49 protein-coding genes and 1 pseudogene (1 of these 50 only partly in view) are annotated in these 57204 nt (G+C 71.3%); 21 read left to right on the top strand and 29 right to left on the bottom strand.

What is annotated here, in order from left to right; translation table 11 throughout:
* The 4 genes from ABZ208_RS29745 to ABZ208_RS29730 all read right to left on the bottom strand — a co-directional run.
* Positions 1–212, bottom strand: partial view of a hypothetical protein gene (locus tag ABZ208_RS29745; RefSeq protein WP_356912531.1) — the 5' portion only. Its footprint begins 172 nt before the window's first position; 212 of the gene's 384 nt are visible here — the first part of the coding sequence; the start codon lies at positions 210–212; its stop codon lies off the left edge, out of view.
* 220 nt (positions 213–432) lie between these two features.
* On the bottom strand, positions 433–2634 hold the full coding sequence (locus ABZ208_RS29740) for a bifunctional serine/threonine-protein kinase/ABC transporter substrate-binding protein (RefSeq protein WP_356912530.1): 2202 nt from the start codon (positions 2632–2634) through the stop codon (positions 433–435).
* Positions 2634–4988: a bifunctional serine/threonine-protein kinase/ABC transporter substrate-binding protein gene (locus ABZ208_RS29735; RefSeq protein WP_356912529.1), complete on the bottom strand. Its 2355-nt coding sequence runs from the start codon at positions 4986–4988 to the stop codon at positions 2634–2636. The genes ABZ208_RS29740 and ABZ208_RS29735 overlap by 1 nt, the downstream gene beginning before the upstream one ends.
* Entirely contained in the window at positions 4988–5776 is a 789-nt protein-coding gene (locus ABZ208_RS29730; protein ID WP_356912528.1) for a hypothetical protein, read from the bottom strand. Before ABZ208_RS29730 ends, ABZ208_RS29735 begins: the two co-directional genes overlap by 1 nt.
* 193 nt (positions 5777–5969) lie before the next feature.
* Here ABZ208_RS29730 and ABZ208_RS29725 point away from each other — a divergent pair, with 193 nt between their 5' ends.
* The 4 genes from ABZ208_RS29725 (at position 5970) to ABZ208_RS29710 (ending at position 9737) form a co-directional block, all read left to right on the top strand.
* Entirely contained in the window at positions 5970–7490 is a 1521-nt protein-coding gene (locus ABZ208_RS29725) for an NAD(P)/FAD-dependent oxidoreductase (RefSeq protein WP_356912527.1), read from the top strand.
* Positions 7487–8356 carry a fatty acid desaturase gene (locus ABZ208_RS29720; RefSeq protein WP_356912526.1) on the top strand — a complete coding sequence of 290 codons (870 nt, stop codon included), beginning with the start codon at positions 7487–7489 and terminating at the stop codon, positions 8354–8356. Before ABZ208_RS29725 ends, ABZ208_RS29720 begins: the two co-directional genes overlap by 4 nt.
* The gene (locus ABZ208_RS29715; protein WP_356912525.1) at positions 8349–8954 is read left to right on the top strand and encodes a TetR/AcrR family transcriptional regulator; all 606 of its coding nucleotides are present in this window, start codon (positions 8349–8351) and stop codon (positions 8952–8954) included. Before ABZ208_RS29720 ends, ABZ208_RS29715 begins: the two co-directional genes overlap by 8 nt.
* Before the next feature lie 231 nt (positions 8955–9185).
* Positions 9186–9737, top strand: a complete 552-nt coding sequence (locus ABZ208_RS29710; protein ID WP_356912524.1) for a hypothetical protein — start codon at positions 9186–9188, stop codon at positions 9735–9737.
* A gap of 189 nt (positions 9738–9926) precedes the next feature.
* Here the strand turns inward: ABZ208_RS29710 and ABZ208_RS29705 are convergent, their stop codons facing one another.
* Positions 9927–10226: a hypothetical protein gene (locus tag ABZ208_RS29705; RefSeq protein ID WP_356912523.1), complete on the bottom strand. Its 300-nt coding sequence runs from the start codon at positions 10224–10226 to the stop codon at positions 9927–9929.
* A gap of 117 nt (positions 10227–10343) precedes the next feature.
* Complete coding sequence (locus ABZ208_RS29700) at positions 10344–11906, bottom strand: MFS transporter (RefSeq protein WP_356912522.1); 1563 nt, start codon at positions 11904–11906, stop codon at positions 10344–10346.
* An 87-nt stretch (positions 11907–11993) separates the two neighbouring features.
* Between ABZ208_RS29700 and ABZ208_RS29695 the strand changes: the two genes are divergently transcribed.
* Positions 11994–12425, top strand: coding sequence for a MarR family transcriptional regulator (locus ABZ208_RS29695; protein ID WP_356912521.1), 432 nt, complete (start codon positions 11994–11996; stop codon positions 12423–12425).
* Positions 12426–12523: 98 nt separating this feature from the next.
* On the opposite strand, the gene ABZ208_RS29690 is transcribed toward ABZ208_RS29695, so the two are convergent.
* On the bottom strand, positions 12524–13813 hold the full coding sequence (locus ABZ208_RS29690) for an MFS transporter (protein WP_356912520.1): 1290 nt from the start codon (positions 13811–13813) through the stop codon (positions 12524–12526).
* A 76-nt stretch (positions 13814–13889) separates the two neighbouring features.
* Between ABZ208_RS29690 and ABZ208_RS29685 the strand changes: the two genes are divergently transcribed.
* The 4 genes from ABZ208_RS29685 (at position 13890) to ABZ208_RS29670 (ending at position 18190) form a co-directional block, all read left to right on the top strand.
* Positions 13890–15101 carry an ROK family protein gene (locus ABZ208_RS29685; RefSeq protein WP_356912519.1) on the top strand — a complete coding sequence of 404 codons (1212 nt, stop codon included), beginning with the start codon at positions 13890–13892 and terminating at the stop codon, positions 15099–15101.
* 148 nt (positions 15102–15249) lie between these two features.
* Complete coding sequence (locus ABZ208_RS29680; protein ID WP_356912518.1) at positions 15250–16122, top strand: YhjD/YihY/BrkB family envelope integrity protein; 873 nt, start codon at positions 15250–15252, stop codon at positions 16120–16122.
* A gap of 121 nt (positions 16123–16243) precedes the next feature.
* On the top strand, positions 16244–17485 hold the full coding sequence (locus tag ABZ208_RS29675) for a cation:proton antiporter (protein WP_356912517.1): 1242 nt from the start codon (positions 16244–16246) through the stop codon (positions 17483–17485).
* Positions 17486–17899: 414 nt separating this feature from the next.
* Positions 17900–18190 (top strand): SHOCT domain-containing protein, encoded by a 291-nt coding sequence (locus ABZ208_RS29670; RefSeq protein ID WP_356912516.1) that lies wholly within the window; start codon positions 17900–17902, stop codon positions 18188–18190.
* A gap of 141 nt (positions 18191–18331) precedes the next feature.
* Here ABZ208_RS29670 and ABZ208_RS29665 read toward each other — a convergent pair whose 3' ends face one another.
* The gene (locus ABZ208_RS29665) at positions 18332–18838 is read right to left on the bottom strand and encodes an ATP-binding protein (RefSeq protein WP_356912515.1); all 507 of its coding nucleotides are present in this window, start codon (positions 18836–18838) and stop codon (positions 18332–18334) included.
* 183 nt (positions 18839–19021) lie between these two features.
* Entirely contained in the window at positions 19022–19345 is a 324-nt protein-coding gene (locus ABZ208_RS29660; protein WP_356912514.1) for a hypothetical protein, read from the bottom strand.
* Between the two features lie 270 nt (positions 19346–19615).
* Between ABZ208_RS29660 and ABZ208_RS29655 the strand changes: the two genes are divergently transcribed.
* Complete coding sequence (locus ABZ208_RS29655) at positions 19616–20749, top strand: PLP-dependent cysteine synthase family protein (protein WP_356912513.1); 1134 nt, start codon at positions 19616–19618, stop codon at positions 20747–20749.
* A 56-nt stretch (positions 20750–20805) separates the two neighbouring features.
* Here ABZ208_RS29655 and ABZ208_RS29650 read toward each other — a convergent pair whose 3' ends face one another.
* The 3 genes from ABZ208_RS29650 to ABZ208_RS29640 all read right to left on the bottom strand — a co-directional run bounded on the left by ABZ208_RS29650 (position 20806) and on the right by ABZ208_RS29640 (position 22734).
* Positions 20806–21288, bottom strand: a complete 483-nt coding sequence (locus ABZ208_RS29650) for an SRPBCC family protein (protein ID WP_356912512.1) — start codon at positions 21286–21288, stop codon at positions 20806–20808.
* 117 nt (positions 21289–21405) lie between these two features.
* Complete coding sequence (locus ABZ208_RS29645; protein ID WP_356912511.1) at positions 21406–21864, bottom strand: SRPBCC family protein; 459 nt, start codon at positions 21862–21864, stop codon at positions 21406–21408.
* Positions 21865–21876: 12 nt separating this feature from the next.
* Positions 21877–22734 (bottom strand): DeoR/GlpR family DNA-binding transcription regulator, encoded by an 858-nt coding sequence (locus ABZ208_RS29640; RefSeq protein ID WP_356912510.1) that lies wholly within the window; start codon positions 22732–22734, stop codon positions 21877–21879.
* A 247-nt stretch (positions 22735–22981) separates the two neighbouring features.
* Between ABZ208_RS29640 and ABZ208_RS29635 the strand changes: the two genes are divergently transcribed.
* A complete protein-coding gene (locus ABZ208_RS29635) occupies positions 22982–25384 on the top strand; it encodes a hypothetical protein (RefSeq protein ID WP_356912509.1) in 2403 nt (800 codons plus the stop codon).
* Positions 25385–25396: 12 nt separating this feature from the next.
* On the opposite strand, the gene ABZ208_RS29630 is transcribed toward ABZ208_RS29635, so the two are convergent.
* From ABZ208_RS29630 to ABZ208_RS29615, 4 genes are all read right to left on the bottom strand, one after another.
* The gene (locus ABZ208_RS29630) at positions 25397–27808 is read right to left on the bottom strand and encodes a right-handed parallel beta-helix repeat-containing protein (RefSeq protein WP_356912508.1); all 2412 of its coding nucleotides are present in this window, start codon (positions 27806–27808) and stop codon (positions 25397–25399) included.
* A 129-nt stretch (positions 27809–27937) separates the two neighbouring features.
* Positions 27938–28546, bottom strand: coding sequence for a hypothetical protein (locus ABZ208_RS29625; protein ID WP_356912507.1), 609 nt, complete (start codon positions 28544–28546; stop codon positions 27938–27940).
* Between the two features lie 186 nt (positions 28547–28732).
* A complete protein-coding gene (locus ABZ208_RS29620; RefSeq protein WP_356912506.1) occupies positions 28733–29575 on the bottom strand; it encodes an MOSC N-terminal beta barrel domain-containing protein in 843 nt (280 codons plus the stop codon).
* 101 nt (positions 29576–29676) lie between these two features.
* On the bottom strand, positions 29677–30132 hold the full coding sequence (locus ABZ208_RS29615; protein ID WP_328403515.1) for a DUF6643 family protein: 456 nt from the start codon (positions 30130–30132) through the stop codon (positions 29677–29679).
* 253 nt (positions 30133–30385) lie between these two features.
* Here ABZ208_RS29615 and ABZ208_RS29610 point away from each other — a divergent pair, with 253 nt between their 5' ends.
* The gene (locus ABZ208_RS29610) at positions 30386–31663 is read left to right on the top strand and encodes a TerD family protein (RefSeq protein ID WP_356912505.1); all 1278 of its coding nucleotides are present in this window, start codon (positions 30386–30388) and stop codon (positions 31661–31663) included.
* 3 nt (positions 31664–31666) lie between these two features.
* Here the strand turns inward: ABZ208_RS29610 and ABZ208_RS29605 are convergent, their stop codons facing one another.
* A complete protein-coding gene (locus tag ABZ208_RS29605; protein WP_356912504.1) occupies positions 31667–32839 on the bottom strand; it encodes a glycosyltransferase in 1173 nt (390 codons plus the stop codon).
* A gap of 58 nt (positions 32840–32897) precedes the next feature.
* On the opposite strand from ABZ208_RS29605, the gene ABZ208_RS29600 reads away from it, so the two are divergent.
* Positions 32898–33692, top strand: a complete 795-nt coding sequence (locus ABZ208_RS29600; protein WP_356912503.1) for an aspartate/glutamate racemase family protein — start codon at positions 32898–32900, stop codon at positions 33690–33692.
* Between the two features lie 75 nt (positions 33693–33767).
* The gene (locus ABZ208_RS29595; RefSeq protein WP_356912502.1) at positions 33768–34346 is read left to right on the top strand and encodes a hypothetical protein; all 579 of its coding nucleotides are present in this window, start codon (positions 33768–33770) and stop codon (positions 34344–34346) included.
* 193 nt (positions 34347–34539) lie between these two features.
* Here ABZ208_RS29595 and ABZ208_RS29590 read toward each other — a convergent pair whose 3' ends face one another.
* Positions 34540–35628, bottom strand: coding sequence for an O-antigen ligase family protein (locus tag ABZ208_RS29590; RefSeq protein WP_356912501.1), 1089 nt, complete (start codon positions 35626–35628; stop codon positions 34540–34542).
* 206 nt (positions 35629–35834) lie between these two features.
* On the opposite strand from ABZ208_RS29590, the gene lnt reads away from it, so the two are divergent.
* The 4 genes from lnt (at position 35835) to ABZ208_RS29570 (ending at position 40938) form a co-directional block, all read left to right on the top strand.
* A complete protein-coding gene (gene lnt, locus ABZ208_RS29585) occupies positions 35835–37454 on the top strand; it encodes an apolipoprotein N-acyltransferase (RefSeq protein ID WP_356912500.1) in 1620 nt (539 codons plus the stop codon).
* Between the two features lie 44 nt (positions 37455–37498).
* Positions 37499–37978 carry an NUDIX domain-containing protein gene (locus tag ABZ208_RS29580; protein WP_356912499.1) on the top strand — a complete coding sequence of 160 codons (480 nt, stop codon included), beginning with the start codon at positions 37499–37501 and terminating at the stop codon, positions 37976–37978.
* A 55-nt stretch (positions 37979–38033) separates the two neighbouring features.
* Positions 38034–38837: a 3-hydroxybutyrate dehydrogenase gene (locus ABZ208_RS29575; RefSeq protein WP_356912498.1), complete on the top strand. Its 804-nt coding sequence runs from the start codon at positions 38034–38036 to the stop codon at positions 38835–38837.
* Between the two features lie 169 nt (positions 38838–39006).
* A complete protein-coding gene (locus tag ABZ208_RS29570; RefSeq protein ID WP_356912497.1) occupies positions 39007–40938 on the top strand; it encodes a GAF domain-containing protein in 1932 nt (643 codons plus the stop codon).
* Positions 40939–41240: 302 nt separating this feature from the next.
* Here the strand turns inward: ABZ208_RS29570 and ABZ208_RS29565 are convergent, their stop codons facing one another.
* The 8 genes from ABZ208_RS29565 to ABZ208_RS29530 all read right to left on the bottom strand — a co-directional run bounded on the left by ABZ208_RS29565 (position 41241) and on the right by ABZ208_RS29530 (position 51501).
* Entirely contained in the window at positions 41241–42632 is a 1392-nt protein-coding gene (locus ABZ208_RS29565) for an MFS transporter (RefSeq protein ID WP_356912496.1), read from the bottom strand.
* A gap of 388 nt (positions 42633–43020) precedes the next feature.
* On the bottom strand, positions 43021–45069 hold the full coding sequence (locus ABZ208_RS29560; protein WP_356912495.1) for an acetoacetate--CoA ligase: 2049 nt from the start codon (positions 45067–45069) through the stop codon (positions 43021–43023).
* Between the two features lie 36 nt (positions 45070–45105).
* Positions 45106–45717 (bottom strand): alpha/beta hydrolase, encoded by a 612-nt coding sequence (locus ABZ208_RS29555; protein ID WP_356912494.1) that lies wholly within the window; start codon positions 45715–45717, stop codon positions 45106–45108.
* Positions 45714–46997, bottom strand: coding sequence for an MFS transporter (locus ABZ208_RS29550; protein ID WP_356912493.1), 1284 nt, complete (start codon positions 46995–46997; stop codon positions 45714–45716). The genes ABZ208_RS29555 and ABZ208_RS29550 overlap by 4 nt, the downstream gene beginning before the upstream one ends.
* A gap of 104 nt (positions 46998–47101) precedes the next feature.
* On the bottom strand, positions 47102–48019 hold the full coding sequence (locus ABZ208_RS29545) for a TauD/TfdA family dioxygenase (RefSeq protein WP_356912492.1): 918 nt from the start codon (positions 48017–48019) through the stop codon (positions 47102–47104).
* Positions 48020–48056: 37 nt separating this feature from the next.
* Positions 48057–49031 carry a quinone oxidoreductase gene (locus tag ABZ208_RS29540; protein ID WP_356912491.1) on the bottom strand — a complete coding sequence of 325 codons (975 nt, stop codon included), beginning with the start codon at positions 49029–49031 and terminating at the stop codon, positions 48057–48059.
* A gap of 58 nt (positions 49032–49089) precedes the next feature.
* A complete protein-coding gene (locus tag ABZ208_RS29535) occupies positions 49090–50148 on the bottom strand; it encodes a 3-keto-5-aminohexanoate cleavage protein (RefSeq protein ID WP_356912490.1) in 1059 nt (352 codons plus the stop codon).
* Positions 50149–50469: 321 nt separating this feature from the next.
* Complete coding sequence (locus ABZ208_RS29530) at positions 50470–51501, bottom strand: AraC family transcriptional regulator (protein ID WP_356912489.1); 1032 nt, start codon at positions 51499–51501, stop codon at positions 50470–50472.
* Between the two features lie 188 nt (positions 51502–51689).
* On the opposite strand from ABZ208_RS29530, the gene ABZ208_RS29525 reads away from it, so the two are divergent.
* The 3 genes and pseudogenes from ABZ208_RS29525 to ABZ208_RS29515 form a co-directional block, all read left to right on the top strand.
* Positions 51690–52802 (top strand): TauD/TfdA family dioxygenase, encoded by a 1113-nt coding sequence (locus tag ABZ208_RS29525; RefSeq protein WP_356912488.1) that lies wholly within the window; start codon positions 51690–51692, stop codon positions 52800–52802.
* 25 nt (positions 52803–52827) lie between these two features.
* Positions 52828–54321 carry a long-chain fatty acid--CoA ligase gene (locus ABZ208_RS29520; RefSeq protein ID WP_356912487.1) on the top strand — a complete coding sequence of 498 codons (1494 nt, stop codon included), beginning with the start codon at positions 52828–52830 and terminating at the stop codon, positions 54319–54321.
* Between the two features lie 194 nt (positions 54322–54515).
* Positions 54516–54911: pseudogene (locus ABZ208_RS29515) on the top strand (glutathione S-transferase family protein); the annotation flags it as partial.
* A 67-nt stretch (positions 54912–54978) separates the two neighbouring features.
* Here the strand turns inward: ABZ208_RS29515 and ABZ208_RS29510 are convergent.
* The 3 genes from ABZ208_RS29510 to ABZ208_RS29500 all read right to left on the bottom strand — a co-directional run bounded on the left by ABZ208_RS29510 (position 54979) and on the right by ABZ208_RS29500 (position 57200).
* Positions 54979–55695 carry a GAF and ANTAR domain-containing protein gene (locus ABZ208_RS29510; RefSeq protein WP_356912486.1) on the bottom strand — a complete coding sequence of 239 codons (717 nt, stop codon included), beginning with the start codon at positions 55693–55695 and terminating at the stop codon, positions 54979–54981.
* A gap of 84 nt (positions 55696–55779) precedes the next feature.
* Positions 55780–56508: a GAF and ANTAR domain-containing protein gene (locus ABZ208_RS29505; protein WP_356912485.1), complete on the bottom strand. Its 729-nt coding sequence runs from the start codon at positions 56506–56508 to the stop codon at positions 55780–55782.
* Between the two features lie 29 nt (positions 56509–56537).
* Positions 56538–57200: a hypothetical protein gene (locus ABZ208_RS29500; protein ID WP_356912549.1), complete on the bottom strand. Its 663-nt coding sequence runs from the start codon at positions 57198–57200 to the stop codon at positions 56538–56540.
* Positions 57201–57204 lie beyond the last annotated feature (4 nt).

Below are 57204 nucleotides of genomic sequence, written 5' to 3'. Positions count from 1 at the left end.
GCTTCGAGGACCTTGGTCTCGGCCTCCCAGGCGGCCGCGAACGCGTTGAACGCGGGCCCGGTGTCGGAGCCGCCGAGGGCGTCCTGCGTGTAGCACATCGTGCCGGCGACGGCCTTGCGGATCTTGCCCACGTCGTTGCCGGAACCGTCGAGTTCGCCGGCCTGGCCCGACATGCCCTTGTGCCCGACCTGGTAGCCCTCCGCAGAGGTCATGGCCCTTCCCCCGTTTCCCGCGTCCCTGACCCCGACACACCTCCCGGACAGGGAAGTTCGGCCAGGTCACAACCGTCGGGAAGTTAGCAGAAGACTGCCATGGACACGCCCGGCGCCACAGGTTCCCCACAGGGCTCCCGCGTATGTGCCACCTGGCGACGAGCGTCGCGCCCGCCGCAAAGCACGCTTTGCGGCGGGGGCTTCCGTCGATGCGGCCGGTTCACGCGACCGCTTCCTTGTACTGCCCGAGAAAGTCGAACTCTCCGTCGACGGTGCGGAACAGGAACAGCGCGTCGCTGTTGTAGCCCTTGTCCGCGGTGTACTCGATCGTCCGGCTGATGCCGCGGTGGTCGACCTCGGTCATGCGGCGCACGATCGCGCCCCGTTCCGCCAGGGGAGAGCCCTTCCTTGCACAGACCTCGGCCAGGAACAGCACGGCGTCGTACGCCTCCGCCGCGTACCAGCCGGGGTGCTCGCCGAACCGCGCGCGGTACGCCGCGGTGAAGGAGCGGGCCGTCGGCGTGGATGTCGGATCGATGAAGGTGGTGGCAAAGACCCAGTCCTCTGCGGCGGCACCCGCGGACTTCAGGAACCGTGTGCCGAATGCCCGTTGGGTCGCGATCCGGGCCCCGATGAACCGCGCCGTGCGCAGCGCCGACGCGAAAGCGCCCGCGCGTTCCTGGTTTCCGCTGAACACGACCGCGTCCGCACGATCCGCCATGACCTTTCCGGCCAGCGCGGCGGAATCGAGCGTCCCGGCGGCGACGCTCGTGACGGTCGCGTCCCTCCCCGCCCGTCGCAGCACCCGTTGGAGGTCGTCGCAGAGGGTCCAGGCGAAGTCGCCCTCGGCACGGTCGTCCACGAGGAACACCCTCCGCGCGTCGGCAGAGTTGGCCAGATAGGCGTTGCAGGGGGCGGCGAGCAGCTGATCGATGGGCCGCAGCGCCGCATGCGAGCGGAGAATGGACGTGCTGCCCTCCCTGACCTGTGGCGCGACCCCCACCGAAACAGAGAGGACAGGCATCACGGCCTCGGTGTAGGCGTCCTCCGCGGCAAGGAAGCACGCGTCGGTGGTGGGGCCCAGAACGGCGAGGACACGCTCGTCCGCCGTCAGCCGCTCAGCCAGGTCCCGGGCCCGTTCGGGATCGCCCCCGTCGTCGTACGGGCGCAGTGTCAGCCGCAGCGGGCGGCCGCTTTCGGCGTTGACGCGCTCGACGGCCAGCCGGGCGCCGCCCAGCTGTGCGTGCCCGGTGTCCTTCGCGGCGCCGGACAGATCCCCCTGGAAGGCCACGACGAGTTCGGGCCGTGGGGCCGAGGAGGGCGAGGAGCCGCCGCCCGTCTTCCGGCCGCCACGGGTGCTCCACCACCAGGTTCCGCCGCCTGCCGCCAGTACTCCGGCCGTGGAGCCGATGCGCAGGAATCCACGGCGGCCCACGACAGGTGTGCGGGATTCCGGATCCACCAGGGACGTCACCGTCGCGGCTTCCGGTGACACCGTGGCGGCCGGCGCGGACACCCGGGTCGGCTCGATCGCCTCCATGCCGAGCACGGCCGCGGAGCGGTCGGCGATCAGCCGCGTGACCGGCTCGGGCAGCCACCGCTCCCGGTCGTCGGGGGCGATCCCGTCCAGTGTCTCGCGGACCTGGGCGGCGGTCGGCCGCCGTGCCGGACGCTTGTCCAGGCACGCCCGTACGAGCGGCTCCAGTGCGTCCGGCAGCCCGGGCAGCTCCGGCTCCTCGTAGACCGTGCGAAGCAGCATGCCGGCGGCCGCACCGGAGCCGAAGGGCCTTACGCCCGTGGCGGCGAAGGCCAGGAGACAGCCCAGCGAGAAGACGTCGCTCGGCGGGCCGATCTCGTCGGCGCGCGCCCGCGCCTGTTCGGGCGACAGGAATCCGGGCGAGCCGACGATCACGCCGCTGGACGTGAGCGCCGTACCCTCCGGCGTCCGTGCGATGCCGAAGTCGATCAGCCGCGGCCCGTCCGGGGCCAGCAGCACATTGCCCGGCTTCACATCGCGGTGCACGAGCCCCGCCCGGTGTACCGCCTCCAGTGCCTCGGCGAGCCGGAGCCCCAGGACACACACGGTGGCGGCGGACAACGGCCCTTGCGTCTCCAGTACTTCGGAGAGCGAAGGTCCGGGTACGAACGCGGTCGCCAGCCACGGATCCTCCGCGTCGGCGTCCGCGTCCAGCAACGGGACCACCCAGGGGCTGTCCACCTGCCGGGCCACCGCGATCTCCCGGCGGAACCGGGCCCGGAAGTCCTCGCCGTCGGCATGGACCGCCCGCACGACCTTGACCGCGGCGAACGCCCCTCCGGGCGCGCGGGCCAGGAAGACGACGCCCATGCCGCCGGCTCCGAGCCGCCGCAGCATCCGGTAACGGCCCAGCCGGGACGGATCGGTCGGACGCAGCGGTTCCATCAGGCCGCGAAGGGAGCGGGGCCGCCGTACACGAAGCGACCGTCTTCGACCCGCCAGAGGGAGACCCCGGTGCCGTCGGGGACGATCTGCCCGATCTTCTGGAACGCGAACGTCCTTGTGATGCCCTGGTACTTGATGGCCCGTACGGCGGCGAGCAGCTCCTTGCGGGTGCGGCTTTTCGCCGACAGGTCCGCCAGCGCCTTCAGCACCATGCCCGCCACGTCGTAGGCCTCTGCCGCGTACCGAGGCGGCGCCTCCTTCCAGCGTTTGCGGTAGGCGTCGGCGAACGCCTTGGCCTCAGGCTTGAGCGACGCGTCGATGGCCGGTGCGACGATCGTCCATCCCTCGGCGGCTTCCTTCGCCGCCGTGAGGAAACGCGGGTCGAGCAGGGCCGGTCCGGCGGCGCGGGCGCCGGAGAAGTCGCGCTCCAGCAGCGTCCGGGCGAGGGACGCGCCCCGGTCGTGCAGCCCGGCGAAGGCAATGGAGTCGGCAGCGGCGGCCAGCAGATCCTCCACCGTGTCGCCGAAGCCGGACCGCATGGCACCCACCACCCTCGGCAGGTACGGCTGTCCCGCGTCCCGCAACACCCTGCTGAGGGTGTTGCTGAGCTCCGCGCCGTAGTTGTCGGCCGCGCGGTCGACGATGAGACCAATTTTGCGCGAGTGCGCCGTCCCGCGCAGATAGGCGCTGATGTAGAAGGGGAGCAGCGCGTCGGCGATCCGTGCGTGCAGGAACGAACGGAAGCCCTGGACACTGAGGTTGATGGCTCCGGGGGACACGGCGAGCACAGGCAGGAGGCCGGCGTCGTAGGCGGCGAGCGCCGTCTGGGCGGTCTCGTCCGTGGTCGGGCCGACCACGGCGAGCACCGACGGGTCGTCGGCGAGCTGCTTCGCCAGTCGTGCCGCGACGGCCGGGTCGCCGGTGTCGTCGACGGCCCGCACCTTCACGTCGAAGGGAGCGTCGCCCCGGGCGTTGAACTCCGCGACGGCCAGTCGCAGTCCGCGCTCCTGTGCCCGCCCCGTCTCTCGCCGGGTGCCGCTGAGGTCGCCGTGCACCGCGACGGTGAAGGCGGGGCGGCGTGACGAGGCGGAGGCGGTGGGCTTCGCCTCGTCCATGCCGCCGTTCCTGCCCAGGGTCCACCAGCCGGCGCCCGCAGCCGCCGCGAACACCGCGCCGCCGGCGAGCAGGAGGACTCGGCGCCGTCCGGGGGTCCGGGGCGTGCCCGTGGCCGACGGCACCGCATCCTCGGCACCGGATGCCGGGCGGGTGCGGGCGTCCTGCGGTCCGCTCCTGCCCTGGGAGCGGCTCTCCGGGGCGCCCTCCGTTCGTGAGGCACCGGCCGAGATCTCGGTGCGGTCGATGTCCGGCAGCGCGAGCGCGGCGGCCGAACGCCGGGCGATCAGCCGCGTGATGTCCTCCGGCAGCCATGAGCGGGCTCCGCCGCCCGCTGCCCCGCCGCCTGTCTCCGTGCCGCCGTCGGGCCTGTCATGGGCCAGTACGTCGGCGGAGTCGTCGGCCGGCTCGTCAAGCGGTTCGTCGGCCAGGTCACCAGGAAGCAGTTCCCGCACCAGTTCATCGGCACCGGGCCGCTGCGCCGGGTCCTTCTCCAGACAGCGCGACACCACCTCGCCGAGCGCGGGCGGGACACCGTCGAGGTCGGCAGGGTCGTGCACGGCCCGGTACAGCAGGGCGTCGAGTGCCCCGGTACCGAACGGCGGCCGACCCGTCGCCGCGAACGCCAGGACGCAACCGAGGGAGAACACGTCGCTCGGTGGGCCGATGGCCTGCCCGCCGCGCCCGTCGGCCTGCTCCGGTGACAGATAGCCGGGTGTGCCGACCACCAGCCCCGTCGCGGTGAGTGCCGTGTCCTCGGGCGCCCTGGAGATACCGAAGTCGATGAGCCGAGGCCCGTCGAGGGCGATCAGTACGTTGCCAGGTTTGAGGTCCCGGTGGACCAGCCCGGCCCGGTGGACCTCGGCCAGGGCCCGCGCCAGCCGGCCGCCGAGGACCCGCAGCCCGTGCTCCGTGAGCGGCCCGTGCGCGGCCACGGCCTCGGCCAGCGACGGGCCGGGTACGTACGCCGTTGCCAGCCAGGGGGCTTCGGCGTCCGCGTCGGCGTCCACCAGGGGCACGGCCCACGGACTACGGATGCGCCGGGCGACGTCGACCTCGCGCCGGAACCGCTCCCTGAAGCCTGGCTCCTCGGCGTACTCCGCCGCCAGCACCTTCAGCGCCACCAGCGCACCGCCGGGTGTGCGCGCGAGGTACACCACGCCCATGCCACCGGCGCCGAGCCGCCCGAGCAGCCGGTGGTCGGCGATACGCACGGGGTCGGAAGAACGCAGCTGCTCCATCAGCCCTTGCCTCCCAGCTCGAATCTCACACGGTCGAGCATGTTGGTGGTACCGCGGGTCACGTACTGCTCCAGTTCGTCGTTGGTGTATCCGCGGGTGCCCTTCAGCGACACCGCCACGGTCACCGGGCCCAGCCGTGTGACCATCCACCGGTACGAGGCCTTGCCGGCCGCGGAGACATAGAAGCCGTGCTCGTAGACCGAGTCGTCCGCGTAGGTGTTCCCGCGCAGGCCGAAAGGAGTGCCCACGGACATCAGGTCCGTGATCCGCTCGTCGGTGCGTACCTGCTGCTCGGGGCAGCGCAGCACCTCCTCCAGCGTGGTGGCCAGCTGGTCGTCGGCACCCGGCTCCGTGGCATGCACGGTCACCGCGGCCGTCACCCTGATCGCGCCGCGGCTCCCGCTGCCCGGCAGTTCGCTGTATTGGGACAGCGAGGCCAGCACGCCCTTGGGCAGCGTCCGGCGCTGCCATCGGCACTGCCCGTCGAGTACGGCGACGGTGCCCGATGCGCTCCGGGCCGGCTGCTGTGCCTTGAAGCCCCGGCCCCAGTCCTGTGGCCGGAACACGACCGCCTCGGCCAGTGCGGAGCCCTGACTCTTCGTACGGGGTACGAGATCCGCGTCCGCCTCGAACGGTGTCGCGGACGGCTGTGCGCCCCCCACCGCCCGGCCGGACGCGGAAACGGACGGCGCCGGGGACCGCGGCGCCTTGGAGCTGGGCTCGGCCGCCTCCTTGGCCGCCCCGGCACTGCAGCCGCCGAGCAGCACTGCCGTCGCGGCTCCTGACACTGCGGCCCTCAACCGCCAACTGCCTCTGCGCACAGTGGTTTTACCGCCCATCGCCGCCCCCTCCGTAGCTGTGCCCCCATTTGTGATCGGTGATCGTACCGAGGTACGCAAGATGGACGAGGGGGTTCCAATGTGTCTCTTCGGACACGTCGGAACTCTTGACGCGAAGGTTGAAGTAGCCCACCCTGAACGGATGTTCAGAACAGATGTTCAGAACGTCCGCGAGCATGCCGACGTGACGGTGATCGGCGGCGGTATGGCGGGCATGGCCACGGCGCTGCGGTTGCAGGCGGCCGGATTGTCCACGCTTGTGCTGGAGGCGCACGGCCACGCGGGCGGCTGTGCCGGGTACTACCGGAAGCGGGGTTTCTCCTTCGACGTGGGGGCGACCACCCTGGTCGACTTCGGCCCCGGTGGTGTCGGCGGCGAACTGCTCGAGAGCGTGGGCATCCCGCCGCTGGACGCGCATGAACTGCCCGGCTACCGCGCCTTTCTGCCGGACCGTCAGGTCGTGCTGCACCGCGATCAGGCCGCGTGGCACGAGGAACGGCTGCGCAAGCTCGGCGACAGCGAGGACCATCGCCGCTTCTGGGAGCTGCTCGACCGACTGGCGCACACCTTCTGGCAGGCCAGCCGCAGGGGCGTACGACTGCCGATACGCCGGCCCGCCGACGCCCTCCACGACCTGCGGGCAGTCGGCATACCCGGCGTACGGCTCGCCCGCCACCTGAACCGAACCCTGGGCGACGCCCTGCGGGACCACTCCCTGCGCGGCGACGACGCGCTCGTAGGGCTGCTCGGCATGCTGGTCGAGGACACCGTGCACACGACGGTCGACGACGCGCCCCTCATCAACGCGGCGCTCGGGGTGACCATCCGGGGCGCGGGACTCAGCCGCCACACCGGAGGCATGCACGGATTCTGGCGCGTCCTCGTGCAGCACTACCGGGGCCTCGGTGGCTCGCTCCGGGTGGGCTGCCCCGTCGCGCGCGTCGAAGGCGGCCCCGGTGCCTACCGGCTGACCACCCGCCGGGGCGTCGTGCATGCCCGCCGTATCGTCTGCGCGGTCCCCGCCGCCACCACGGCGACGATCTGCGCGGGGCTCCCGGTCGCCCGCAGGCTGCGGACGTACCTGGAACGGGACGCGGACGCGCTGGGCGGTGCGACCGTGGTCTTCCTCGGCGTACCCGAGTCCGAGGTGGCGGGTCATGATCTGACGCACCATCAGGTGCTGCAGGCGTACGACCGTCCCCTGGGCGACGGCAACAACATGTTCGTCTCCGTGTCCGCTCCCGGCGACACGCTCAGCGCCCCGCCCGGCCACCGAGCGGTGATGATCTCCACCCACACCGACCTCGCCGCCTGGCGCGGCCTCGACGAGGCCGCGTACGAGCAGCGCAAGAAGGAAGCAGGCGAACAACTGGTGGCCCTGGCCCGGCGCGTGTACCCCCGTCTCGGAGAGCGAGCCGTGTTCGCGCAGACCGGAACGCCCCGCAGCTACGAACGGTTCGGCTTCCGTCCGGACGGAGCGGTCGGCGGCGTGCGCCAGCATCTGCGCAACACCAACCAGCACGCCGTACCGCACGATCTCGGCGGTCCCGGGCTGTGGCTCGTCGGCGACTCGACCTGGCCCGGCCTCGGCACGGTCGCCTGCGTGCTGGGCAGCCGCATCGTCGCCGAGGGCATGCTGAGGGAGAAGGGACGGACCCGATGACCCCGACCGATCCGGCCACAGGGCCCGAACCACCGGTCGTACCGGTCACCTTGCCGCCTCGGACGGCAGGGTCCCCGGCACCGGGTCTGCCGACCCTGGCGGAGCTCGGCGAGGATCTCCTCGTCACCACACGCAGGCAGCGGATCGTCGCTCTGTCCCGCCCGGGCGCCGGAGTGCTGTGCTTTGCGGGCGCTGTCTGGCTGGGCTGGTGGTGGCTGACTCCCGTGATCGTCTTCGGCATCTTCGTCGCCGTCGTGACCGTCACCCACGACGTCGTGCACCGCACGATCGGCCTGTCCCCCCGCGCCACCGACTGGGCGCTGTTCGCGATGGGGCTGGTCCTGCTGGAGAGCGGGCACGCCTACCGGTCCACGCACACCCAGCACCACCGGATCTTCCCGCACCCCGACGACCCGGAGGGCTACCCGGCCGAGCTGTCACTGCTCGGCGCCGTCTGCTACGGCCCCGTGTTCCTCGTGCGCCTGTGGTTCTGGTCCTACCGGCGCGGGCGGGACCGCCGTTGGCTCCTCGCGGAAGCCACGGCCCCGTTCGCCGCGCTCGGCGGGGGAGTGCTGCTCCTGCCCCACACGCCAGGAGTGCTGGTCTATACGGTGATGGCGATCGTCGGGAGCTGGGTGTACCCCCTCCTGACGGTGTACCTGCCGCACCACGACTACGGAGACACCCCGTTGACGCAGACCCGCACCCTTCGCGGGAGGATCATCCCCGCCGTCTTCCTGGAGCTCACCTACCACTTGGAGCACCATCTCTACCCGCGTGTGCCCAGCCATCACCTGCCGGAGCTCTCGCGCCGGCTCGAAGGCCACTTCGCCGCCCACGGGGTCCGGCCGGTGCGCGTTGTCTGACACACGTGACCGCGTCCTCGACGCCACCCTCGCCTGCCTGGTGCGCAACGGCTACGGAGGCACGACCGCGCGGGCGATCGCCCAGACCGGCGGCTTCGCCCCCGGAGTGATCTACTACCACTTCTCGGACCTGGACGATCTGCTGGTGGCGGCGCTGGCCCGGACCAGCGCATCCCGGATACGGCGCTATCGCGCAGAACTGTCCGGGACCGACCGGGCCCTGCCCACGGTCGCACGGCTCCGCGAGCTCTACGACGAGGACACCGAAACCGGGCACATCGCCGCTGTTCAGGAGCTGTACGCCGGCGCCAGGCCCGGGTCGAGGCTGGCCGCCCAACTGGCCCTCGAAACCCGGAACTGGGAGGCGCTGGCCGAGGAACTGCTGAGTGCGCTGCTGCGCGGCAAACCACTCGCGTCCATCGTGCGTGTACCCGTACTGGCGAGTGCGTCCGTTGCCTTCTACCTCGGCATGGAAACCCTCACCCACCTCGACGGCGACCGCTCCCGCCCGGCGACACTCTTCGACCAGGCCGCCAGGCTCGCCGCGGTCTTCGACCGGATCCCTCGCCTGAACCGGCGGGCACGCCGGGCGGGTTGAGAATCCGGCGCCGGTCCGGCAGCCACATCGCGAGCCCGCCCGCTGCGGGCGGCCACGTCGCGGATGCGGACCCCGTCCGGATCGCGGGCGAAACAACGCAACGCGAGGCGGGAACCAGGCCGCTGGGCGGCGCGTCCTGTGGTCCTGGAACGGGTCGGCCGTCCGCCGGCTGTGCCATGTCCGCGCTGCCGGCCCGCTTCAGTCGCGTGATTTTCCCCGGGGAGACTGCTTGTGAACGAGAGACGGATCGACTTTCACGCCTCGTGCGGGCACCTCATGTCCGTGCCGCCTGAGCAGAGCGGCACGGACGTGCGGTGCCCGCACTGCCACCAGGTCGTCCGGGTGCCGCCGCCGGACGTGCCGTACGCCTCCCCGCTGGTCCCGTCTGCGGGTCCGCCCGAGGCGGCGGCGCTCAAACCCCTCTACCTGGTCGCCCTGCTGGGCGGCCTGACGGCCGCGGCGGTCATCTATCTCGTGATGTTCGACGACCTGTCGGAAAGCATGCTCGTCGACATCACGCCCTTCTGGTTCTTCCCCGTCGTCTTCGGCCTCTACGGCTTCACCTCCCAGCGCCTGCTCGGCTATCTCGCACAGGGCCGGGCGAGGACGCTGGCCGAGGCGGCCCGGGTGTTCATCGATGTTGCCGGGCACTGGGCCGCCCTGGTGATGTTCCCCTTCCTGGTACTGAAGTGGCGCAGCTCCCTCCTGGTCTCGCTCACCGCGGCCTTGTTCTGGGCGGTGCTGCTGTGGCTGTTCTTCGCGGTGGTCTTCCCGGCGCTGTGAGTACCGCGACCACGCGGAGACCCCGACCCGCCGACGCAACCATCAACCAGGCCGTCCGGGCCGACGTTCAAGCCTGAAGATCTCAAGCCGTACGTCAACGGGTGGGGTCCGAACCGACCGGAGCCCCCCGTCACATCCACCTGTCCGGCTCACCGGGCCCCCAGCCTCTCTGCAGCGACTGGATCTCCGTCACGGCCATCCGCGTGGACAACCACGCGTCGTACACCGCGGCCCGCCGCTGCCCGACATGACCCGGTCGCGGTACACGTGCAACTCCGACTTGGGCATCCTGCCCACCCAGCCGACGTACTCGAGCAGCGTCATCCCCCGGTCCCTCCTCGATGAGGAGGCTCGGTGGTGGTCGGAGATCTGGTCGATGCGCTCCGGGTAGACCTTCGTGCGGATGAGGGTGCCCTCGCGCAACTTGTCCATGGTCCAACCGGAGTTGTCGTCGTCGGCGGGATCATCGTCTCTGCGTCGCATGGTCATGCCCAGGACTGTCGTGCCTGCGTCCCGCACGCGGCCACACTCCGACATGGCTTCCCAGCGCCATGGGAAGAGCCGAGCCGGCCCCAGGACGGGGGCGTGAGACAAGCATCGGCGGTGTCATCGGTCCGCCTCGCGAGGAGGCGTCGCCGCTGCTTCCCGCCCGGCCCTACCCGCTTCACTGCCGGCTGTGCCGACAAGCGGAGGAGCCGCTTCACCAAGCTGGTACGGCTCGCGCCGCGGTGCGGACCTCGCCACCAGCACGCTGTCCTGACGGCGGCGTGTGCGCAGCCCGGTCAGCGTGATCAGCAGTCCGCCCGCCGCAACAACGGTGACCACCACCAGGCCGGGGCGGAAGCTGTCCAGCACCTGCTGCGGGGAGCGGCCCGTGTCACCGCCCGCCGTGACGACCGCGGTGACGACGGCGAGGAAGATCGCGCCGCCGACCTGGATCGAGGTGTTGAGCAGTCCGGAGACCATGCCCTGTTCGTGGTCCTCGACGCCGTTGGTGGCCTGGATGTTGAGGGAGGGGAAGACCAGGGCGCAGGCCGCGCCGAGCAGCAGCATCGACGGAAGGATCACCGCTGCGTAGCTCGGGGAGAGGTCGATGCGGAGGAAGAGCGCGTAGGCGATCACCAGGAGCGAGAATCCGGTGGCGATCACCCGCGGTGTGCCGAACCGGTCGACGACCGAGCCGATCTTCGTCGACGACAGGGCCACCAGTGCGCCCGCAGGCAGGAAGGCCAGTGCCGTCTGCAGGGCCGACCAGCCGAGCAGGGACTGCATGTACTGCGTGACGAGGAACTGGAAGCCGACGTAACTGCCGAAGAAGAACGCGGCGCCGAGGTTGGCCCGGATCTGGCTGCCCGAGCGCAGCACGCCCAGCCGGATCAGCGGGTGGGCGCTGCGCCGCTCGATGGTGGTGAACACGGTGAGCAGCGCGGCGGTGGCGAGGAACGACAGCAGGGTCCGGGCCGAGGTCCAGCCCGCCTCGGGAGCCTGGACGACGGTGAAGACGAGCAGCAGCATCGAGAGCGTGCCGGTGACGGCGCCCGGAAGGTCGTATCCCTTGCCGGAGTCCTCTCGGCTGCTGCGGGGGATCAGCTTGACGCCGGCGATCAGCGCGATCAGAGCGATCGGCGCGGGCAGCAGCATCGTCAGCCGCCAGCTCACCTCGGTGAGCAGCCCGGAGAGCACCAGGCCCATGGAGAATCCGGTGGCGGCGCAGGTGGTGTAGATGGACAGGGCGCGGTTGCGCTGCGGGCCTTCCCTGAAGGTCGTGGTGATGATCGAGAGCCCGGCGGGCGCGGTGAAGGCGGCGCTCAGGCCCTTGATGAACCGGCTGGCGATCAGCAGCGGTCCGGAGTCGACGAGCCCGCCGAGCAGGGAGGCGAGCGCGAAGACGGCGAGGGCGATCAGGAAGACGCGGCGCCGGCCGAGGAGGTCGGCCGCGCGGCCGCCGAGCAGGAGGAGTCCGCCGTAGCCGAGGATGTAGCCGCTGACGATCCACTGCAGGGTCGAGGTGGACAGGCCGAGATCAGTGGCGATGGACGGCAGGGCGACGCCCACCATCGAGACGTCCAGGGCGTCCAGGAACATAGCGGCGCAGAGCACGAGCAGAGTGCCCCACAGACGGGGGCTCCAGCGCTCCTGCGTATCGGGGACGGCGATCGGTGTGGTCATGGGCAGCACGCTACATGCACATGCATTGAATGCAAGTGCATTTAATTCTCGTGCAACAAAGTGCCGCTTTTCTGCTACCGTGCGGTCATGGGAGCAACGAAGTCCGAGCGGGCGCTCGTGGAGCAGTGGCGGGACGTTCTCGCACTTCACGCCCGTACGACCTGCGAACTCGACCGTGAGCTGCACCAGCACGGGCTCGGCGCCAGCGACTTCGAGGTGCTCGACGTGCTCGCCGAGATTCCGGCCGACGCCGAGGGCGATGCCTGCTCGTACCGCGTCCAGGAGCTCGCGTCCCGCGTCCACCTCAGCCAGAGTGCGCTGTCCCGCCTGGTCGCACGGCTCGAGAAGGACGGCCTGGTGACCCGAGGGATGTGCAGCGAGGACCGGCGTGGGGTGCGCGTACGGCTCACCGGCGAGGGCCGGGCGCGTCATGCCCAGGTGCAGCCGGTTCAGCGTGCGGTGCTCTCCCGGATGCTGTCGGGCGTGGAGCAGCCCGGGGCCGGGGCGGCCACGGCGTGACAGCGGAGTTCGCGCCGGATCGGCGCGAACCCCGCTCGCCGGTGACCGACTCGGCATCCGGCGGCAGCCGGTTCCGTGGCATCGGGCACGGAAGCCGGTCAGCGCAGTGACGGCTCGTCGGTGCCGTCCACCAGGGCGGCCGGCCGGTGTGCCGGCTGCGGCTGGTGCGCGTTCGTGGCCGCGGGCGTGGCGTGCCGGGCCCCGTAACCGATCAGTGCCGCGCCCGCCGCGAGCGCCGCGACCGTCGTGAGGGCCAGCGGCAGTGAGAACCAGTCCGCGAGGAAGCCGATCGCGGGCGGGCCCAGCAGCATTCCGCCGTATCCGAGTGTCGAGGCAGCGGCCACGCCGGCGGGTCCGGCCAGCGCACCCGCGCGGGCCACCGCCAGCGGGAAGATGTTCGCGAGGCCCAGGCCGGTCACGGCGAAACCGAGCAGAGCCGCCCATACGCCGGGCGCGAGCGCGCCGAGCAGCATGCCCGCGGCGGCCGTCAGGCCGCCCGCGACCAGCGTGCGGGTCTGACCCAGGCGCTCCAGCAGGGCTGTGCCGGACAGTCGGCCGGCGGTCATGGCCAGGGCGAACAGTGAGTAGCCGGCGGCGGCGACGCCCGGGTGGGCGTGCAGATCCTGCTCCAGATGGAGCGCGCTCCAGTCCGCCATCGCCCCCTCCCCGTACGCGGTGCACAGCGCGATCACGCCGAAGAGCAGAACGAGCCGACGCGTGCGGCCCGACATCCGGCGGGGCGTGGTCCGGTCCGTGCCGCCGGCGGGGGCAGGTGCGGGGTGGCGCAGCAGTACCGGCCCGGCCGTGGCCGTGACAGCCAGCCCGGCGACGGTCAGGCCGAGCAGATGCGCGGTGGGGGACAGCCCGCCCGCGACCAGCCCGCCCAGCCCTGCACCCAGCATCCCGCCGAGGCTGAACGCCGCGTGGAAACTGGGCATGACGGGCCGTCGCATCTCGGCCACGAGGTCGACCGCCGCGCTGTTCATGGCGACGTTCATCCCGCCGTAGGCGGCGCCGAAGACCAGCAGTACCAGGCCGAGGGCCGCGGCCGAACGGGTCAGCGGCGGCAGCGCCATGCTCAGCGCGAGCAGTGCGCCGGCGGCCACGGTCACCGGATGGCTGCCGTAGCGGCGGCAGAGCCGTCCGGTGAGGGTCATCGTCACCACCGCTCCGGCGGAGACCCCCAGGAGGGCGAGTCCCAGGTCGCCTGTCGACGACCCGGTCTGCTGCTTGATGGCGGGGATGCGGACGACCCAGCCGGCGAAGAGAAAGCCGTCGAGGGCGAAGAAGACGGTCAGCGCGGTGCGGAGGCGGGACAGGGGGGTGGGGGCAGGGTCTCTGCCGGGTCCCCCCGGTGCGGCCGTCCTGAGTTTGTTTATGAGCGGCACAAAGTCAGGATAGGGGGCGGCGGCCGTTCCGTACAAGGCGGCAGACGAGCGACGGGATCATGGGAGACTCGCCTTCATGAACGGCAACGCGACGACGCGGGCAAAGCTGGAACGGGGCAGGAGCGCACTCGGCCCTGCGCTGGAACTGGTGCATACCGGCCGTGCCCCGACGCGCGCCGTCCTCACGGCCGAACTCGGCGTCACCCGCGCCACCGCCGGCGCCGTGGCCGCCGAACTCGAGGCCCTCGGCCTGATCCGCGTCGACTCCCGGCCCACCGCCGCAGCGGGTTCCCAGGGCCGCCCCTCGCACCGCCTCGAGATCGACGACACCGGCCCCGTCGTCCTCGCCGCCCAGGTGCATGCCGACGGATTCCGCGCCGCCCTGGTCGGACTCGGCGGCCGTACCGTCGCCACCGCGCCCGGCTGTGTCACGGTCCAGGCCGACCCCGCGCAGGTGCTCGGCGAGGTCGTGGCAGCCGGCGCCGACCTGCTGCGCGCCAGTGGCCGGCGGTGCGTCGGCGCCGGACTCGCCGTGCCCTCCGCGGTCGCCGAGCCGGACGGCACCGCGCTCAATCCGCTGCATCTGGCGTGGCCGGCAGGGGCCCCGGTACGGGACATCTTCGCCGAGCAGGTACACGCCGCCGGGATCCAGGGACCGGCGTTCACCGGCAACGATGTCAATCTCGCGGCACTCGCCGAACACCGCCACGGCTCCGGACGGGGGGCACAGCATCTGCTCTGCGTCGCCACCGGCCACCGCGGTGTCGGCGGGGCGCTGGTCCTCGACGGCCGTCTGCACACCGGGAGCTCCGGGCTCGCCCTCGAGGTCGGCCATCTCACCGTCACCCCCGACGGCCGTCCCTGTCACTGCGGCAGTCGAGGCTGCCTCGATGTCGAGGCCGACCCGCTCGCCTTCCTCACGGCCGCCGGCCGCGATCCCGGCCCCGAGGTCTCGCTCCTGGAACAGTCCCGGGAACTGCTGCGCGCCGACTACGGCGATCCGACCGTGCGGGCCGCCGCCGAGGAACTCATCGACCGCCTCGGCCTCGGGCTCGCCGGGCTGGTCAACATCCTCAACCCGGACCGCATCATCCTCGGCGGACTGCACCGCGACCTGCTGGACGCCGACCCGGACCGGCTGCGTGCCGTGGTCGCCGACCGCAGCCTGTGGGGCCGCAGCGGAGGCGTTCCCATCCTGGCCTGCACCCTCGACCACAACAGCCTGGTGGGTGCGGCCGAATTGGCATGGCAGCCGGTCCTGGACGACCCGCTCGGCGCCCTCGGCTGATGAGCGCCGGGTCCGCGGTGGGAGCCTGCCCGCTCCGCGCGCCGGAGGTCCGCACCCGGCGCCGGTGGTCCCGGCCCGCACCGGTGGCCGACACCCGTCCGGAGGCACGAGGGACGGCTCCCTCCGCGGTTGCGGGTAGTCCACGACCATGACTGACAAGCCCTCCGGCCCGGAACGCACCGTGAACCCACGGCTCCTCCGTCTGTACGACTGGATCGAGGCCTCACCCGTGGGCCTGGGCTGGAACCGCGCCCGCGAGATGGAGTTGATGCACCGGGCCATGGGCTTTGCCGCACTCGGCTTTCTGACCCTCGTACCGCTGCTGATCCTCGTCGCCGCGGCCGACCCGGCGAGCGGCCAGGGCTTCGCCCGCTGGATGGGCGCGGCGCTCGGAGTGTCCAAGGAGTCCCAGGACGAGGTGGAGCGGCTGTTCGGTCTGCCGGGGCAGGCGCTGCAGCGCACCACGGCATTCGGCCTGGCCGCGCTCACCGTGTTCGGACTGACCTTCGGCTCCGCCGTACAGACCGGCTACGAGAAGGTGTGGGACCTGCCCACGGCCCGCTGGCACACCTTGTGGCGCCATGTGGTCTGGCTTGCCCTGCTCATCTTCTCCCTGATCGCGTTCGTCAACACGCCCGAACCGGAGGACTCCGTCCCTCTCACCGTGGTTGTGGCACTGGGCGATCTGATCGGCACCTTCCTGTTCTTCTGGGCCTCCCAGCGGCTGCTGCTGTGCGGCAGGGTCCGCTGGCGGGCGCTGATCCCCGGGGCAGTGACCACGGCCCTGTTCATGCTGGGACTGCGGATCTTCTCCCAAATGGTCTTCTCCCCGTTGATCGCCTCGAACGCGGTCACGTACGGGCCGTTCGGGACGGTCCTCGTCATCCAGTCCTGGCTCGTCGGCGTCGGCGTGGTCGTCTACGCCGGCGCCCTGGTGGGACGGCTGATCCACGAGGCGCTCACCCGGCGCCGGCTGGAGCGCGAGATCGTGCTGGAACACGGCAGGCACCACCCGGCCTAGGCCCTCTCGGGGCTCGGACGGCGGCAACGGGTGACACCCCCGGCAGCGTCGACGACGGCCGCGTGAAGCGCCCCTAAGCTCTGCCCGAGGCGGGGGTGCGCAGAGCAGGAAAGCGGGTGCCATGCTTGCCGTTGCGGTCATCGCGGGAGTTCTGTTCGTCTGGTCGCTGCTCGCGCACAGACTTTCGCGATGGAGCATCACCGCGCCCATTGCGATGATGGTGGCCGGTATCGCGCTGACCGCAGGATCGGATCCCCCGCTCAGATTCGATTTCGACACGGCCGTGTTCGAGCACGCGGTGGAAGTCGTCCTGGCCCTGCTGCTCTTCGTGGACGCCATCGAGGTTCCCGGCGGAATCCTCGGGCGGGAGAAAAGGCTGGTCGTGCGCCTGCTCGCCGGTGCTCTGCCGCTCACCCTGTGCGCCGCGTTCCTGGCCGGATTTCTCATCTTCCCCGGTGAGTCGGGGTGGCTGCTCGCGGTCCTGGCGACCGTCGTCGTGCCGCTGGATCTGGCCCCCACCGCGGCCGTCGTCCGCGACCGCAGAATCCCTTCCCGGCTGCGCGAGGTCCTCAACGTCGAAGGAGGCCTCAACGACGGCATCATCTCGCCGGTCTTTCTCCTGTGCATCGCCGTCGCCGCCGAATCGCACGGTGCCCATGCCGACTACGCGAGCGCGCTGCTGGCAGCGGTCGAGGCAGCCGGCTGGGCCCTCGTCAGCGGCCTGGTCATCGGCTCCGTGGCCGGCCGGCTGCTGCGCCTGTCGTGGTCGCGCGGGTGGACCCAGCCGTCGGCGCTGAGGCTGGGCGTGCTCGCCGTCCCGGTGGCGGCGTACAGCCTCTCCGCTGCTCTGGGGGGAAACGGATTCGTCGCCTGCTTCGTGGCCGGTGTGTGCATCGCCCCGGCGCTGCGGCGGCTCCCCGAGAGCGCGGTGGAGATGACCGACGATCTGGTCGCCCTGATGACCCTCGCGCTCTGGTTCCTGTTCGGGCAGATCGTCAACAACATGTTCTGGGAGGGCCTCGAGGCCTCGGTCATCCTCTACGCGCTGATCGCCGTCACGCTGCTCCGCCTGCTTCCCGTCCTGCTGGTGCTCACGGGGACGGGGCTGAAACCGGCGGACAAGCTCTTCCTGGGCTGGATGGGCCCGAGAGGCGTGACCTCCATCGTTTTCGGGGCACTCGCGGTCATCGATCTGCCCGACGAGAGCGCGGACTTCATCGCCCGCGTCATGGTGATGACCGTCATGGCCAGCATCGTGCTGCACGGGCTGAGCACCGAGCCGATCTGCCGCTTCTACGCCCGGCGCAGCAGCGCCGTCCCGACCGGTGCGCTCCCGGCCGGGAGCCGGGACGACGAACCGTGACCGGTTCGCCACCGGCATTCACCAGCGCCGCCCACGGCCTGGCGTGACCCGCTACGGGGCCGACCCGTGCGGCCTCGTACGGACCACGGGCGGGCACATGGCACCGCCCTGTACCGCCGCCCGCGATCGTCTTCGCGACCGGCCGAGGCGAGCGTGTCTCCCGGCTCACCGCGTTCCTGTCCCTGGCGCACGATTGCCGCGAGCCGGTCGCGCAGCCGACGCAGCGTCCTGTCGACCGGGGTGCACAACAGCTCCCCATCACGTCGGGCTCACAGGGGAAGCAGTTGCGGCCGCGTTGCGTACTCCCGCCGTGGTAGGCGAACTGCCGCTGGCCGTACGACGACTTCGGCGCCTGCCGGCGCGAACCTCGGAATCAACGACGAAACATCATCGCCACCGAGGAGCTGAACCACCGTGAACACACTCGCCCATGCATCCGGACCCGGCCCGTGGGTCCTGTTCTTCCCGCTGATCTGGGCGGCCGTCGTCATCGGCGTCGTCACCGCCTTGCGCCGCACCGGCATCGTCCGTGGCCGGCGCGCGCCCTGGCAGGGCGTGCGTACCTCCGCGCCCGGCGAGAACTCGCCGATCGCGCTGCTCGGCCGCCGGTTCGCTGCCGGTGAGATCGACGAGGACGAGTACTGGCGGCGGCTGTCCGTCCTGGACGAGCAGTTCGGACGTGTACCCAAGGACGGTGCGGCATGACGCCGCGCCCCACACCCGGACCCGGGTCGCCGCCCGGGTGATCGACGCCGCGAAGGTCTCCGGCCGGGGCGGCCGAGCAGCGCCTGCGCGACGGGGCGGTGACCATGCCGGGGCCGTGGGCCCGCGCGTCCTTCCGTCCGGTCAGCCGGAGACGGTTGTCCGTACGGGTACCTGCGGCCGTGTCCCGGTGAAGGGGCCGGTCGTGGTCGCCCCGTACACCACCGGGTATCCGGGCAGGGACACCTCCGGCGCGTAGGCGGCCGGCAGCGAGAACCAGACGACCTTGCCCAGGTCGCCCTCCGGCCGGACTCCCCAGCTCTCGCTCACCGCCGCTATCAGCGCGAGACCGCGCCCGGAAGTGGCAAGGCCGTCCATGGCCCCGACGGTCGGCAGCCGCGGATCGCGGTCGTGGACCGAGACGGTGAGCCGGTCGAGCAGCAGCTCGATGTCGACGGTGCATGTCTTGTCCGGCTGAGCATGCCGGTGGACATTGGTGAGCAGCTCGGTGACGCCGAGCGCTGCCTGGTCGATCAGAGGATCGAGGTGCCAGTAGCGCAGTTGCGCCGAGATGATTCTGCGGACCTGTCCGATCCGCGACGGCAGGGCCTGGAGCTCCACCGTGCAGTGCCTGCTTGGCTGGCTGATCACGGCTGCGACTCCCCGAAGTGAGTTTCCGGAAGAAGACGAAGGACGGATCCAGCAGTCGGCCGTCTGCTGATGTGGCCGGCGGGGCTGGATCGCAGCGTGACCGCCGGTGAACCCTGAGTGACGTGAGACCAGCGTGAACCATCACCCACAGGTCCGCAACTCGCGCTGCGTGCAGGCGCGCTGTCAGCCGCTGCTGCCGCCCGCACCGCGCACGGCATCGAGGAAACGCCCCGCCAGGGCCCGTGCGTCGGGCCGGTGGTTGCGCTGGCCCATGGTCAGGCGGTACCGCTTGCCGTTGAGGGTGGCGACCGTGCTGTCGTCGCCCGCGAACCACGGCCTGCCCGCCGTCACCGCGCGGACCGGCGCGCTCTCGATCACCCGGCCGTAGCTGGTCATGAGGGCCAGCCTGCCGTCCTTGATCAGCACTTGGCCGGCCCGGGTGAGCGAGCGCGGCCAGCGCTCGATCCGTACGCCCGTGGCACTGAACTCGGGCTCTGCCGTAGCCATCGTGTCTCCGTCCCCTTCGCAGTGACTTCTGAGGGAAGTCTGCACAACCTGCGCCGTGTGCACCAGTACGTGTGGATGGCGCCACCACGTAACGGGCCGCCGCCGCAAGGCATTCCCAAGGTACCCCTATGGGTCCCCAAAGTGAACGTTTGCCCAGGTGAGGGGCTTACTGTTGCAGAAGGGGGCGGATGGACGGCCGGGGCGGGACAAGGCCTCCCGGGCGCTGCCTGGCCGGGTGGCGGCGGGACGACGAGGCGAGGAACAGGGCACATGAGCAGAGTCGAGAAGACGGTTGCGGGCGAGGCGGTGGCCACCGTCGACGTGGACCGCAGCGACGCGGAGTACCGGGCATGGCTGAAAGAGGCCGTGCGCAAGGTCCAGGCGGATGCGAACCGTTCCGCGGACACGCATCTGCTGCGCTTCCCGCTGCCCCACGAGTGGGGCATCGACCTGTATCTCAAGGACGAGTCCACCCACCCCACCGGCAGCCTCAAGCACCGCCTGGCCCGCTCGCTGTTCCTGTACGGGCTGTGCAACGGCTGGATCAGACCCGGCAAGCCGGTCATCGAGGCGTCCAGCGGCTCGACCGCGGTGTCCGAGGCCTACTTCGCCAAGCTGATCGGTGTTCCGTTCATCGCCGTGATGCCGCGCACCACGAGCGCGGAGAAGTGCCGACTGATCGAATTCCACGGCGGACAGTGCCACTTCGTCGACGACTCCCGGAAGATGTACGAAGAATCGGCCGCGCTCGCCGAGCGCACCGGTGGGCACTACATGGACCAGTTCACCTATGCCGAGCGGGCCACCGACTGGCGGGGCAACAACAACATCGCCGAATCGATCTTTCAGCAGCTGCGGCTCGAGCGCTATCCGGAACCCGCCTGGATCGTCGCCACCGCGGGAACCGGCGGCACATCGGCGACCATCGCCCGCTTCGTGCACTACATGCAGTACGACACCCGTATCTGTGTGCCCGACCCGGAGAACTCCTGTTTCTTCGACGGCTGGACCCAGGGCGATCCGTACGCCACGAGCGACTGCGGATCCCGGATCGAGGGCATCGGCCGGCCCCGGATGGAGCCGAGTTTCGTACCCGGTGCGATCGACCGGATGATGAAGGTGCCCGACGCGGCGAGCATCGCGGCCGTTCGCGCCCTGGAGGTCGCCATCGGCCGCAAGGCGGGCGGCTCCACCGGCACCGGTCTGTGGAGCGCGCTGAAGATCGTCGCCGAGATGGTGGCCTCGGGGCAGCGCGGGAGCGTGGTCACACTGTTCTGCGACCCGGGCGACCGCTATCTCGACAAGTACTACTCCGACGAATGGCTGGCCCGGCAGGACCTGGACATCCGCCCGTACGCGGCCGCCATCGCCCGGTTCCTCGAGAGCGGCGACTGGCCCTGCTGACCGGCCCGCGTACGGCGTGAGCCGGAGCACGGTGGGTCAGGACGGGCCAGGACGGGTCAGGACGCGGCGGACCTGGCCAGCCTGCGGTCCAGATTGCGCACCGCGTCCTTGAAGGCGCGCCCGAATCCCGCCCGGCCCAGCCGCAGTACGGCCCGCAGGGGCGCGGGCCCGTCGGCTGCGAAGGTCCACTGCACCCGTGTGCCCGTCGCGGTCGGGGTCATCCGCCACTCCTCCAACAGCGCCCGCAGACCAGGGGCGTTGGTCTCGTCCACGCGGTACGCGTAGCGGGTGCCGGGCTCCTTGGCCATGATCCGCTCGGCGAACACCGTCCCGCCCCTGAGCCTGACCTCACGGCCCGAGCCCCCGTCGGTGGGCCGGGCCGCGGTCACGGCCGTGAACCACGTCGGCCAGGCGGCGACATCGTCGGCGAGCGCTGAGTACACGGCGGTGGGGGAGGCTGCCACCTCGGCGGAGAAGACCAGCCGCAGCGGAGCGGTCTCGACGAAGTCGAGCTCTACGGGGCGCAGTCGGCGTGCCATGGGTCCGTACCTCCAGCGGAGCGCAGGGGTGGGGCGGGGCCGCCACCCTATCCGGCGGCTCGTCGGATGTCCGCACCCCCGGGCAGTCCATCGGACGTCCGCCGCCTCGGCAGTCGGTCAGCCGGCCGGAACCCGGGCGAGCAGCCCGTCGAGCGCGCGGCCGAACACCCGCCGGCCCACCCGCGCCACCAGCGGATCGAGCAGCCGTGGCAGCGGCCGGATCCGCAGGTCCTCCGTCCATACGACCACCGAGCCCGAGTCGCCGTCCGAGCCCGCGGGGATCACCTCGACCTCCGCCCAGCCGGTGATCACCCGGCCGCGCTTGACCAGCCGGCAGACCCCGGCACGGCCTGCCTGCGGCGGCTCCCAGCGCACGACCTCCATGGGATCGTCGAACCCGCAGCGTCCGATCCCGCTGCGCACCACGAACACCGTGCCGACCCCGGCCGGCGCAGGCGTCGTCACCCGGGCCGAGGTCAGCGGCATCTGAGCGGCATGGGCGGACCAGTCCGTCACCCGCAGCCAGCAGGCCTGGGCCGGCAGGGCGGTGGCCCGGGTGATCCGAAAGACCGTCATGCCCTGCCCGCCTCAGTCGCCCTGGGCGTCGGCGGTCCCGGTCTGCGCCCCGGTACCGCCCGCCACGACCAGTCCCGGCAGGTGTTCCGCCATCTCCGTGCGGGCCGCGGCCGAAAGGCCCGCGTCCGTCACCAGGGTGTCCACATCCGTGAGCTGCGCGAACGAACTGAGGCCCACCGTCCCCCACTTGGTGTGGTCGGCGACCACCACCACCCGCCGCGCGGCCTGGACGAACCGCCGGTTCGTCTCCGCCTCCGCCAGATTCGGGGTGGACAGACCCGCCTCCACCGAGATGCCGTGCACGCCGATGAACAGCATGTCGAAGTGGAGTGAGCGGATGGCCTGGTCGGCCACCGGGCCCACGAGCGAGTCCGACGGTGTACGCACCCCTCCGGTCAGCACGACGGTCGCCGCGCCGGGGCGCGGGCCGCCCGGCCCGCCGGCCCGCTGCGCCGAGTGGAAGACGTCGGCGACCCGTACGGAGTTGGTGACCACCGTCAGGTCGGGCACCTCCAGCAGATGGTGTGCCAGCGCGAAGGTCGTGGTGCCGCCGGACAGCGCGATCGCGCTGCCGGGTACTGCCAGCAGCGCCGCGGCCCGCGCGATGTCCTCCTTGGCACTGAGCTCCAGCGCCGACTTGGCCTCGAAGCCGGGCTCGTGCGTGCTCGCCTCGACGACCGGGACCGCGCCACCGTGGACCTTCTCGACGACCCCCTGCCGGGCCAGGGCGTCCAGATCCCGTCGCACCGTCATGTCGGAGACGTTGAGCTTGCGGGTGAGTTCATTGACCCGTACCCCGCCGCGCCTGCGCACCTCGTCCAGGATCAGGGCGCGCCGCTGCTCCGCGAGCAGGTTCTGGTTGTCGCTCACCGCCGGGGCCGGTCCTTCCGTGTCGTCGCCGTACCGTGCTCGCCGTACCTCGCCTCGCGTGCCTGTACGTGGCTGTACGTCGCCTGTGGCCAAGGCTTCCCATCCTTGCACGCGCTTCCGCGGTACGGGCTCGGGGGAGATTCCGTGAGAGCCGTGCGGCGAACCGGCACGATCCGGGATTCTGGCCACGAACCGCCGAGCGGCTGCGCACCGATCGATCCTCCCATCGAGAGAGCGAGTCACAGAAGTGACCCCTGGCACCGAGGCGTCCTACGACACCGAGGCACCGCACAGCGGGGGACCGGCGCTCGAACTGCTGGTCCACGGCGTCGGCGGAGCCACCCCCCAGGACATGCTGCGCGACCCCCGCACGGTGCGGATCACCGGCGACGAGAAGGCCGCGGTCCACCGGCGCACCGACGACGCCGAGGCGGAGCGCCACCCGCAGGACTACCGGGAGCGCCCCATCCGGGAGGCGTACTGCTGGTCCAACCTCACCTCCGGCAACGGGGCTCGGGCCCTGTGGCTGCTGCTGCTTCCGTTCATGGTGGTCAACCTCGCGCACTGGATGCGCCCGAGGGCCACAGGGCTCCGCAGGACCACCAGGCTGTACGGGGTGCTGGTGCGGCTGGTGGCGCTGAGTCTCACCGTGCTGCTGACCGCCGCCGCGTGCGAGGTCGCGCTCGATCTGCTGGCCTGGCAGTGCGCCGGCTCGCCCGACTGCAGCGCCGAGCGGTCCTGGCTCGGCTTCATGTCCAGTGCCCAGGGCGGCTGGTGGTCCCAGCCGGGGCGGCGCCTCGCCCTCGCCTCGGCCGTGCCGGCCGCGCTGGTCGCCCTGCTGTGGTACCTCTCCAAGCGCACATGGAGCGCGTACGAGTCGCAGCGCCCGCCGACCGGCGACGAGTGGCAGGCGTGCGGCGATGTCGAGGACGACTACGGCCAGGGCGAGGAGGAGGCCGAGCGCCCCGAGAGCGGTGCGGATGACGCGTCCGTGGCGAAGCCCGTCGTACGGCCGGCCCTCGGGCGGCCCGGGTTCTGGTACGGCCGCCGTCTGGTCGCCCGGCTGCGCGCCGCGCACACCGCCGCCGGAGTGCTGACCGTCGCCGCCGCGGTCGCCGGAGCGGCGGCCCGTCACGACCGCGGCGCCGACAACGGCGTACTGGAGCTCAGCGGCATGCTCCTCGAAGGCGCCCTCGCCGCGGCCGGGCTCGCCGTGCTGTGGGTGGTACTGCGCAGGGGGCGCAGCGAGAAGCGGCTCGACGCCCGGCTCGACAAGGCGACGGTGCGTCACCTGCCGGGCGCTGCGGTCGCCCTGCTCGCCCTGTCCTTGGTGTACGCGTCCTGGTCACGCCCCGGCTGGGCCTCCGCCGGCACCCTTCCCGGCGATGTCACCTTCCGTGTCATCGTCCTCGCCCAGGGCGCGCTGGTGGTCGCCCTCGCCGTCGCCGCACGGGCACTGCACCGCCGCGCGCGCCATCCCCGCACCGTCCTGCACGGCTTCGGCGGCCCGGCTGTCGCCATGCTCGCCTGCGCCCTCGGCGGGGTGATGACCGGCGGGGTCGCCCAGCGTGTCGCGGACTGGCTGGACCGCTCGGGCACTCCGGGGATGGACGACCAGGGGGCCATCCCCGGACCCCCGGTGCTGCTCAGCTGGCAGGCCTCCGTCATCCCGGTCCTGCTCGTCGTGCTGCTGGTGCCGGCCGTGGTCCTCGTGGTCCGCACCTGGCTCGCCGCCCGCGCTCTGCGGCCGACCGTCGAGTCGGGCTACGGCGAGGACCGGCCCGACACCGTCCGCACCCGCAGGATCGCGGGGACCCGGGCGCGCGCCGCGCTCACCGACGCCGCACCCGGGTTGGTCGGCATCGTCTCCGGGGCCACGCTGCTGCTCGGGGCGGGCGCGGTCGGCGGGGCGTGGGTGAGCGGTGAGGTGCCGGGCCTCGCCTTCGGGGACGGCGGCACTCTCGCCGAGTCCACCGCCGGGACCGCACAGGCGCTGGGCTCCTGGCTGATCGGCTTCGGCTTCATACTGTTCGTCACCATGGGCCGGCGCGCCTATCGCGACGCCTCGGCCCGGCGCACCGTCGGCATTCTGTGGGACGTGGGCACGTTCTGGCCGCGGGCCGCCCATCCCTTCGCCCCGCCCTGCTACGCGGAGCGCGCCGTACCCGATCTCACCTGGCGCATGTGCACCTGGACGGCCCGCACCGGCGGACGGCTCGTCATCTCGGGCCACTCGCAGGGCAGTGTGCTGGCCGCCGCGGCCGTGTGGCAGCTGCCCGCGGCCACCCGCCGCCGGGTGGCGTTACTGACCTACGGCTCGCCGCTGGAGCGACTGTACGGCCGCTGGTTCCCGGCGTACTTCGGGACGGACGCCCTGCGGGAGCTGCGCAGCCAGATGGACTGCTGGCGCAATCTGTACCGGCACACCGACCCGATCGGCGGACCCGTGCTGATTCCCGCCGAGGGCCGCCATCGCGAGGTCGACCGGGAGGAGCTCAAGGACCCTGTCGTGTACGGGCGTTCGGACCGGTACCCGCTGCCCGAGCCGATCCTCGGACACTCCGACTACCAGGCCGATCCGGCGTTCGCGGCCGAGCGCGGCGAGCTGCTGGAGCGGCTCGGACCGACCGTGCCCCGGCAGGCCCGCTGAGGCCCTTCGTCGTCAGGGCAGCTCGGGCAGGTCGTCCGGGTAGAGCAGGGTCAGGTCGTCGGTGCTGGTCTCCGCGAGCTCGGCGACCCGCCCCGCATGCCGCTCCACCATCGACTCGAACGTCTGGCGCGCGGTACGGCCGTTGCCGAACGCGGGCCCCTTGGGCAGCTCGGTGAAGTACTTCAGCAGCGCCTCGTCCGTCCCCGGGGCGAGCCGGTACTCATGCTCGTCGGCCTGCTGTTCCACGATCCGCAGCAGCTCGTCCGGCACATAGTCCTGGAAGGTGATGGTCCGTGAGAAACGGGAGGCGACACCGGGGTTGACCGACAGGAAGCGCTGCATTTCCGCCGTGTAACCGGCGACGATCACCACGACCGCGTCGCGGTGGTCCTCCATCAGTTTCACCAGTGTGTCGATGGCCTCCTTGCCGAAGTCCCGCCCGGAGTCCTCGGGCGACAGGGCGTACGCCTCGTCGATGAACAGCACACCACCGCGCGCCCGCTCGAAGGCCTCCTGGGTGCGGATCGCGGTGGACCCGATGTGCTCGCCGACCAGATCCACCCGGGACACCTCGACGAGATGGCCGCGCTCCAGCACCCGGAGCGAGGCCAGGATCTCGCCGTAGAGCCGGGCCACGGTCGTCTTGCCGGTGCCGGGGGAGCCGGTGAAGACCAGATGGCGGCGGACGGAGGCGGCCTTGAGCCCGGCCTCCTGGCGGCGTCTGCCCACCTCGATCATGTTGGTGAGGCTGCGGACCTCGCGTTTGACGCTCTCCAGGCCCACCAGAGCGTCCAGTTCACCGAGTACCACGCCCGAGTCGCGTGAGCCACCGGCCGGCGCCGCGGCCTCGGTCGGGGACTGGGACACCGGCCCGCCCGGGACCGGGGAGAGGAGACCGGGCGACTGGGTGGCGGTGAGCACGGAGGTGGCGGCGGGCTCGGCCTTGGTCCGGACACCGCTCTCGTCGCTGGTGCAGTCCTCGACGACCGGGCCGTCGTTCTCGCCGAACTCGTAGCCGCCGCGGGCGCACCGCTCGGTGCGGCACCCGCTCAGCGTGGTACGGCAGCCGTCCATCACATGGAAGCCGTAACCGCCGCTGCCGGTGACCCGGCAGCCGCGGAACGTGCCGCGGCCCTCGGCCGAGACATAGAAACCGGCTTCGGCGGGCGCGGTGACGGTGCAGCGATCGATCAGCGGATCCGCGCCCTTGGTGACGATCACTCCGGTCTGCGCCGCGTCGATGGTGCAGCTGCTCAGGGTGCCGCCGCTGCCGTGGTCACGGAACCAGGCACCGGTGGAGACCTCACGGATACGGCAGTCGTCGAGTTGCGCGGTGGCGCCGTCGCTCACCGACACCGCCGTGTTGCGCACCTGCGAGATGTCGCTGTCGACGACGTCGGCGCGCGAACCGCGGTCCAGCACGAACAGCGCGTCGGGGACGTCGTGCAGCCGGCAGGAGTCGAGGACGGCGCTCGCGCCGTCGCTGACCCAGACCGCCGGATAGTCGCCCGTGCTGTCGTGGATCTCGCACCGGTTGGCATCCACGCGGGTGCCGGGGTCCCACACGGACAGACCGTTGCGCCCGAAGTGGCGCACGGTGGAGCGGGTCAGCGTGAGGACCGAGCGCGAGCGCAGATCGATCCCGTTCTCCGGTACGTCGTGGATGGCGCAGTCGGAGAGGGTCAGCACGGCGTCGGTGTCGAGCGTGATCCCGTCGCCCGAAGTGCGGTGCACGGACGAGTCGGTGAGATGGGCCGTGGCGCGCGAGGCGATCTGCACACCGGTGCCCTTGATCTCGTACACCTCGCAGCCGATCGCCTCCAGACCGGTGCCTTCGCCCGAGACGGTCAGGCCACCGCCCGACGCATGGTGCACCCGGCAGCGCTCCAGACGCGGGTGCGCGCCGCCGCGCACCGAGATTCCCGACTGCCCGGCCGAGACCACCTCGCAGTCCTCGAACACCCCGCCCGCGCCGTCCAGTACGCCGATGCCGACGCCCGCGGGATTGTCGACCGTGCAACGGCGCACCGTCGGGCGGGCGGCGCCGCGCACTTCTATGCCGGCTGCCGAGCGCGTGACGATCCGCAGATCGGTCAGCTCGGGTGTGCCGTCCTCGACGAGCAGCGCGGGCGCGGCCGAGTCCTGGCCCTCCACATGCAGATCCTGGACGGTCGCGGAGGCACGTACGGTGAGCGGTACCCCGTCCGCCGGCGCGATCCGCACCGAGCCCGCCGCGCCCTCGGCGCCGCGCAGCGTCACCGCCCGCTGGACGACGAGGTTCTCGCGGTACGTCCCCGGTGCCACGGTGAGGATGTCGCCGTCGGCGGCGGCCTCCAGGGCGGCGGCGAGGGAGGCGTACTCGCCCGTGCGGCGCCGCCACCGCGATGTGCCGGTGTGCGTCACCTGGACCGTGCCCTGTGCCATCGTGCTGCTCTGCCCCCACCTCGTGATTCGTGCACCGCCGCGTCGCTGAGGGGACGCCTCCCCGGACCCCCGTGGGGGTCGCACCACCGTAGCGCGCGCAGGGCGCCGGAGTTGACGGGACGGGGCAGGTCAGCTGCCTGCGCCGGTGCGCCCCCAGTCGGGACCGACCGCGGACCAGGCCCGGTCCAGGTCGGCGAGTCTGTGTCGTACCAGCCCCCACACGACGAGCCGTCTGGCGCATTCCACGAGTCCGCCGGCGATCAGCGCGGCGCCGCTGCCGGCGAGGGCCGCATGCACCCCGACGGACGCCGGATCCATCGGGCGGTGGACCAGGAGGCCGGACGCGTCGGTCCAGATCGTGAAGGTGTCGCCCGGGTGGGCCGAGCGCTTCCGGGTGGTGACCGTGCCGGTGTGCGAACTGCCGTCGGGGGCCGTCCACTTCGCCACGACCAGACTGCGGACGTCCTCGGAACGGCCCGACTCGGGGTCGAAGCCGGGGGTCCTGGGGTGGGGCGCCTGCCGTACCACCGTGGCCTTGGTCGCCGTCCGCTCCAGGCGCTGCACGCGCGCCGATTCGCGCAGCGACTCTTCACTGAGCGAACCTGCTGTCCACCCGGCCACGGGGACAGCGGTGACAAGAAGCAGGGCGGCGGCGAACGCCACCCATGCCTCCAGGAGATCGGTGGCACGGCACAGCGGATTGTGCCGCCAGCGCCAGAGGCCAACAGCTGCTCGCACGGTCTGCTGCCCCCCTTCCGTGTCCGTTCCGTAATATCCCGGAGAGGCTCTGCATGTGGGCGGGTTGAGAGAAGAGAGAGCTACGTCACCCTCGCAGTGCGGCGCGCGACCGGTCGCACGCGCCGTCTCGCGCGGGGTTCCCCGCCGAGGGGCGCACGGGACGGTGCTCCGCAGGCCGGCGGTGCGTCAGGGCGCGGCCGTCGCATCGTCGAGAACGGTGACCGCATCGCCCAGGCGGATCAGTCCCGGCACCTCCGGCACGAGGTACTGGCCGAAGGCGAGCCGGTCACCGATGCGGCGATGACGGGCCAGCGTGCGCAGCGGTTCCTTGCCGCGCTCGGCGGTGCGCTGGTCGGTTGTGGTGATGACACAGCGGCCGCAGGGCTTGGTCACCCGGAAGGTGACCCCGCCGATGGCGATGCGCCGCCAGCCGTCCTCGGCCCATGGTGCCGTGCCCGCAACCACGACGTTCGGCCGGAACCGGGTCATGGGCAGCGGACCCTCGTCGGCGTGATCGCCCTGTGCGATGAGGGAATTGAGGGCGTCGAGCGAGGTGAGGGTGGTGAGCAGCAGCGGGGAGGAGTCGCCGAAATGGACCGTCTCCCCGGCGCGGGCGTACGCGGGATCGAGCGGGCGCCGGTGGGCGGGGTCGTCGAGATGGACCAGCCGGACCTGCGCACCGAGGTACGCGCTGAACCAGTCGTCGGCAGGCCCTTCGGCGGGCACCGCCTCGACCTTGTCCCCGAAGACGTCCGTGACCACCGTGTCCCGCGGCTCGGGCACGGCGACGGCCAGCGGCTCCTGCCCCGGTGCGGTCAGCCGGATGCCGCCACCGGGCAGCGGCTCGGCCCGCGCCGGAGCCATGCGCGGATACCGGCGCTGGGTGACGACCGTGCCCGATGCGTCGACCAGTGCCCAACGGCGGTCTCCTGCAAGCCCCCACGGCTCCACGACCGCCTCACCGGGCGCGCACCCCGCCAATGACTTGACCGGGTGGACATGAAGGGAATGCACGACAGGCTCGGACATGGCCCCATGGTGACACCCGGCACCGACAGTCGGTCGGCAGATCTGGCGGCGGACCTGTCCGACCAGTCAGTCGGGCCGCCCAAAAAAGCCGGCCCGGCCCGTCAGTACCCCCGGCTCTGGTACGGGCGGTTGTACGGGTCCTCGTAGGGCGCGGGCGCGGGGGCGGGGCGTGCCGCGGCGGGACGCATGGCTTCGTAGCCGGTGGGCACCGGACGCGACGGCTGCGACTGGTACTGCGTGGGCGCGTAGCCCCGCGGTGCGACCGCCTGCTGCGGGATGTACGGAGCGGGCGCCTGCTGCAGCGGGACGGGCTGCTGCATGGGCTGATACATCGGCTGGGGATAGCCGTAGGCGGGAGAGGGGCCCGCCGGAAGGGCGGGGAGCGCCGCAGGGAGCGCCGGCAGGTAGCTGTTGCCGGTGTCGTATGCGGCAGGCACTCGGATCGGGGCGATCTGAGGCGTGCCCCGCTCCGCGACCAGGGAGTCGTAGATCGGGGTGTCGGGGAACGACGGCGCGGAGTAGTAACCGCCGCCATAGGTGGAGCGGGGGGAGGTCATGGCACATAAGTTAAGCCCACGATGTGCTGGTTGGGGAGCCCGATAAGAGGGTTGTTTCTGCAGCTGTGAGTGACGGTGGATCCCTAATGTGAGCGAATCTGGCAAAAACGGTCGTCCCGCAGCGCATGAATCCTGTAAAGGGCGAGCTGAGAGCGGGTTACCGATGGGTCGGTGGGTCGCCGAGCGGGTCTGGGCCATAGGTTGAAGCCCAAAATGAACTTCCAGGTGACCGAGACTCGAGATGGGGGCGAGCATGCCCATGCTTAAAGGGGCCAATACGTCGGTGCCCGCGCAGCGCGTTCGCGTCGAATTGGGATGGGGAGCGGGGCCAGGGGTGCCGGACGTCGACGCGTCGGCGCTCCTCCTTGCCTCCGGCAAGGTCCGATCGGACGCCGACTTCGTCTTCTACAACCAGCCCGACCATGCCTCCGGCGCCGTGCATTACGAGGGGAAGCAGACCTCGGCGGACTCGGTGACCGACGCGGTGACGGTCGACCTCGAACGGGTGGAGAGCGCGATCGAGACGATCGTGCTGGCGGCGTCGGCCGACGGCGGCACCTTCGGCCAGGTCCCGGGGCTGCACATCAGGGTGCTGGACGCGGCGTCCGGCGCCGAGATCGCGCGGTACGACAGCGCCGACGCCACGGTCGAGACGGCTTTCGTCCTCGGAGAGCTCTACCGGCGCCAGGGCGCCTGGAAGTTCCGCGCCGTGGGCCAGGGCTACGGGAGCGGACTCGCGGGACTGGCGACGGACTTCGGCATCACGGTCGACGAACCGCAGCAGCCGACCCCACCGCCTCCCGCGCCGCCCGTCGCCGCCCCTGTGCCGCCCGCCCCGATGGCACCCCCGCCGCCGCCCCCGCTCGGAGCAGCCGCCACCGCTCCGCCCGCGCCCGTACGTCTCACCAAGGTCACCCTGACGAAGGACGCCCCGTCCGTCTCCCTCACCAAGCAGGGCGGCACCTCCGGGGCGATGCGCGTCAACCTCAGCTGGCAGGTGCGCAAGCAGTTCCAGGGCTGGGGGGCCAAGCTCGGCCGGGCCGTCGCCATGCACGGCGATCTCGACCTCGACCTGTGCGCCCTGTACGAGCTGACCGACGGCCGCAAAGGCGTCGTCCAGGCCCTCGGCAACGCCTTCGGCGCGCTCCACCAGCCCCCGTACATCCATCTCGACGGCGACGACCGCACCGGCGGCACGCCCGGCGAGAACCTCACGATCAACCTCGATCACAAGAACGAGATCCGCCGCGTCGTCATCTTCGTGACCATTTACGCGGGGGCCCGCAGCTTCGCCGATCTGGACGCGACGGTGACACTGCAGCCCCAGCACGGCGCGGCCATCGACTTCTCGCTCGGCGAGTGCACCGTGCCGTCGACCGTCTGCTCGCTCGCGCTGATCACCAACACCGGCTCCGACCTCGTCGTGCAGCGCGAGGCCCGCTTCCTCGTTCCCGAGCGGGGCGTGAGCCCGCAGCGCACCATCGACTACACGTACGGGTGGGGCATGAACTGGACACCGGGCAGGAAGTGACCCTCAGCGGTCGGGCGCGGCCTCGGGGCGTGCGTAGGTACGCCCCTTCCAGGCCGCGCCCCGGCCACGGTGGTGCTGCACCGCCGAGTCCACGGTCATCAGCAGGTACAGCCCGGCGGTGAACGGCAGTGTGGGAGCGAGCAGCAACGGCTGGCGGTAGTGGCCCAGCATCGGCAGATACGTTGCCGTCATCACCGCCCAGGCCAGGCCCCCGGCCCAGGCGGCCGGGCCATCGCCGGTCGCGAGCCCCGTGAACAGCGCCACGGGCGGAACGAGATAGACCAGTACCAGACCGGCCACCGTCCCGGCGAGCAGCAGCACGCTGTGGCGCAGCTGGGCGTACGCACTGCGGGAGACCATCCGCCACAGATCCGCCAGCCGCGGATACGGGCGCATGCTGTACACCCCGTCCGCAAGGCCCAGCCAGATCCGTCCGCCCGATTCCTGCACGGCGCGTGCGAGAGAGACATCGTCGATCACGGCCTGGTGGATCGAGCGCGGAACGTCCGCCCGCCGTGCACTCTCGGTGCGCAGCAGCACACAGCCGCCCGCCGCCGCGGCCGTCCGCGACCCGGGCCTGTTGACCCGGCGGAACGGATACAGCTGGGAGAAGAAGTAGACGAACGCGGGCACCACCAGCCGCTCCCACCCGCCGGCGACCCTCAGCCGCGCCATCTGGGAGACGAGATCCAGGCCGTTCGCGTCGGCGGCGGCCACCAACTCGCGCAGACTGTCCGGGTTGTGGGCGATATCGGCGTCGGTCAGCAGCAGATACTCAGGATCGCCGGCGCCGGCCAGCGCCATGCCGTGCCGCAGCGCCCACAGCTTTCCCGTCCAGCCGGGCGGGGGATCCCCGGGAACCGCCACCCGCAACGGCAGTCCGCCGTACCGGCCGGCCAGCGCACGGGCCACGTCCCCGGTGCCGTCACTGCTCCCGTCGTCGACGAGCACGATCTCCGCCCGTCCGGGATAGTCCTGGGCCAGCAGGGACGGCAGAGTCAGCGGCAGCGCCTCGGCCTCGTCCCTGGCCGGCACGACGACGGCGACATCCGGCCAGCGCGCGGGAGCCGCGCGGGGCGGCAGCCGCTGGTCCGTACGCCAGAAGAGGCCCTGCCCGAGCAGCAGCCACCCCCATGCGGCAAGCGACGCCAAGGCGGTCCAAGCAACAGCGCTCATTCGCCGCAGTCTGCCCCACGGCGGTCGTGCCGCAAGGGCGGTCGACTATGGTGACCGGGTGAAGATCGCGCTCATGGACTCCGGAATCGGCCTGCTCCCGGCTGCCGCCGCGGTGCGTCGGCTGCGGCCCGACGCGGATCTGGTCCTCTCCTCCGACCCCGACGGCATGCCCTGGGGCCCCCGAACGCCCGCAGGCATCACCGAGCGTGCACTCGCGGTGGCCCGGGCAGCGGTGGCCCACGGCCCCGACGCGCTGATCGTCGCCTGCAACACCGCTTCGGTGCACGCCCTGGCCGCCCTGCGCGCGGAGCTGGAGCCCCGGATACCCGTCATCGGCACCGTCCCCGCGATCAAGCCCGCCGCGGCCGGTGGCGGTCCCGTCGCCATCTGGGCCACCCCGGCCACCACGGGCAGCCCCTACCAGCGCGGCCTGATCCGTGACTTCGCCGGTTCCGTCGAGGTCACCGAGGTCCCCTGCCCCGGGCTCGCCGACGCCGTCCAGCAGGCCGACGAGAGTGCCGTCGACAAGGCGGTCGCCGCCGCGGCAGCGCTCACTCCCGCCGGTGTACGGGCCGTCGTCCTGGGCTGCACCCACTACGAACTGGTCGCCGAGCGCATCCGGGCCGCCGTCCAGGATCCCGCGGAGCCGCCCGTCGTGCTGCACGGATCGGCCGGTGCGGTCGCCGCCCAGGCGCTGCGGCGCGTCGGCATCGCCGCACTCCCCGAAGCGGAACCGAGCGATGGGCTCACCGTGCTGCTCAGCGGACGGGCAGCCGTGCTGCCGGAATCCGCTCTCCGCTATGCCGAAGGCCGCTTGTTGCAGGCGATCGACTCGGTCCGCCGACCCGTCTGACGGCCAGAAGCGGAATCCTCGTCCCGGGCGGCAGGACCGCTGCTCGACCAGCGGATGCTGGGTACTCTCCTAAACATGAGGCACCACTCCGATCGCCAGGGGCACGGCCTTGAATCCGTCCCCGAGGTCTGGACCGGCCGCGCGACCAACCGTCTGCAGTGGCTGCTCGCCATGGCAGGTGCGGCCTGCCTGGCACTCGGCGTCGAACTCGCCGTCGACTCCAGCTGGGCCACGGGCATCGTGCCGCTGCTGATGGCCGTGATCGGCTGCGTGGCGGCAGGACTGCTGATGCTCTACGGGACCATCGCCTTCGTCCATGTCGCCGTCAGGGTCGACAGGAACGCCCTCGAGGTGCGCTGCGGCCATATGGGGCTGCCGCGCCGCCGTATCCCGCTGGCCAAGGTGGCGGGCGTCGAGGTGGTGCCCAAGGTGACGCCGCGGGAGTGGGGAGGATGGGGACACCGCTGGCGTCCTGAGCAGGGCACTGCTGTGATCGTGCGACGTGGGGAGGGCATCCTCATCACGCTGACGGACGGCATGACGTTCACGGTGACCGTCGACGACGCGGAGACGGCGGTCCGGGTCATCCGGTACCGCCTGAACCGGGCGGACACGGGGACGGGCACCGGCACCGGCACCCCGATAGGGGCGTAACGCGTCCCGCGCCGGGACCGTGCCCGGTCGGCGATGAGCGATCAGCAGCCCGCCGGCGACGACGGCCGACCGGTCAGGCCGCGGCGGGCGACCACCGGCCGTCCGGTTCTCGTGTCGTGGAGCGTTCCGCCGCCCCGCCAGCAGGCTCCGGCGCCCGCGTGCCCACGCAGTGGCTCCCTCGGTGAAGGCTCACTCACGGGCGACTGTCCGCCCGTGTCCTGTCCGGCCGCCCGGTGCTCGCCGGCACCCGTTCGGAGCAGCCGTCGCCCGCCACGCGCGCCGTCGCCAGTCCTGCCAGCAGGCCCGCCCCCGCCGTCACGGGCGTGAAGCTCAGGGCGTTGCCCACCGTCGCGAGGAACGCGAGCGCCGTGAGTGCCGCGCCCGCGCCGAGGACCACCGCCGTGGGGCGGGGCGAGCGCCACAGGCCGTGCAGGATCCAGCCGAAGGCTCCCGCCAGCAGTGCCACTCCCACCACGCCCTGCTCGGCCGCCTGCTGCAGCGGCGCCGAGTGCGGCTTGCCGTCGGAACCGAGTGATTGCTGTGCCGTGGCGCTGAGTTTGCCGAAGCGCTCCGGCCCGACCCCTCGGACAGGGTTCTCTTCGGCCAGCTCCACCGCGTCGTGCCACAGCGCCACCCGGTTGGGCGTGAGCGCACCCTCGAGTGAAACCGTGAGCCCGCCCGGCAGCACATCCGCGGCCATGCCCCAGGCCGTGCCGGCCACCAGGCCGCTCGCGAGCGCCAGTCCCACCAGTGCGGGGGCACGCCGGCGGATCCGGGTCGCGGCGAGCGAGCACAGCACAACAGCGAGGCCGGCCACCGCACCGGGCAGCGACCCGATCGCCACGGCCACACAGGCCACAGCGAGCGCCAGCAGCCGCAGGGCGAGCCGCAGCCAGACGGGACGTGCGGCCGATGCGGCGCAGCAGGCCGCGCCCGTGGCCAGCACCAGCAGCGCGGCGGTCGCACCCGTGTGTCCGGGCTGGGTGGCGCCGCCGGCGGTGGCCCCGGGGATGCCCTGGCCGGAGGCGATCGCCAGACCGAGCCCGCCGAGTGCCGCGGCAGCGGCGGCGGCGACCGGCAGAACACTGGCGCAGATGCGGCCGAACGCATACCCCGCGGCGACGGCGAACACGGCGAGCAGCACACCTTCGGGCCGGGACTCCCGCCCCGCGGCGCTGACCAGCGACCACACGGCGCATCCGCCGAGTACGACGGCACCGGCGACGTCGGGCACCCTGCCGCGGTCCCGTGCCACGGACCGTGCGTCCGGTGCATCACCCATTCATCGCCCCCGTATCCCCGCCGACCCCCGAGTATGACGGGCCCCGTGCGCATCGGGACGGGCCGGGGGCCGGCGCACACGGTAACTGCAGTGGTGGCGGTTTGGCGCCGTTATGCGCAGGAACGTTGCTTCAGACTCCACCCACCGCGCTGCCCGGCACCCACCGCACTGCCCGGCCCACAGCGCACCGCCGTAGACTCCGCCAGGTGAGTGCCACCATCGCCCCCGTCGACACCACCCGCCCGGCCCCCTCGGCCGGACGACCGCTGCTGCAGTGGCTCGTACGGCCCGGCGCTGCCGCGCTCTCCGGTGTCCTGCTCTTCCTGAGCTTTCCGCCACGGCCCCTGTGGTGGCTGGTGCTCCCCGGGTTCGCCCTGCTCGGCTGGACCCTGCGCGGGCGGGGACCGAGGGCAGCGCTGGGTCTCGGGTATCTCACCGGTCTCGGATTTCTGCTGCCCCTGCTGATCTGGACCGGCGTGGAGGTCGGCCCGGTGCCCTGGCTGGCACTGGCCGCGCTGGAGGCGCTCTTCGTCGCCGTCACCTGCGTCGGGATCGCGGCGGTCTCCCGGCTGCCGGTGTGGCCGGTCTGGGGAGCGGCCGTCTGGATCGCCGGCGAGGCGGCCCGCGCACACGTGCCGTTCGGCGGCTTCCCCTGGGGCAAGATCGCCTTCGGGCAGGCGGACGGGCTCTTCCTGCCGCTCGCGGCCGTCGGCGGAACACCCCTGCTCAGTTTCGCCGTCGCGCTGTGCGGTTTCGGTCTGTACGAAACCATCCGCCAGGCGCTCGTACGCCGCCGCACCGGTGAACTCCCGCGCGGCGCGGCGGTCGTGGCCCTGCTCTCCCTCCTCGTCCCTGTCGCCGCGGGTCTCGCCGCCCGTCCCCTCGTGGACGACTCCGCCGAGGACGGCACCGCGACCGTCGCCGCGATCCAGGGGAACGTGCCGCGCCTCGGATTCGACTTCAACGCCCAGCGCCGTGCGGTGCTCGACAACCACGCCGAACGCACGGAGCAGCTCGCCGACGACGTGGCGGCGGGCAAGGTGCCCCAGCCGGACTTCGTCCTGTGGCCGGAGAACTCCTCCGACCTCGACCCGTACCGCAACGGCGACGCCCGCCGGGTCATCGACGCGGCGGTGAAGGCGATCGGCGTGCCGACCGTCGTCGGAGCGGTGGTCACCCCCGAGACCGGAAAGCTCCGCAACACCCTCATCGAGTGGGACCCGGCGCGCGGTCCGGTGGACACCTACGACAAGCGCCATGTCCAGCCCTTCGGCGAGTACATCCCGCTGCGGTCCCTCGTGCGGATCTTCAACGCCGACGTCGACCGCGTCCGCCGCGACTTCGGACCCGGCCACAAGGTCGGGGTCTTCGACCTCGCGGGCACCAAGGTCGGCCTGGTCACCTGCTACGAGGCCGCGTTCGACGACGCGGCCCGCGACACCGTCACGCACGGCGCCCAGCTCATCTCCGTACCGAGCAACAACGCCACCTTCGGGCGCAGCGAGATGACCTACCAGCAACTGGCGATGTCACGGGTCCGGGCCGTGGAGCACAGCCGGTCGGTCGTGGTTCCCGTCACCAGCGGCGTGAGCGCGGTCATCATGCCGGACGGGCGCATCGTCCAGCAGACGAAGATGTTCACGCCGGACGCCCTGGTCGCCGAGGCGCCGCTGCGCTCCTCGCTGACCCCTGCCACACGCCTCGGCGTCTGGCCGGAGGCGGCGCTGCTGCTGTTGGCGGCCGGGGCGCTCGGCAAGGTCACCGTCTCGGCCGTCCGCGGGCGGCTGCAGCGGAGGGCCGGCCGGGGCGCCGCTGACGCCGGTTAGATCCGGGCCCGAGAACGGGGCAGGGGCCCGTTAGGGTCGACGCCATGGGCACCCCTGACTTCATCCGAGAGATCCGGGCCACCGCCGGACACCAGCTGCTGTTCCTGCCGGGCGTCAGTGCCGTGGTCCTCGACGACGAGGGACAGGTACTGCTCGGCAGGCGCGCCGACACCGGCACATGGTCGATCATCGGCGGGATCCCGGAACCGGGCGAGGAACCGGCTGCCACGGCGGAACGCGAGGTGTACGAGGAGACGGCGGTGCGCTGCGTCGCGGAACGCGTCGTTCTGGTGCAGGCGTTGCCCACCGTCACCTACCCCAACGGCGACCGGTGCCAGTACATGGACATCACCGTGCGCTGCCGGGCGGTGGGCGGTGAGGCCCGGGTGAATGACGACGAGTCGCTGGAGGTGGGCTTCTTCCCGTTGGACGCGCTGCCGGAGCTCAAGCCCTTCGCGACCTTCCGGATCAAGCAGGCACTCACCGATGGACCGGCATGGTTCCAACCCACCACCGAGCGATGAAGTATGGGTGGAGACCACATCGGTCGGCGGATCATCGCTGCTTAGGGTGCCTATCATGACCGCGCCCACCACATCAGGTCCCGCACCGTACTCCGTCACGCTCGATCTCGGCGGCAGAACCGCACTCGTCACAGGCGCCGCGAGTGGCATCGGCCGCGCCTGCGCGCTGCGGCTCGCAGCCGCCGGGGCGAAGGTCAGGGCCGTCGACCGGGACGCCGACGGGCTCGCCGCCCTCGCCGAGGGGATCACCGGCCTGGCGGGCGCCCTGGAACCGCTGGTCCTGGACCTGACCGACCTCGACGCCGCCGAGGCGGCCGCGGCCGGTACGGACATCCTGGTCAACAATGCGGGACTGCAACTGGTCCGGCCCATCGAGGAGTTCCCGCCGGACGTCTTCCACACCGTGCTCACCGTGATGCTGGAAGCGCCGTTCCGGCTGATCCGGGGCGCGCTGCCGCACATGTACGCCCAGGGCTGGGGTCGCATCGTCAACCTCTCGTCCGTCCACGGGCTGCGCGCCTCCGCCTACAAGTCCGCCTATGTGGCGGCCAAACACGGGCTCGAAGGGCTCTCCAAGACCGCGGCGCTCGAAGGCGCACCGCACGGGGTGACCTCCGTGTGCGTCAACCCGGGCTATGTGCGCACCCCCCTCGTCGAGAAGCAGATCGCCGATCAGGCGGCCGCCCACTCGCTGCCCGAGGACCAGGTGCTCACCGATGTCCTGCTCAAGGACTCCGCGATCAAGCGGCTCGTCGAACCGGACGAGGTCGCCGAAACGGTCCTCTACCTGTGCTCGCCGCAGGCCTCCTTCATCACCGGCACCTCGATCGCCCTCGACGGCGGCTGGACCGCACACTAGGCCGTGTCCGACACATCCCGCCTGGCGCGCGACGCCCGGCACGCCCTCCCCCCTGTTGGCGGACGGCGCCAATTGTCAGACACGGCCTTGAGGCGCGTCCCGCGGATCGCCCGTCTTCGTTGTCCACAGGGCTGGTGCCACCACCCGTACGACAGGTAATCCTGTGTCCATGTCCCACGATCAAGCCCCCTACCTGGAGCTCCTCGCACGCGGCGCCGCCGCTGAGGCGTACGACAGGCCCGTGCTGCTCGCCCGTGCGAGCGGCGCGGGCCCCGAGGCGCTTGCCGCGCTCGAGCACGCCAAACAGCTCGCGCTGCGGGTGCGCGCCGAGCTGGAGGGGCGACGGCGCCGCGAGGCGGAGCTCTCCGCGCTCTTCGAGACCGCGCACGACCTCGCGGGGCTGCGCGACCTCGACGCCGTGCTCCGGGCGATCGTGCAGCGCGCCCGCTCCCTGCTGGGCACCGAGGTCGCGTACCTCAGCCTGAACGACCCGGTGGCCGGCGACACCTATATGCGGGTCACCGAAGGCTCGGTGTCCGCGCGCTTCCAGCAGGTACGGCTCGGGATGGGGGAGGGGCTGGGTGGACTCGTCGCCCAGACCGCCCGCCCGTACGTGACCGACAGCTACTTCGACGACGCACGCTTCGAGCACACCCGCTCCATCGATGCGGCCGTCAGCGACGAGGGGCTCGTCGCCATCCTCGGCGTACCGCTGATGCTGGGCAGCCAGGTCATCGGCGTGCTGTTCGCCGCGGACCGTCGTGCCCGGGTCTTCGAACGCGAACAGGTCGCGCTCCTGGCCTCGTTCGCCGCGCATGCCGCCGTCGCCATCGACACCGCGAATCTGCTCGGCGAGACCCGTTCGGCACTTGCCGAACTGGAGCGTGCCAACGCGATCATCCAGGACCACAGCGGCGTCCTCGAGCGGGCGTCGGAGGTCCACGACCGGCTCACCGAGCTGGTGCTTCGCGGCGGAGGCGTCCACGACGTCGCCGCCGCGCTGTCCGAAGTCCTCGACGGGACCGTCGAGTTCACAGAGAGCCCACCGGAGGCCGGCAGTGCCGACGGCCACGCCGGCCGGCACGGCGAGGACTGGATAGCCGAGGTCTCGGCCGGCGGGGAGGTGTTCGGCGCGCTCGTGCTGCGCGGCCACCCCGACCTCGACCCGGTCGACCAGCGCACCCTGGAGCGCGCTGCCATGGTCACCTCGCTGCTGCTGCTCGCCCGGCGCTCGGCGCACGACGCCGAACAGCGCGTGCGCGGCGAACTGCTCGACGACCTGCTGGACGCGCCCGACCGCGACCCTGTGCTCCTGCGGGAGCGGGCCGCCCGCCTGCGTGCCGACCTGGACGCGCCGCATGTGGTCCTTGCCGCCCGTCTCGACGGCCCTGGCACGGACCCGGGAACCCGCGACGTCGCCTCCCGTGAGACAGCGCGAGGCGGCTCCGCCCGCGACTCGGCGGCCCGCGAGACGGCGGACCGGCAGCGGCTGTGGTCCGCCGCCTCGCATCTGGCCGCGACCCGCTCGGGCCTCGCCGCCTCCCGGGACGGCGGCACCGTGCTGCTGCTCCCGCTGGGCCCCGGCGACACCCCCGCCGAGCTCGCCCGCCAGACCGCCCGGCAACTGGGCGGCACGCTGCGGGAGTCGGTCACCGTCGGGGCCTCGTCCCCGGTGGCCTCCCCGGCAGGCACCCCCGGCCCGATAGCGGGAGCCTACGAGCAGGCCCGCCGCTGCCTGGACGCGCTGCGGCTGCTCGGCCGCTCCGGCCAGGGCGCCGCGGCCCAGGACCTGGGCTTCCTCGGGCTGCTGCTCGCCGACCCGGGCGACATCGAGGGCTATGTGCACCGCACCATCGGCCCGGTCGCCGACTACGACCGGCGGCGTGGCACCGACCTGGTCGGCACGCTTGCCGCGTACTTCGCGAGCGGCATGAGCCCGGCCCGTACGAAGGACGATCTGCACGTCCATGTGAACACGGTGGCCCAGCGCCTGGACCGGATCGGCCGACTGCTGGGCGCGGACTGGCAGTCACCGGCCAGATCGCTCGAGATCCAGCTGGCGCTGCGGCTGCACGCGATGTCGGCGGTCGCCCCGGACTGATCGTCCACCGGGAGCACCCGGGAGCACCCGGGAACCGCTCGGGCCGCGTGGTTCCCGGGTGGACGGCGACGCATGCACAGCGGCGGGTCGCACCCCGGGCATGGAGCCCCCGTGGCGTGGGCGCCTGCCGGACGGGCGTGATGCCGTACGGCCTGCCGCCTTCCGACGCGAGCAGACGCAGACTCCGCCGGGGCGGCGGGTCTCGTGGCCGATCCTCCGGTCCCGACGCGAGAGACCGCGCGGACCCCTGTCCGCGCGGTCTCCACACGCTTTCCTGCGCTTCCTTGGGCCCGACGCACCCGTCAGGCGGTGCTCGCATCCGCGGTGGCCTGGGCGGCGGGTGCCGCATCCGCCCTCTCCGGAGTGTCGTCCACCGCACTCAGGTCGCGGTGACGCGTCTCCTTGGCACAGCCGATGGCCACCACCGTGAGCAGCGCGGCGGCGATCACGTACAGCGCGATCGGCGTCGAGGAGCCGTAGTCGTCGAGCAGAGCGGTCGCGATCAGCGGCGCGGGGGCACCTGCGGCGACGGAGGAGAACTGCGCGCCGATGGAGGCTCCGGAGTACCGCATCCGGGTCGCGAACATCTCGGAGAAGAACGCCGCCTGCGGCGCGTACATCGCGCCGTGCAGCACCAGGCCCACGGTGACGGCGAGCACCAGCGAACCGAAGGTCCCCCGGTCGATGAGCGCGAAGAACGGGAACATCCACGCACCGACGCCGATCGCGCCGATCAGATAGACGGGGCGGCGTCCGATGCGGTCCGAGAGAGCGCCCCACAGCGGGATCACCGCGAAGTGCACGGCGGAGGCGATGAGGACGGAATTGAGCGCGGTCTGCTTGCTCATCTCCACGGCGGTGGTCGCGTAGACGAGGATGAACGCGGTGATCACGTAGTAGCTGATGTTCTCCGCCATGCGGGCGCCCATGGCGATGAGCACATCGCGCCAGTGGTGCCGCAACACGGCGACCAGCGGCATCTTCTCCGTCGTACCGGCAGCGGCCTTGCGCCCCTCGGCCTGGGCCAGTGCGGCCTTGAAGACGGGTGATTCATCGACAGAGAGACGAATCCACAGGCCGACGATCACCAGCACGCCGGAGAGCAGGAACGGTATGCGCCAGCCCCACGAGATGAACGCGGCGTCCGAGAGCAGCGCGGTGAGCGCGGCGAGCACACCGGTGGCGAGCAACTGCCCGGCGGGCGCGCCCGTCTGCGGCCACGAGGCCCAGAACCCGCGACGCTCGGCATCACCGTGCTCGGACACGAGCAGGACGGCTCCGCCCCACTCGCCGCCGAGCGCGAAGCCCTGCACGAGGCGCAGCACGGTCAGCAGGATCGGCGCGGCAGTGCCGATGGTGGCGTGCGTGGGCAGCAGGCCTATCGCGAAGGTGGCACCGCCCATCAGCAGCAGGCTGAGGACCAGCAGCTTCTTCCGGCCGAGCCGGTCGCCGAAGTGCCCGAACACCAGCGCACCGAGCGGCCGGGCGGCGAAGCCGATGGCGTAGGTGAGGAAGGCGAGCAGGGTTCCGACGAGCGGATCGGAGCCGGGGAAGAACAGCTTGTTGAAGACCAGCGCGGCAGCCGAGCCGTAGAGGAAGAAGTCGTACCACTCGATGGTGGTGCCGATGAGACTCGCGGCGACGATGCGTTTGAGGCTGGAGGGGGCTGGTGGAGCGGTCGCGGGGGAGGACATCGGCACCACTTCCTGGCGGTCGACGGGGACGTTTGCGTGTCGCCACACCGTAGGAACGCGCAGGTCAGAGGCACATGTGGTGGGACACCATAGTTCTGGGCGCTGGAGTGCGCGTGCCCACCATGGAGGCGGTACCCCGGACTCTGCGGCGGCCTCGACGAGGCCGGAAATCGGGGCCGTCCGAGTTGCGCTGTTCATACAGTTCTGGAGGTGCCGTGCTGACTCCCGTGCTGGTCTGGTGCTGAACCAAAAGCCCATGTCATCACCCGTTCCCACCCCTCCCGTGCTGACTTGGTGTGACGACGTCGCGTTGAACTCCGGCATTCGGTACGGAGGAGTGCGCAACTGTGGACAAGCGGCGCATGACGTAGATCCGACCGGTGCGAGGTCAGGTGCGATCCAAGTGCTGTTGTCGCGCAACCGCGGGTGCGCCTTGTGTCCACCTGCCGGCGCCGTGGTGGGGCATCCGAGCTGCGAAGTCGGCGAACCAGGCCAGCAGTTCGAAGTGGGTGACGGAACCCTCACTGCTGACGTCGGCGACGCGGGCACCCTGAAGGACGCGCTTGACGGGCACTTCGAGCTTCTTGCCGGTCAGTGTGCGCGGCACGGCGGGAACCGGCACGATCACGTCGGGCACATGACGCGGGGACAGCCGGTGCCTGATGGCCGTGGCGATCCGCTCGCGCAGCCCGTCGTCGAGTGCTGAACCGTCGCTGGGAACGACAAACAGTGGCATGAAGTAGCCGCCGTCCTGCTGCTCCACGCCGACGACGAGACTGTCCGCGACCTCGGGGAGCTGCTCGACGACGGCGTAGATGTCGGCCGACCCCATCCGTACGCCCATGCGATTGAGGGTGGAGTCCGAGCGGCCGGAGACGACGACCGACAGGTCCGGGTGGATCGTGACCCAGTCGCCGTGCCGCCACACTCCCGGGTAGGTGTGGAAGTAGCTGCCGCGGTAGCGCGTGCCGTCGGGGTCGTCGACGAAGCGGAGCGGCATGGACGGCAGCGGGGCGGTCACCACCAGCTCACCCTGTTCGCCGGTGAGAGGCTCTCCGGCGTCGTCCCATGACGCCAGCGCGACGCCGAGCGCGGGGCCCTGGATCCGGCCGACCCGTACCGGCAACAGCGGGGAGCCGCCGGCCAGTACGGAGCAGATGTCGGTCCCGCCGCAGATGGACTGGAGCCAGACGCCGGGGGCGAGACGGTCGTGGACCCAGCGCCAGGTGTTCGGGGCCAGGGCGGACCCGGTCTGGAGGATGGAGCGCAGCGCGCCGAGATCGGACTCGGCGGCGGGATGGGTGCCGGACTTCTCCACGGCCGCGAGGTAAGCCGCGCCCACCCCCACCATCGTCGCCCGTGTCTGTTCGGCGACGCGCCAGGCGCCGTTGACGTCGGGGAATGTGGGGCTGCCGTCGTAGAGGACGATCGTGCTGCCGTGCAGCAGGCCGCTGACGAGGAAGTTCCAGACCATCCAGCTCGTGGAGGTGATGAACAGGTACCGGTCCTCGGGGCGCAGGTCGGCACCGAGCCCGAGCGCCTTGAGCAGTTCCACCACGATGCCGCCGTGGCCCTGCACGATGCCCTTGGGCACACCGGTGGTGCCTGACGACCACAGGATCCACAGCGGGTGGTCGAACGGGACGTCGGCGAAGACGAGCGGTTCCTCGGCCGCCGGCAGCGCGGACCAGGCGTGCTGCTCGACGTCGGGCCGCGTGGACCACGCCCCGGCCGGAGCCGGGAAGAGATGCTCGACGGCCAGGAGATGACGGACAGTCGGCAGTTCGTCCAGGAGCTCGGCGACGGCCCGGCGCTTGTCGTAGTCCTTGCCCCCGTAGCGGCAGCCGTCCGCCGCCACCAGTACGGTCGGACGGGCCTGCCCAAGCCTGGCGAGCACGCTGGGCGTGCCGAAGTCGGGTGAGCAGGCCGTCCACACGGCCCCGACGGCCGCGGTGGCCAGGAGCGCCACCACCGCTTGGGGGAGGTTGGTCAGGTAACCGGCGACGCAGTCACCGGGCCCCACCCCCATCCGTCGCAGGGCCGCCGCGACATCGGTGACCTCGCGGCGCAACTGCTCCCACGAGATCTCGACAGGCGTGCCGCCCTCCGCCACGGCGACCAGTGCCGGACGTGCATCGGTGGCCTGAGCCAGGCACCGCTCGGCGAAGTTCAGCCGTGCGCCGGGAAACCAGGAGGCTCCCGGCATCGATGCGTCGGTCAGCACCTCGTCGTAGCGGGTGACGGCGTCGAGGCCGTAGAACTCCCACACCGCCGACCAGAATCCGGGCAGGTCGGTGGAGCTCCACCGCCACAGCTCGGCGTAGTCGGCGAAGCACAGCCCCCGGACCTCTTCCAGCCATTCCATGAAGACCGCGACGTTCGAGTCCTCGAGCTCGCGGCGGCCGGGCGACCACAACAGGTCGGTGTCAGTGTTCATCGTGCCTTTCCGGGGGCAGCGCGGTGGGGGGGAGTACTACGGGCCCAGGAGGCCCCGTGCCGTACGGCACCAGCCGTGTTCGAGCGCCTCGACGAGTTCCTCGGCCTGGGGCCACGGACCGTGTCCGGAGGCGGGGTTGAGGTGTCCGACGGGGCCGAGGTCCACCAGGCGGCTCTCCCAGTCCCGGGCGAGTTCGGCGACGCGCCCCAGGGATCCCAGGGGATCGTTCGAACTGGCCGCGACGATGCTGGGGAACGGCAGCGGCTTGCGGGGCATCGGTGTCCAGCCGTGCATCTCCAGCTCGTCGAGGGTGGGGTAGCCGTCCGGCAGCGGTGTCTCGAAGTCCGGGGGCGCGGCCAGCAGGGCGCCCCGGACGTCCGCGTCGTGCCACTGGGCCCACTGCACCGTGGTCATGACGCCCGCGCTGTGGGCGACGATGAGCACCGGCCCGGTGATCTGCGTCATCACCTCGACCACGTTGGCGACATGGGCGTCACGGCTGAGCCGGTTGCGCACCAGCGGTGGAACGGTGCGGACGGTGCGGCCCGCATCGCCGAGCCGATCGGCCAGAATGGTCTGCCAGTGGTCCTCGACGTGTTCCCGCATGCCGGGAACGATCACGATCGTCGGCTCCGTGGTCCCTGTCATGAAGACGGCTCCCGTTCCTTGGGCTCCTCCGTCGCAGCGGGTGCGGTGAGGCGGCGGAGATCGTGTTCGTACCGGCTCCGGCCGATCAGGAGGGCCGCGGTGGCCGCGATCGCCACGAGCGGGACGAGCTGGAGCGCACCGAGCAGACCGAACCGGTCCGCGAGCATCCCCGTGACCGCGGGGCCGGGGGCCAGTCCGAGGAGGCTCTGGGCCAGCGTGAGCGTGGCGAACGCCGTCGCGGCGATGGCCGCCGGGGTCAGGTTCGCCACCATGGCGGCTCCCGGCCCGGCCGTTCCTGCGCACAGCAGGGTTCCCAGCGCCAGCACCAGCAGCTGCACCGGGCCGGCCGGCAGACGAAACGCGGTCAGCAGCAGTACAAGGGAGCCCACGCTGCAGCCGATGGCGACGGCCCACTTGCCGATCGGGGCGCGCCGGCTGAGCCGGTCCGAGACGATTCCGCCGAAGATCATGCCGAGGCCGATGAGAAGGGCGAAGAGACCCGCGGTCGCGCCGGCCTTCGCGGTCGGCATGTCGTAGTAGCGGTTGAAGTAGCTGGGCAGCCAAGCGATGAGCGCTCCCGCGATGAACAGCTGCAGACCGCTGCCGACGTAAGCACTGATCACCGAGACGGAGGAGAACAGCTTCGGGAGGAGCGCTCGGAGCTGGCCCCGCGTCTCGGCGTCGGCCTTGCCCGGGGTGGCGTCCGATCCGGGAGCCAGCCGCTTCTCGGTGACCACGATCGCGTAGATGCCGGCGAGCACGAGGCCGAAGATGCCCATCACGCCGAACGCCCAGCGCCAGCCGTACGCCTGGGCCACGGCGCCGCCGATCGATATGCCCAGGACCGAGCCGAAGGCTCCGCCCGCGATGAAGGCGCCGGACAGGGTGGCCCGCAGGACGACCGGGAAGACGCTGAGGACCACGGCGATGCCGACGCTGCCGTACGCGGCCTCACCGATGCCGACGAAGAGCCGGCCGATGAACATCTGGCCGTAGCTCGCCGCCACCGCGCAGCCCAGGGTCGCCACGCTCCACATCGTCGCCGCGATGACCAGGGACTTCACCCTGCCCCATCGGTCGGCCACCAGTGAGAGGGGGAAGGTGAGGAGGCCGACCATCAGCGCCACGATGCCGCTGAGGGAGCCCAGTTGGGCGTCCGATAGCAGCCAGTCGGCCTTCAGCATCGGGAAGACGGCGTTGAGCACCTGCCGGGACATGTAGTCCGAGAGGAGGAGCCCGAAACTCAGTGCAAAGACCACCCAGGCGTAGCGCCGGGACACGGGCCATTCCGAGGAACCGGAGCCGGTTCTTCCCGGAGCGGGCTCCGCAGTGGTGAGAAACCCCATTGTCATCACCTCAACTGCTGTTGATGGAAAAGGAAGGGTCAGAAGGGTCTGTCGCCGACGATCCCGGCGCGCTCCATCTTGCGGACGGCGGGCCAGTAGTCCTGGACGGCGTAGTGCTGGGTGGAGCGGTTGTCCCAGATGGCCACGCTGTTCTTGCGCCAGCGGAAGCGCACCTGGTACTCGGGAACCGCGGCCTGACTGATCAGGTAGTTCAGCAGGTGGCTCGCCCCCGGCGCGTAGTCCTGGCCGAAGCGGACGTTCGCGGGCGTGTGGTAGTTGACGAAGTGCGTCGCGAAGGCGTTGACGAAGAGGATCTTTTCGCCGGTCTCGGGGTGGGTGCGCACCACCGGGTGCTCCGCATCCGGGAACTGGGCCTTCAGCGCGTGACGCTTCTCCTGCGGCATGACGGCGCCGAAGGTCGACTCGATACTGTGCCTGGCGCGCAGGTCCCGGATCTGGGTCTTGATGTGCTCCGGCAGGCGGTTGTAGGCCTCGGCCATGTTGACCCAGATGGTGTCGCCGCCCACGGCGGGCGACTCGATGCAGCGCAGCACGGCGCCCATGGACGGGTTGCCGCGCCAGGTGCCGTCGGTGTGGAGGGCGTTCTCGTAGTGCTCAGCCGGGCTGTCCAGGTCCTTGTAGATACGGACCAGGCCCGGGTGGTCCGGGTCGCTGCCGGCCACCGGATGGTCCTCCAGCGGACCGAAGCGTTCGGCGAAGGCGACGTGGTCGGCGCGCGTGATGTCCTGGTCGCGCAGGAACAGCACCTTGTACTGCAGCAGCAGGCTCTTGATCTCGGCGAAGAGGTCCTCGTCACGAGCGGCGTCGGCGAGGCTCACGCCGGCGACCTCGGCACCGATGGTGCAGGTCAGCGGCTCGACATCGAGAGAGGTGCGGAGCACGCCCGGTCGCACCAGGGCCGGAGTGTGTTCCTTCGGTCGGAGGGTTTTCGGCATGGTGCTCACTCCTGGGTCGAGGTGTGGCGGGGTGTCTTCAGAGGGCGAAGACGGAGGATCCCGTGGTCCGTCCGGCTTCCAGATCGCGATGTGCCCGTGCGGCGTCCTCGAGGGAGTAGCGCTGATTGATCTCGATCTTGATGCGTCCGGAAGCGACGTGGCCGAAGAGTTCGCCGGCCAGGGCGTCCCGCTCCGCCGGTTCGGCGATGTAGTCGGCCAGCGCCGGACGGGTGACGAACAGCGAGCCGTTAACGGCGAGTTGCATGGCGTCGATCGGTGGCACCGGACCGGAGGCCGTGCCGAAGCAGACCAGCAGGCCGCGGCGCTTGAGCGAGGCAAGCGAGCCGGCGAACGTGTCCTTGCCGACGCTGTCGAAGACGACCGGTACCCCGGCGCCATCGGTCAGCTCGCGCACCCGCTCGGCCACGTTCTCGCGCCGGTAGTAGACGATGTGGTCGCACCCGTGTGCCCTGGCGACCTCTGCCTTCTCCTCGCTGGAGACCGTTCCGATCACGGTGATGCCGAGGAGCCTGGCCCACTGCGAGACGATCAGGCCGACGCCGCCCGCCGCCGCGTGGAGCAGCACGGTGTCACCTGCCTGCAGCGCGTGGATCCGGCGCAGCAGGTACGCCGAGGTGAGGCCGCGCATGGTCATCGCGGCGGCGGTCTCGCAGCTGATCTCGTCCGGCAGCTTGATCAGGTGCGAGGCGGGCATGACCCGCTCCGTGCTGTACGCCCCCAGCGGGCTGCCGGTGTAGGTGACACGATCGCCTTCGGCGACGTGGGTGACGCCCTCGCCGACCGCCTCGACCACGCCGGAGGCCTCGACGCCGATTCCGTCGGGCAGCCGGACCGGGTAGAGACCGGTACGGAAGTACGTGTCGGCGAAGTTGAGGCCGACGGCGACGTGCCGGATGCGCACTTCGCCAGGACCCGGGTCACCCACGGTGACCTTCTCCCAGGTCAGGACGTCGGGTCCACCGGTTTCGTAGAAGCGGACGGCGTGGGCCACGGGGTTGCTCCGATTGCTCGTGTGTGTGGGGGCTTGTGTGCGGGTGCGGCCGGTCGGGTCAGCTCTTGAGGTCGCGCAGCATGAAGCCGCGCTGCCCGGGCCGGCGGTTCGGGACCATGCCGAGACGGTCGAGGGTCTCGTCGGCGTCGCCGTAGTACTCCCCGATCTTGTAGATCTCCTTGGCCTCCGGACCGGTCGCGATGTCGCGTCCGAGGGCGTTCGCGATCTGGACCATCTGCTCGACCTGCTCGACGGAGGACATCCGCTCGCCCTTGCGCCGCCACAGGTTGTCCTCGTTGCCCACCCGGACGTGCACGCCGAGGGCGATCGCGATCGCGTTCATCGGCGCCACGGCGCGCATGGAGCTCTCGATGGTGAGGACCGCGCCGTCCGGAACACGGCGGATGAACTCGATCAGGTCGCCGGGGTGCCGCCCGGCGAAACCGCCGCCGATCGCAACGTAGTTGAGGACCAGGGGGCCGGTGTGGATGCCGGCGCGGATGAGCCGCTCGACGGTCTCGAGCTGGGCGATGGTGGCGAGCTGGAAGTGCGGCTGGATGCCGTTCCCGTGCAGGCGCTTGAGGTGCTCGAGATAGAACTCCGGGCCGGCCTCGACGACCATGTCACGGTAGGCCCGGTAGTACTCCGGCTTCGCGATCGAGGTGCCCTCCAGGTCGTCGTCGTTCATGATCTCGACGATGTTCATCTGGTTGGTGTTGATCGCGATGGTCACCTGGTCCGGCGCCGGGGTGAGGTCGGCCAGCAGGTGCCGCGTGTCGTAGGCGAGCCACTTCGCGTCGCCGCCCTGGCCCTCGGGGGCGAAGGAGATCGACCCGCCGATCTGCAGGACCATGTCCGGCACGGCCTCGCGCAGCCGGCCCAGCAGCTCGTTGAACATGGACATCCGCTTGGAGCCCTTGCCGTCGAGCTCGCGCACGTGGATGTGGAGCACCGTGGCACCGGCGTTGTAGCAGTCGACGGCCGCCTGGACGTGCTCGTCCATGGTGAGGGGCAGGTCGTCGGCGTCGCCGGGAAGCCACTCCGGCCCGTACGGGGCGGCCTGGATGACCAGCTTCTCCTGGTTCTCGGGGAAGAGTGAGTCGTCGTGGAAATGCACGGTCCTTCTCCTTTGTGTACGGATGGTCACCCACTGTGGTCGTCGGCGCCTGCGATGCCGGAGTCTGGACGGCAGTTGCCGGAGTGGGCCGGGCAGAACGTCGGGCGCACAGGCCCGGCTGCGATCGGCTGGTCCGGAGGGGAGCGTGCTGCGGGGGAACGGCCCGGCTCCCCTCCGGCAGCCGACCACCTTGAGCAGTGCAGCCAAGGTAGGGCCGGGTGAACCAGGCTGCTTGACCCGTGGTGACGGGCGGCTTGTCATTTGGGGACAGCCGAGCCGGGCGGCCGAGGCGCCGACCGTGAGTCGTGCCGACGTGGGGCGTCAGCCCCGTCCGGGGCCCTGCTCCCGGCCCTTGTCCTTGCGCCAGTCCCTCGGGCTGCACCCGAACTGCTCGCGGAACCACCGGGAGAACGCGCTCAGCGACGAGAAACCCAGGAGGTCGGAGATCTCCGTCAGCGAGCGGCGGGGGTTGGCCACGAACTGCTCCGCGAGCCGCATCCGCGTGGCGTTGAGCAGCGACGAGAACGTCTCTCCCGAGTGGGTCAGATGACGGTGGACGGTGCGCCGGTCGACGCCGAGGCTGCGGGCGACCTGCTCGATCGAGCATCGGCCGGTCGGCAGCAGGGCCTCGATGAGTTCGCGCACCCGGTCCGCCACCGAGGTGTCCCGGGGAGTGGCGGCGATGGCGTCGAAGTACTGCCGGGCGTAGTTCCTCAGCTGTGGGTCCGCCATGGCGTTGGGGGCGTCGAGGTCGTCGGCGTAGAAGACGACGCCGTTGAACTCGCGGGCGAACTCCAGCCCGGGACCGAACAGGCGGCGGTGCCTGCCGGAGTCCGCCGGAGCGCCGTGGGCGAACCACACCGAGAGAGGCTGCCACCGCGTGTCGAGGAATCCTCGCAGAATGCGGGTGAAGGCACCCACGACCAGTTCCGTGGCCTGCCGGGCCGGCGCCGTCTCGCCGAGCCGGAGGTCCACCTTGAGGGTGGCCAGGCCGTTCCGCTCGGACAGGCGCGTGTGCAGGAGCTCGTTGTACATGTGCTCGTGGCGGATCAGCAGTCCGAGCGCACTGCGTACGTCGGGCTCCTCCCGGACGACCAGACTGATGGGGCCGAGGTTGGAGAAGCGGCGCAGCTCGGCCATGCGCAGGCCGAAGTCGTCGCGGTGCGAGGCGGACGCGGAGAGTTCCAGGAGCCGGACGGCGGCCGGGCCGGAGATCCACCGGTCCTGGACGGCGAGGTCCGCGGTGTCCAGACCCACGCGCTTCATCAGCGCGTGCGGGTCGACGCCGAGGGAACGGCTGAGCTCGACGTAGCCGTTCAGCGCTGCGGTACGGACGAGGGGCCTCACGGGCATGCTCCAGGTGTTCGGTCCCCAGAAGCTAAGTTTCTCGTCCCTTCACGTCAAGCATCGGGGGATCGCGCACCCTAGCATCCCCTCAACACGGCCCCGGTGAACGGCGCGCGGCGATCGGGAGCCAGGCATGCCCGGGGCGGACATCGGTCCAACAGCCCGGATCGGCTCGTCATGACACGGAGGCGAAAATGCCCGACATTGCGAACATACGGGACATGGCGGGCGAGCCTTTCACGGGGCCGGCCGTCTGGCGCGGCGCGGATCTGGCGGACCGCGAGGAGTGGGTCCTTCGGCTCTCGGGCCGGCAGATCGCTGAGCTGAGGACGGCGCTGCGGACAGCACGCAGACGCGGTACCACGCTGCTGAGGATGACAGCCGCGGACTTCCCGCTTCCCACGCTCGCCGGTGAGCTGGAGAGCGCCGCCGAGGAGCTGGCGGCCGGACGGGGATTCGTCCTGATCAAGGGCATCCCGGTCGGTGAGCTCAGCGAGGCGGACGCCGGCGCCGTCCTCCGGGGCATCGGCCAGTACTTGGGCCGGCCCGTGCCCCAGGACACGGAAGGCCGCACGCTCTGCCACGTCCGGGACACCGGAGGTACGGCGGCCGACTCCGCGGCGCCCGGCTACCGGTCGCGGGCGAGGGTGCCGTTCCACACCGACGAGTCGGATCTGCTCGGCCTGCTCTGCCTCCGGCCGGCCCGCTCGGGCGGAGACACGTCCCTCGTCAGTGCGGCGGCCCTCCACAACGCGGTGGCGGACCTCCGGCCCGACCTCGTGGAGCGCCTGTACCACACCCACTTCTTCGACCGGCGTGACGAGCATCCGCCCGGCGAGCGCCCATACCTGGCCGCCCCCCTCGCGACCAGGTACGGCGCGGTACTGAGCATGCGCTACGACCGCTGCCGACTGGAGGCGGCACGCAGCCTCGCCGGTGTGCCCGAGCTGGAACCGGCGGACACGGAGCTGTACGACCTGGTCGACGCCCTGGCCGACTCCCTCCGTCTCCGGCTCGACCTCCGCCTCGAAGCCGGCGACCTGCTGCTGGTCGACAACCACGTCGTCATGCACGCCCGCTCGGAGTTCGAGGACTGCGACGACCCCGCACGCAAGCGCCACCTGCTGCGACTGTGGCTGGCCCGGCACCGGGACACCGATCCGCCGGGTGTGACCGCCCTCGGCCTACGCGCCATGGAGGTACGCCGTGGGATCACCCCACGCGACGTCATCCGGCCCCGGAGCCTGCGCACCACCTGCCCCGGCGCCGGATGCCTCGACCGTCGCCGGCACCGTGCCGACGGCTGAGCCGAACAGAATGGAGACTGCCGACATGACCAACCTCGCCGCATTCCTGGTGAACTCCGCGGCGGCCCGCCGCAATCAGGTCGCCGTGCGCCACGACGACACCACCCTGACCTACGCCGAACTGGACGACGCGAGTGCGAGGTTCGCCATGGTGCTGCAGGAACGTGGTCTGCAGCCGGGCGACCGCGTCGCCATGACCATGCCGAACGTGCCGCTGTTCCCCGTCGTCTACTACGGGATCCTCCGGGCCGGGGGCGTGGTCGTGCCGATGAACCCCCTGCTCAAGGCCCGTGAGGTGGCCTACGTCCTGCGCGACTGCGGGGCCCGCGTCACGGTGACGTTCCCGCCTTTCGCGGAGGAGGTGGCGAAGGCCGCCGCCGAGGTCGGGGCCGAGTGCCTGGTGACGGAACCCTCGGCGTTCCACGACCTGCTGACGGCCGCCGAACCGCTGTCCGGCATCGTCGACCGGGCGGACGAGGACCCCGCACTGATCCTCTACACCTCGGGCACGACCGGCACGCCCAAAGGAGCCGAGCTGACGCACCGCAACCTGGTCTCGAACACGGCCACCACCGCTGGGACGCTGTTGCACGTCGGCCCCGACGACGTCCTGTTCGGCGGCCTGCCGCTCTTCCACGCGTTCGGGCAGACCTGTGCGCTCAACACGGCCGTGGCCGCGGGGGCGACGCTGACCCTGCTGCCGCGGTTCGATCCGCAGCGGGCGCTGGAGATCATGCACCGTGACGGGGTCACCATCTTCCTCGGCGTCCCGACGATGTACTCGGCGCTGCTCCACGCGGAGCTCCCCGACGGCTTCGATGCCTCCCGGCTGCGCGTGGCCGTCTCGGGCGGCTCCGCGATCCCCGTCGAGGTGCTGCACGGATTCGAGCGGCGCTTCAGCGCCACCGTGCTGGAGGGCTACGGCCTCTCCGAGACCTCACCGGTGGCCTCCTTCAACCACCCGGACCGCCCGCGCAAGGCCGGCTCCATCGGGATGCCGATCCGCGGAGTCGAGATGAAGCTCGTCGCCGAGGACGGCTCCGAGGCGGGCCCGGGCGAGGTCGGCGAGATCGCGATCCGCGGCGAGAACGTGATGAAGGGCTACTTCAACCGCCCGGAGGCAACCGCTGAGGCGGTACGCGACGGATGGTTCCACACCGGCGACCTGGCCCGCGTCGACGAGGAGGGGTTCTACTTCATCGTCGACCGCAAGAAGGACCTGATCATCCGCGGCGGCTACAACGTGTACCCGCGCGAGATCGAGGAGGTGCTGTACGAGCACCCCGCCGTCGCCGAGGCTGCGGTCGTCGGCGTGCCGCACGAGGTGCACGGCGAGGAGGTCGCGGCCGTGATCGCCCTCCGCAGCGGCGCCGACACGACGGCCGAGCAGATCCGGGACTACGTCAAGGAGCGGGTCGCGGCGTACAAGTACCCGCGGATCGTGACCTTCACCGCCGAGCTCCCCAAGGGTCCCACCGGCAAGATCCTCAAGCGCGAGATCGTCGTCACCGCCCCCTGAGGCCGCTCCGTCGCACGGGCGAGTCCCGCACGCAGTCAGTGGGGCGGTGGGGCAAGCGTCTGTTCGGTCCAAATGGTCTTGCCGTCCGTCGTGTACCGAGTGCCCCATGGCTCGGCGAGCGCGGCGGCGATGAACAGCCCGCGCCCGCCTTCGTCGACCGTACGGGTATGGCGAAGGCGCGGGCCGACGCACTCGGTGGTGGACACTCCACGCTGCGCCGGCTGTACGAGGCCAGTTCGCACCGGTACCCCGGAGCGGCCGTGGCACCAGTGCTCAGCGACGACTGGACGGGACGGGTCGTCAGCACGTACACCCCCGACATCCTGCGTGACCTGGCCCGACGTTTCGGCGGCGACGGCCCCGACTGCCCCGCGCTGTACCCGCACGGTGCCGAAGCGGAGATCGCTGCCGTCGGACGTCCGTGTTGAGCAGGGCATCAACGAAGCCGCACCGTGCGCCGGGCAGGCAGGCACCGACCGTACGCCGCGTGACACCGCCCTCGGCTCTCCTTGCTCCGCGTACTGGATTCACCTGAGCAGCGGCTCATCCGCCAGGAGCACATCCTGGGCGACGAATTGACCGCTGCCGACAGGTGAGCCGCTGTCGGGTCGAGCGATGCACGGCGAGCAAGCCAGAAGTGGGGCCCGGCGACCGTGGTCATGTGTTCAGGCCGGTGAGAGGTTCGGTTCCGTCGATGAAGGCGCGGGCCAGGTCGGACAGGCGGCGGTTGTGTGCACGGGCGTAGCCGCGTAGTGCGGTGAAGGCTTGTTCCATGTCGATGCCCTGGCGTTCTGCGAGTTTGCCTTTGGCTTGTTCGATCAGTACGCGGCTGTTCAGCGCGGTCTGCAACTGTTCGTTGAGGACGTTGCTGCGGTGGGTGGAGCGTTGCTGCAGGAGGCTGATGGTGGCGACGTCGGCGAGGGCTTGTGCGATGGGTGTGCCGACCGGGTCGAAGGGGCCGGGGTCGGTGTGGAACAGGTTGAGGGCGCCGACGACCTCGTCCCGCAGGCGCATCGGCAGGGCTTGGACTGCGGCGAACCCGCTGTGGTGGGCCTGCGCGACGAAGCGCGGCCAGCGGTCGGCCTCCGTACGAAGGTTGGGGACCGTTACGGGTGCGCCGGTGCGGAAGCATTCCAGGCACGGGCCTTCGTCGTTCTGGAGCTGGAAGAGCTCGAGCAGGCGTACTTGTTCGTCGGAGGCCGCCATGACGCGCAGTTCGCCGTCCCGGTCGGCGAGCAGCACTCCGGCCGCGCTGGCGCCGAGTATGCCGACGCACCGGTCGGTCAGCAGACGCAGGAAGTCGATCAGGTCGAAGTCGGCGACCAGGTTGTCGGCGAGTTCGACGAAGGTCTTTGCGAGGAGCTGCTGGTTCATTGTGGACACCTTCTGTTGAGACCAGTCCCGCCGGAATGGGGCGGGAAGTGCAGCGCAGTGCATCCATCGGCCCATGCGGGGGTGTCAGGCATCGTCATCGCCTTGATCCGGAAATGTGTCGGGGGAGAAGCTGAGCCGGCGGGCGACCACGTCGGCGGCCACCTCGGCGAGTCGGCGCCCTTGGGCATAGGCATAGGCGCGGAGCCGGACGAAGGCTTCTTCGATTCCGACGCCGAGTTGGACGGTGAGGATGCCGGTGGCCTGGTCGATCTCGGCCCGGTACGCGCCCAGGTCCTCGAAGCGCCCGTCCAGCAGCATTCCGCCGGCCGTCGCGCCTGTCTCGTCGATCTGCGTATCGAGCAGGACCAGAGTCGCGATATCGGCGAAGGTCAACGCGTCGGCCAGTCTCTCCGCGTCCAACTGGACCGGCACTCGGGAGTACAGGTCCAGAACTCCAGGACTCATCGCCCCCAATTGCAGGGGGAGGGCGAAGACCGCGCGCGCTCCGGCTTCCAGGGCCGCATCGGCGAACACGGGCCAGCGGTCGCGCAGTTCACCGGTTCGCAGATCCGGCGTCAAGACGGCCGCGCCCTGCGTGAAGGCGTCCACGCACGGCCCGTCACCCAGGGTGAGTTGCAGCTCTTCCAACTGCTGGCTGATGTCGTCGGTGCAGCACAACGGATGGCTGGCCGCCGTCCGGGACATCGCGGACACCCCGGCCCCGCCGACCGACAGGGCAGCCACCGCGGCGGTGCACACATCCACCATGCCGACCCGGGAGCCCCGTCGGGCTGCCTGCTCGGCGACCAGCACCCGGATCCGGGCCGACCGGCTTTGAGGCATCACCCCGGCCACCGAGTCCAGGCATGGAGGCAAAGCTTGTTCAGTCTCATGGTCGTTCGCTCCCCGAAGGGAAGAACCAGCGCACAGAACATGGTGGGGCCGGGCGGCTTCCAGACCTCCCCGATGTCCTGCCATCCCCAGGACCGGAAGGCAGCGAGGGACGGATGGTCGGCCTCATCGACCAGGGTGACACCGAGCGACGCATGATGGTCGGTCAGCAGCCGCTGCTGCAGTCGGCGGGCGATGTCATCGTCCTGCTCGTGCGGAGCGACCAAGATCTTGTTGACCGCGAAGGCATTGTCGGACTCGGTGAGTTGCTCGATGCCGGGCGGGAGTGCCCCGTCGAACCCGTGCCACCAGAAGCTGTCGCTCCGCACGGGGAATCCGAAAGCACATCCCACCAAAGCAGTCGACTCCGCGATCGCCATGGCGAACCCCGGCCTCCGGATGTCGCCACTGAGACGGTGCAGGAACTCTTCCCGGCTGCGGCTGCGGTGTCCCTCGCTCGGCGACGGGTCCGAGGACTCCAGGTAAAGATCCGCCAGATTCTCACACAGCTCCTCGGCCTGCCAGCGGTTCACTCGACGCAGCCGCACCGCGTCCATGGCAGACGAATCGGGGCGATCAGGGTTCCGCGGCTGTCCCTGCCGGGACCAGGCCATCACA

This window comes from Streptomyces sp. NPDC006208, assembly GCF_040613775.1.
Lineage (GTDB): Bacteria > Actinomycetota > Actinomycetes > Streptomycetales > Streptomycetaceae > Streptomyces.
The sequence above is the reverse complement of the archived record's forward strand: the minus strand, read 5'-3'. Positions and strand labels throughout refer to the sequence as shown.

Excerpts from the sequence above, each read along its gene's own strand:
- ABZ208_RS29725 (WP_356912527.1), top strand. The coding sequence starts at position 5,970 with ATGTTCAGAACAGATGTTCAGAACGTCCGCGAGCATGCCGACGTGACG.
- ABZ208_RS29560 (WP_356912495.1), bottom strand. The coding sequence starts at position 45,069 with ATGAACACTGACACCGACCTGTTGTGGTCGCCCGGCCGCCGCGAGCTC.
- ABZ208_RS29545 (WP_356912492.1), bottom strand. The coding sequence starts at position 48,019 with ATGCCGAAAACCCTCCGACCGAAGGAACACACTCCGGCCCTGGTGCGA.
- ABZ208_RS29680 (WP_356912518.1), top strand. The coding sequence starts at position 15,250 with ATGACTGACAAGCCCTCCGGCCCGGAACGCACCGTGAACCCACGGCTC.
- ABZ208_RS29655 (WP_356912513.1), top strand. The coding sequence starts at position 19,616 with ATGAGCAGAGTCGAGAAGACGGTTGCGGGCGAGGCGGTGGCCACCGTC.
- ABZ208_RS29660 (WP_356912514.1), bottom strand. The coding sequence starts at position 19,345 with ATGGCTACGGCAGAGCCCGAGTTCAGTGCCACGGGCGTACGGATCGAG.
- ABZ208_RS29595 (WP_356912502.1), top strand. The coding sequence starts at position 33,768 with ATGAGGCACCACTCCGATCGCCAGGGGCACGGCCTTGAATCCGTCCCC.
- ABZ208_RS29570 (WP_356912497.1), top strand. The coding sequence starts at position 39,007 with ATGTCCCACGATCAAGCCCCCTACCTGGAGCTCCTCGCACGCGGCGCC.
- ABZ208_RS29700 (WP_356912522.1), bottom strand. The coding sequence starts at position 11,906 with ATGACCACACCGATCGCCGTCCCCGATACGCAGGAGCGCTGGAGCCCC.
- ABZ208_RS29605 (WP_356912504.1), bottom strand. The coding sequence starts at position 32,839 with ATGAGCGCTGTTGCTTGGACCGCCTTGGCGTCGCTTGCCGCATGGGGG.
- ABZ208_RS29520 (WP_356912487.1), top strand. The coding sequence starts at position 52,828 with ATGACCAACCTCGCCGCATTCCTGGTGAACTCCGCGGCGGCCCGCCGC.
- ABZ208_RS29675 (WP_356912517.1), top strand. The coding sequence starts at position 16,244 with ATGCTTGCCGTTGCGGTCATCGCGGGAGTTCTGTTCGTCTGGTCGCTG.
- ABZ208_RS29610 (WP_356912505.1), top strand. The coding sequence starts at position 30,386 with ATGCCCATGCTTAAAGGGGCCAATACGTCGGTGCCCGCGCAGCGCGTT.
- ABZ208_RS29630 (WP_356912508.1), bottom strand. The coding sequence starts at position 27,808 with ATGGCACAGGGCACGGTCCAGGTGACGCACACCGGCACATCGCGGTGG.
- ABZ208_RS29650 (WP_356912512.1), bottom strand. The coding sequence starts at position 21,288 with ATGGCACGCCGACTGCGCCCCGTAGAGCTCGACTTCGTCGAGACCGCT.
- ABZ208_RS29565 (WP_356912496.1), bottom strand. The coding sequence starts at position 42,632 with ATGTCCTCCCCCGCGACCGCTCCACCAGCCCCCTCCAGCCTCAAACGC.
- ABZ208_RS29740 (WP_356912530.1), bottom strand. The coding sequence starts at position 2,634 with ATGGAACCGCTGCGTCCGACCGATCCGTCCCGGCTGGGCCGTTACCGG.
- ABZ208_RS29720 (WP_356912526.1), top strand. The coding sequence starts at position 7,487 with ATGACCCCGACCGATCCGGCCACAGGGCCCGAACCACCGGTCGTACCG.
- ABZ208_RS29590 (WP_356912501.1), bottom strand. The coding sequence starts at position 35,628 with ATGGGTGATGCACCGGACGCACGGTCCGTGGCACGGGACCGCGGCAGG.
- ABZ208_RS29620 (WP_356912506.1), bottom strand. The coding sequence starts at position 29,575 with ATGTCCGAGCCTGTCGTGCATTCCCTTCATGTCCACCCGGTCAAGTCA.
- ABZ208_RS29695 (WP_356912521.1), top strand. The coding sequence starts at position 11,994 with ATGGGAGCAACGAAGTCCGAGCGGGCGCTCGTGGAGCAGTGGCGGGAC.
- ABZ208_RS29735 (WP_356912529.1), bottom strand. The coding sequence starts at position 4,988 with ATGGAGCAGCTGCGTTCTTCCGACCCCGTGCGTATCGCCGACCACCGG.
- ABZ208_RS29530 (WP_356912489.1), bottom strand. The coding sequence starts at position 51,501 with ATGCCCGTGAGGCCCCTCGTCCGTACCGCAGCGCTGAACGGCTACGTC.
- ABZ208_RS29500 (WP_356912549.1), bottom strand. The coding sequence starts at position 57,200 with ATGGCCTGGTCCCGGCAGGGACAGCCGCGGAACCCTGATCGCCCCGAT.
- ABZ208_RS29575 (WP_356912498.1), top strand. The coding sequence starts at position 38,034 with ATGACCGCGCCCACCACATCAGGTCCCGCACCGTACTCCGTCACGCTC.
- ABZ208_RS29705 (WP_356912523.1), bottom strand. The coding sequence starts at position 10,226 with ATGACCATGCGACGCAGAGACGATGATCCCGCCGACGACGACAACTCC.
- ABZ208_RS29525 (WP_356912488.1), top strand. The coding sequence starts at position 51,690 with ATGCCCGACATTGCGAACATACGGGACATGGCGGGCGAGCCTTTCACG.
- ABZ208_RS29510 (WP_356912486.1), bottom strand. The coding sequence starts at position 55,695 with ATGAACCAGCAGCTCCTCGCAAAGACCTTCGTCGAACTCGCCGACAAC.
- ABZ208_RS29580 (WP_356912499.1), top strand. The coding sequence starts at position 37,499 with ATGGGCACCCCTGACTTCATCCGAGAGATCCGGGCCACCGCCGGACAC.
- ABZ208_RS29615 (WP_328403515.1), bottom strand. The coding sequence starts at position 30,132 with ATGACCTCCCCCCGCTCCACCTATGGCGGCGGTTACTACTCCGCGCCG.
- ABZ208_RS29555 (WP_356912494.1), bottom strand. The coding sequence starts at position 45,717 with ATGACAGGGACCACGGAGCCGACGATCGTGATCGTTCCCGGCATGCGG.
- ABZ208_RS29645 (WP_356912511.1), bottom strand. The coding sequence starts at position 21,864 with ATGACGGTCTTTCGGATCACCCGGGCCACCGCCCTGCCGGCCCAGGCC.
- ABZ208_RS29685 (WP_356912519.1), top strand. The coding sequence starts at position 13,890 with ATGAACGGCAACGCGACGACGCGGGCAAAGCTGGAACGGGGCAGGAGC.